Below are 57,671 nucleotides of genomic sequence, written 5' to 3'. Positions count from 1 at the left end.
CCTGCGCACCTCGGTCGGTCTCGTCGTGGAGACGGGCGAGGCACGCGAGGTGCATCACTTCTGCGTGCTGGCCGGCTATGGCGCCGAGGCGATCAACCCCTATCTCGCCTTCGAGACGCTGACCGACATGAAGAAGGACTTCCCCGAGGAAGTCGACGCGGAGGAACTCGTCCACCGCTACGTCAAGTCGATCGACAAGGGCATCCTGAAGGTCATGTCCAAGATGGGCATCTCGACCTACCAGTCCTATTGCGGCGCGCAGATCTTCGACGCGGTCGGCCTCTCGACCGCCTTCGTCGACCGCTATTTCTTCGGCACCGCCACCACGATCGAGGGTGTCGGGCTGCGCGAGATCGCGGAGGAGACGGTTCGCCGGCATGCCGAGGCGTTCGGCAATGTGGCGATCCTGAAGTCGACGCTCGACATCGGCGGCGAATACAACTTCCGCAAGCGCGGCGAGCGCCATGCCTGGACGCCGGATTCGGTCGCGAACCTGCAGCATGCGGTGCGCGTCGGCTCCTGGTCGCGCTATGAGGACTATGCCCGCGAGATGAACGAGCAGGCCAAGGCGCTGCTCACCATCCGCGGCCTGTTCGAGATCCGCCTCGCCGACGAGGTCGGGCTGGCGCCCGTGCCGCTCGACGAGGTCGAGCCGGCCTCGGAGATCGTCAAGCGCTTCGTCACCGGCGCCATGTCGTTCGGCTCGATCTCGCGCGAGGCGCATACGACGCTCGCCATCGCCATGAACCGGATCGGCGGCAAGTCGAACACCGGCGAGGGCGGCGAGGAGGCGGAGCGCTTCCTTCCGCTCCCCAACGGCGACACCATGCGCTCGGCGATCAAGCAGGTCGCCTCGGGACGCTTCGGCGTGACCACCGAGTATCTCGTCAATTCCGACGTGATGCAGATCAAGGTCGCGCAGGGCGCCAAGCCCGGCGAAGGCGGCCAGCTGCCCGGCCACAAGGTGGACGCGACCATCGCCAAGGTCCGCCACTCGACGCCGGGCGTCGGCCTCATCTCGCCGCCGCCGCATCACGACATCTATTCGATCGAGGATCTGGCGCAGCTCATCTTCGATCTGAAGAACGTCAACCCCGCGGCTGACGTGTCGGTGAAGCTCGTCTCCGAGGTCGGTGTCGGCACGGTCGCCGCCGGCGTCGCCAAGGCGCGCGCCGACCACATCACCGTGTCGGGCTTCGAGGGTGGCACCGGCGCTTCGCCGCTGACCTCGCTGAAGCATGCCGGCAGCCCGTGGGAGATCGGCCTCGCCGAGACGCAGCAGACTCTGGTGCTGAACGGGCTGAGATCGCGCGTCGCCCTGCAGGTCGACGGCGGCTTCCGCACGGGACGCGACGTCGTGATCGGCGCGCTGCTCGGCGCGGACGAGTTCGCCTTCTCGACGGCGCCGCTGATCGCGGCCGGCTGCGTGATGATGAGGAAGTGCCACCTCAACACCTGCCCCGTCGGCATCGCGACGCAGGACCCGGTGCTCAGGAAGCGCTTCAAGGGCACGCCCGAGGACGTGATCAACTTCTTCTTCTTCGTCGCCGAGGAAGTCCGCCAGCTGCTCGCCTCGATGGGCGCGCGCAGCCTGGAGGAAATCATCGGCCAGTCGGACCGGCTGGAAAAGAAGAAGGCGATCGCCCACTGGAAGGCCGAGGGCGTCGACTTCACCAAGCTGTTCTTCAAGCCCGACGCGCCGCGCGATGCGATCCGCCATACCGAGCGACAGAAGCATCCGATCGACGCCGTGCTCGACCGCCGCCTCATCGCCGAGGCGATGCCGGCGCTCGAAAGCGGCACGCCCGTCAAGATCAGCGCGCTGATCAAGAACACCGACCGTTCGGCGGGCGCGATGCTCTCCGGCGAGGTGGCGAAGCGCTATGGCGGCGACGGCCTGCCGGACGGCACCATCGCCGTGACGCTGACCGGCACCGCCGGCCAGAGCTTCGGCGCCTTCCTCGCGCGCGGCGTCTCGATCGACCTCGTCGGCGAAGGCAACGACTATGTCGGCAAGGGCCTCTCCGGAGGACGCATCGTCGTGCGCCCGGCACCGGAGAGCCGCGTCGTGCCGGAACAGTCGATCATCGTCGGCAACACGGTGCTCTACGGCGCCACCGACGGCGAGGCCTATTTCCGCGGCGTCGCCGGCGAGCGCTTCTCCGTGCGCAACTCGGGCGCCATCGCGGTGGTCGAGGGCTGCGGCGATCACGGCTGCGAATACATGACCGGCGGCGTGGTGGTCGTCATCGGCCAGACCGGGCGCAACTTCGCGGCCGGCATGTCCGGCGGCATCGCCTATGTGCTCGACGAGGACGGCAGCTTCTCCTCGCGCTGCAACCTGTCGATGGTCGAGATCCAGCCCGTCCAGGAAGAGGACGACCTGCTCGAGAAGCTGCATCACCATGGCGGCGACATCGAGCACAAGGGCCGGATCGACATCTCCGACATGAACCGGTTCGACGACGAGCGTCTGCACCGGCTGATCTCGCAGCACCTGCACTATACCGGGTCGGAGCGCGCGAAGACGATCCTCGACAACTGGGCGGACTATCGCCCGAAATTCCGGAAGGTGATGCCGGTCGAGTACCGGCGTGCGCTGATCGAAATGGAACGTGCCCGCTACGGCGTGGCGGCCGAGTGAGGGGTGGGGAATGGGTAAGGTAACGGGCTTCCTGGAGATCGACCGCCAGGACCAGAAGTACCAGCCGGCCTCCGACAGGATCCGGCATTTCCGCGAGTTCACGCTCCGCCTCAGCGATCACGAAGTGTCGCGCCAGGCGGCGCGCTGCATGGATTGCGGCATTCCCTATTGCCACGGCGATACGGGCTGCCCGGTCCATAACCAGATTCCGGACTGGAACGACCTCGTCTATTCGGGCGACTGGCAGGAGGCCTCGCGCAACCTGCACTCGACCAACAACTTCCCGGAATTCACCGGCCGCGTCTGCCCGGCGCCGTGCGAGGAGGCTTGCACGCTCAATCTCGAGAACGTGCCGGTCGCCATCAAGTCGGTCGAGCAGGCGATCGCCGACAAGAGCTTCGAGAACGGCTGGATCAAGCCGGAAATCCCGGCATCGCGCACCGGCCGCAAGGTCGCGGTCGTCGGCTCCGGCCCGGCCGGCCTCGCGGCGGCACAGCAGCTGGCGCGCGCCGGCCACGACGTTCATGTCTTCGAGCGCGAGCCGAAGGCGGGCGGCCTGCTGCGCTACGGCATCCCCGACTTCAAGATGGAAAAGCATCTCATCGACCGCCGCGTGGCGCAGATAGAGGCCGAGGGCGTCACCTTCCACTACGGCGTCGATGTCGGCCATACGCTTCCGGTCGACACGCTGATCGCCGACCATGACGCGGTGCTGCTCGCCGGCGGCGCCGAGGAGCCGCGCGATCCGAAGCTGCCGGGCTCGGAGCTCGAGGGCGTCCACTACGCGATGCCGTTCCTCGTGCAGCAGAACCGTCGCGTCGGCCGCGAGGATGTCGGCACCGAGGAGCCGATCATCGCCACCGGCCGCCGCGTCGTCGTCGTCGGCGGCGGCGATACCGCCTCCGACTGCGTCGGCACCTCGTTCCGCCAGGGCGCGCTGGCCGTGACGCAGCTCGACATCCGCCCGATGCCGCCGCTGCGCGAAGAGAAGCTGACGGTCTGGCCCTATTGGCCGACCAAGTTCCGCACCTCCTCCTCGCAGGCCGAAGGCGCCGAGCGCGAATTCGCCTGCGCGACGCTGCGGGTCGTCGGCAAGAACGGCAAGGTCACCGGCGTCGAATGCGCCCGCGTCGACGAGAAGCGCCGTCCGATCGAGGGCACGGAGTTCATCATCCGCGCCGACCTCGTCTTCCTCGCGATCGGCTTCGCCGGCCCGAAGAAGCAGGGCCTGATCGCCGAGCTCGGCCCCGAGCTCGACCGGCGCGGCAATGTGCAGGCCGATACGGACCGCTACCGCACCTCGGTCGACAAGGTCTATGCCGCCGGCGACATGCGGCGCGGCCAGTCGCTCGTCGTCTGGGCGATCCGCGAGGGCCGTCAGGCCGCCCACGCCATCGACCGCGACCTGATGGGCGCCACCAGCCTGCCCTGGTAGGCGGCTGCAAGGGTCAGCTCGACAGCAAGACCCCCTCCCCGCCCCTCCCCCGCTTCGCGGGAGAGGGGGCGCCCGGCCACTCGCGGCGACGCCGACGAGGGCCGCGGTTCGGCCCTCTCCGTCCTTGCAGGGAACTAGAGAGGGGGGCGACGGAGGTAGAACCGATTCCACCCCGGGCTGAAAGGCTCTAGACTCCCCCGATCGGTTCACGCCATCGGGGGACGGCGACCATCCGCTTCATCCGCGCCATCGCCATCCTGCGCGCCGGCTTCGCCAGCCGCGTCTTTGCGCTGTCTGCCGCGCTGGCCGTCGGTCTTTTCCTCATTCTCGCGGCGGCGGGTCATGCCGAGCAGAAGGGCGATAGCCTCGACGCCGCGACGATCGGCGCGCTGCAGGCCTTCGCGCCGCCGGGCTTCACGGGCTCGCGCGCCTGCGCGACGTGCCATCAGCCGGAGTTCGACGCCTGGAAGGGCTCCGACCACGCGCATGCGATGATGGTCGCGACGCCGGAGACCGTCGCCGGAGACTTTTCCGGCGTCACGGCCGAGCACCTCGGCGCCAAGGCGCGGTTCTATCGCGACGGCGACCGGTTCATGGTCGAGACCGATGGCAAGGACGGGGCGCCGCACGCCTTCGCGATCAGCCACACCTTCGGCGTCTATCCGCTGCAGCAATATCTCGTCACGTTCCCCGATGGCCGGCTGCAGGCCCTCCCCTTCGCATGGGATACGCGCTCCAAAGCGGAGGGCGGCCAGCGCTGGTTCCACCTCTACCAGGACCAGCCCATCCCCGCGTCCGATCCGCTGCACTGGACGCGCGGCCAGCAGAACTGGAACTACATGTGTGCCGAATGCCATGTGACGGCGATCGGCAAGGGCTACGACGCGGCGAAGGACACGTTCAGCACGACCTTCGCGGAGATCAGCGTCGGCTGCGAAAGCTGCCACGGCGCCGGCGCCGCGCATGTCGCCTGGGCCAAGGCCGGTGCGAGCAAGACGGTGCCCAATGCCGGTTTCGCGAGCGTCGCCGCCAGCCGGCCGGCCCCCGACTGGACACCGGACCCGGCGACCGGGAGCCCGGCCCATGGCGTCTCGCGCCCGGCAGGCGACAGCGTCGAGACCTGTGCCCGCTGCCATTCCCGGCGCGGCACGCTGTCGGAAGACTGGCATCCGGGCCACCCGATCGCCGACACCCATCGCGAGGCGCTGCTGGCGCCGGATCTCTTCTTCGACGACGGGCAGATGAAGGACGAGGTCTTCAACGACCAGGCCTTCAAGCAGAGCCTCATGTATGCGCGCGGCGTCGTCTGCACCGATTGCCACGACGCGCACAGCGAGCGGCTGAAGGCCGAAGGCGCGGCGGTGTGCAGCCAGTGCCACATGCCGGAGAAGTTCGCGACCGAGGCCCATAGCGGGCATCCGGCCGGACCGGGCGCGCCGGATTGCATCTCCTGCCACATGCCGGCGCGCACCTATATGGTGGTCGACCAGCGGCACGATCACTCCTTCCGCATTCCGCGGCCCGATCTCTCGGTGAGCCTCGGCACGCCCAATGCGTGCAACAGCTGCCACGCCGACAAGTCCGCCGGATGGGCTGCGGACGCCGTGGCGCGCTGGCACGGGCCGGACCGCAAGGGCTTCCAGAGCTGGGGCGAGGCCTTCCATCTCGGACGTCAGGGCAACCCGGCTGCGCGCGCGAGACTGATCGCGCTCGCGACGGCGCCGGCTGTGCCGGCCATCGCCCGCGCAACGGCGATCTCGGAGTTGCAGCGCTTCCCCTCCGCCGCGACGGCAGCGGCCGTGACAGGCGCGCTCGCCGATCCCGACCCTCTGGTGCGGGCGACGGCCGTGGATGCTCTCGACGGCCGGCCGATCGAGGAGCGCTGGCAGCTCGCCGGTCCGCTTCTCGCCGATCCGGTCCTGCTGGTGCGCCTCTCCGCCGCCGCGCTCCTTGCCGACCTGCCGCTCGAGCGTGTACCGCCGGAGGATCGCTCCCGTGCCGAGGCGGCCTTCGCCGAATATGAGAAGACGCAAAGGTTCGACGCCGACCGCCCGGAGGGCCGCGCCAATCTCGCCACCTTCCTGGCGCGCCGCGGCGATGCGGTCGGCGCGGAAGCGGAGCTCAAGGCGGGATTGACGCTGGAGCCCGCCGCGGCCGGTCTTTCCGTCAACCTCGCCGATCTCTATCGCGCCCTCGGTCGGGAGAGCGAGGCCGAGGCCGTGCTGCGGGAGGCGATCGGCCGGTCGCCCGACGCGGCGGCGCCGCATTTCGCGCTCGGGCTGACGCTGGTGCGCCAGCGGCGCTATGACGAGGCGCTGGCGCAGCTGGAGAAGGCAGCGCGGCTCGCGCCGGGCGATGCGCACTACGCCTATGTCTATGCCGTGGCGCTCCAGTCGACCGGCGCACCGGACAAGGCCAAGGCGGTGGTCGGAGAGGCGCTGGCGCGGCTTCCCTACGATCCCGAACTGCTGTCCTTCGCGCTCGACGGCGCACTCAAGGCGCGCGATGCCGCCCTTGCGCTGCCTCTGGCCGAACGGCTGTCGGCCATGCAGCCGGACAATGGCGGCGTCGCGGGCCTCGTGCGGCAATTGAAGGGCGAGTAGCGCTCAGCGCGGCGCCGCGGCCGGCAGGATGACGACGCCGTCGACGGCGCTCGTTCCGCCGGTGACGGCCGGGGCCGGCGGATGCCATGTGAAGTCGTCGGCGCGGCCCCGCGGTGCCGGGGGCAGCGCCGTGCCACCGGTGAGCGCCGCGACCGGATCCGGCAAAGGCTGCGCCGGCGTGTCGCCGGCAAGCGGTGTTCCCGGCGGGGGCGGCGCCGGGTCGGTCAGCGACATCACCGGCCCGACGAGCCGCTGCGTGCCGTCCGCGCCGATCTCGACCGTCGCGCTCGGATTGAGCGTCTGCGCGGCGCCGGGGCCGGCCGTGCCGTTGCCGAGGTCGCGCTCGACATAGAAGGCGAGCTTGCGCCGGCCGACCTTGGTGAAGTTGATGCCGTCGCCGGATCTCAGCTGCCGCACCTGGCCGTCCATGTCCGGGCCGCGCAGGACGAACTTGCCGTCCTCGCCGGCGAAGCCGTCCCAGACATCGACGAAGCGCATGCCGGCCGCCTCGGCCTTTTCCTTGAAGAGCGTGTTGAGGAAGGCCATGTCCGCCGAGCCGTCGGCCGAGCGGAGCGGCGGCTCGCCGACCCAGATCACTGGGCGCCCGGTCGCCTTCAGCGCCGCCACGAAGCGGTCCACGCGCTCGGCATAGGCGGCATCCCAGGCGTCGGAACGGAGCGCGAGATTGCCGGCCGCCGCGCGGATGGCCTGACGGTCGTTGATGCCGATCATCACGACGATCATGTCCGGCGCCACGTCGGCGACGAGGTCCGGCAGGCTCGCCGTCCAGTCGTAGTGATCATCCCGCACGAGCCCCGACGAGCCGTCGCTTCGGTCGAGCACGACATGGGTCGGGTCATCGGCGAAGGCCTGGTCGAGCCCCCAGGCGAGGCCCGAGGCGACGAAATCGCCGATCACCAGCACCTTCTTGGCGTCGTCGTTCTTCGGCGCGATCTCGGCGACCGGGAAGCTCGGCTCGGCCGGCTGCGCGGGTCGGGCCGGCGCCGCCTTGCGCCGCTGCTGCTGGGCCGGACGCTGGGGCGGCTGGCCGCGCCCGGCGCCGGGCGCGTTCGGGATGGCCCCGGGCGGCGGCGCAACCTCGCGCTCACCGCCGAAAAGGCCGCCGAAGAAGCCGCGCGACTGGGCGGGCGCGGGGGTCGCGAGGACCGCCGCGAGGATGGCGACAAGCATGTATCCGGCGAGCCGGCGCATGGCTCCCATCCGCGCTTCACCCCTTTTGCGGGACGAAGCCTATCCCCCGGCGCGAAGGGCCTGCAAGAGCCCGCTCGAGGCATAGCCGTCCGGCACCTGCCCGGCCTGGCGCTGATAGGTGCGGATCGCCTCGCGGGTGCCGGCGCCGAGCTTGCCGTCGATCGAGCCGTCATAAAGGCCGAGCCGCGTCAGCAGCGACTGCAGCTCCGCCCGTTCGTCGGCGGTGAGAGGCCGCACCTCGCGCGGCCACTCGGCGACGAAATCACCCGAACCGCGCAGCCGGTCCGAGAGATGGCCGACGCCGAGCGCGTAGGCGTCGGCATTGTTGTAGCGCTTGATGACCTTGAAGTTGGGCAGCAGCAGGAAGGCCGGTCCATTGGCCCCGGCCGGCGCATAGAGCCGCGCCGCGACGTCGGAATCGGGGAACTGCCGGCCGGCGACCCGCTTCAGGCCAGCCTTCTTCCAGGCGGAAAGGGGCGCCGTCTTGCCCTGGTCGGCGAGACGCCAGTCGAATCCGCGTGGAACAACGACCTCGTAGCCCCAGGGCTCGCCGAGGCGCCAGCCCATCCTGGAGAGATAGTTGGCGGTCGAGGCCAGAGCATCGACCTCGGAATTCCAGATGTCGCGATGGCCATCGCCGTCGAAATCGACGGCATAGGCCTGGTAGGTCGTCGGGATGAACTGGGTGTGGCCCATCGCGCCGGCCCAGGAGCCGGTCATGCCACGGGCGGAGATGTCGCCGCGCTGCAGGATCTTCAGCGCCGCGATCAGCTGCGTGCGGCCATATTTGGCGCGCGAGCCGCCCTGATAGGCGAGCGTCGCCAGCGAGCGGATGGTGCTCTTAACGATCTTCTCGTTCTGGAGCACCGCGCCATAGGACGACTCCATGCCCCAGATGGCGACGACCACGGAGCGGTCGACGCCATAGGCCGCCTCGATGCGGGCGAGCTGCGGGCCGTACTGGCGCAGCGCCGCCTTGCCGTTCTCCATCCGCTTCTCGGACACCGCGCCGTCGAGATAGTCCCAGACCGGCTTCACGAACTCAGCCTGGGTGCGCGCCTTGGCGAGCACGTCGGGATCGGGCGTGAAGTTGCCGAGCGCGTTCATGTAGACGGAGCGCGAGATGCCGGCCTTCTGCGCGGTGGGCCAGAACTGCTGCACCCAGCGCGCGCCGGCGGCATCCGCGAAGGCGGCCGGCACGGCGGAGAGCACGAGCAGCACTGCGAGGACGACCGCTCCGGCGATGCGGAACGGCACGGCAAGCGGCGACGTGGACGGGATCGTCATCTTCTCCTCCTGTCGTGGCGCCGTCGCCCCCCGTTTGACGGCTTCAATCGGTCTGGTTGCGGCGCGAGAGCGCCTCCTCCCACGCCAGCGCGGTGCTGACGCAGGTATCGAGATCATCATGCCGGGGCGCCCAGCCGAACGTCGCACGGGCGAGCGACGCATCGGCGACCACGGCCGGCACGTCGCCGGTCCGGCGCGGCCCTTCGACCACGGCGAAATCCACGCCGGAGACGCGGCGGACCGAATCGATCACCTCGCGCACCGAGAAGCCGTGGCCGTAGCCGCAATTGGCGACGAGGCTCGCTCCCCCGGCGCGCAGGTAGAGAAGCGCGTCGGCATGGGCGTCGGCAAGGTCGCTGACATGGATATAGTCGCGCACGCAGGTTCCGTCGGGCGTGTCGTAATCGGTGCCGAGGATCTCGATCTTCGCGCGCTTGCCGAGCGCGGTTTCGCAGGCGACCTTGATGAGATGGGTGGCGCCCCTGGTCGACTGGCCGGTGCGGCCCTTCGGATCTGCGCCCGCGACGTTGAAGTAGCGCAGCGCCACATAGCGGAAGTCGTGGGCGCGCGAGGCGTCGTCCAGCATCCACTCCGTCATCAGCTTCGAACGGCCATAGGGCGAGAGCGGCGCCGTCGGCGCGGTCTCGACGACTGGCTCGGTTCCTGCATCGCCATAGACGGCAGCCGTCGAGGAGAAGATGAAATGGCGAATCCCGCACTTGATCGCCATGGCGACGAGGCTGCGCGATTTGACCGTGTTGTTCTGATAGTAGGCGAGCGGATCGGCGACGGACTCCGGCACCACGATCGAGCCGGCGAAATGGATGACGGCGTCGATGTCGTTGTCGAGCATGATCTGCTCGACGAGGGCGTCGTCGCCGATGTCGCCGACGATCAGCTTCGCCTCGGGCGCCACCGCCCAGGCGAACCCTGTCGAAAGGCGGTCGAGCACGACCACGCTTTCGCCGGCGTCGATCAGCCGCCAGACCATGTGGCTGCCGATATAGCCAGCGCCGCCCGTCACGAGTACCGTCATATGATCCTCATGCAATGTTCACCATTAATAGCAGGTAAAACCTCGCACAGGATCGCGACGGCTCCGTTGCATCCGCTTGGTTCCGTTAGCGTTGTTGTTAGGATTGCGACGATAGTGTCGCCCGGATTTTTCTTCGAGAGGTGTTCATGAACGCTCCGATTCGCAAGGCTGTGTTCCCCGTTGCGGGTCTCGGCACGCGGTTCCTGCCTGCCACCAAGGCGATGCCGAAGGAGATGCTCACGGTCGTCGACCGGCCGCTGATCCAGTATGCCGTCGACGAGGCCCGCGAGGCCGGCATCGAGCACTTCATCTTCGTCACGGGCCGCAACAAGGCGGTGATCGAGGACCATTTCGACGTCCAGTACGAGCTTGAGGCGACGCTGCACGGAAGGGGCAAGACCGAGGCGCTGGAACTGCTCGCCAAGGATCTGCCGAAGCCCGGTTCGACGTCCTTCACCCGCCAGCAGGTCCCGCTCGGCCTCGGCCATGCCGTGTGGTGCGCGCGCGAACTGGTCGGCAACGAGCCCTTCGCCGTGCTGCTGCCCGACATGGTCATGAAGGGCGAACCGAGCTGCCTCAAGCAGATGGTCGACGTCTACCGGGAGACGGGCGGCAACGTCCTCGCCGTCAACGAGTGCGACCCCTCGCAGACGCACCAGTATGGCGTCGTCGGCATCGGCGCCAACCTTTCCGACAGCGCCTTCCGCATCAATGCGATGGTCGAGAAGCCGAAGCCGGAAGTCGCGCCGTCGAATCTCTACATCAACGGCCGCTACATCCTGCAGCCGCAGGTGTTCGATCTCCTCTCGCGGCAGGAGAAGGGCGCGGGCAACGAGATCCAGCTCACCGACGCCATGCTGAAGCTGATGGAGCGCCAGCACTTCTACGGCTGCCGTTTCTCGGGCGACGTCTACGACTGCGGCAACAAGGTCGGCTTCCTCGCCGCCAATGTCGCCTTCGCGCTCGACCGCGCCGACATCGCGGCCGAATTCCGCCCCGAGCTCGAGCGCCTCGTCGGCAAGGTCGGGTAAGGGCCTCCATCACCCCCCTCTCCCGCGAGGAGAGGGCGGGGCCGAGGGCAGCCGCGAAAATCAGAGCCGCGCGATTTTCCGCCTCACCCTGGCGAGATAGCGTGCGCGGCTCCCGGGCGTCGACGAGTCCATCTTGTAGTGCGCCATGTAGCTGGTGCGACAGAGCGGATGGCAGAGCGGGCGGATGCCGCGCAGCAGCGTGCGCCGGCCGGGTTCGCCCACCCATTTCGACAGCCACCAGGTCGCGCCGCAGGTCGTCACCACCGTGATCGAGCGGATATGCTGCATGTTGGGACGGATGCCCTGACTCTCCGTCGGCATGACGAAGGTGACATGCGGCACCCAGACGCGGTCAAGCCAGCCCTTCAGGATCGCCGGCAGCCCGAACCACCAGGTCGGATAGACGAAAACCAGCATCTCGCACCATCGGATATGGGCGATCTGGTCGGCGACCGGCAATTCGTTGATGCCGGGATCGTGGTAGCGCCGCCGCTCCTCGGCATCCATCACCGGATCGAAGCCGATGGCGTTGAGGTCGACGAGCCGCACCTCGTGGCCGTTCGCCGTCAGCGTCTCCGTCACGGTGTCGCGCAGCGCGGCGCCGAAGCTCTCCGGAACCGGATGGGCGTAGACCACGAGCGCCCGCATGTCAGAACCGGTCCATCGCCGCGCCGACCTTCGCGAGGAAGGCCGCCCGCGTCGCATCGGTCGAGCGGTTCATGTCGTAGTGGGCGAGATAGTCGACCGGCGCCAGCGGCTTGATCTGGGCGCGCAGCACGCGCTTCACGATCTTGCGCGGGGGATCGCCGACGCCGAGCGCCCGCCAGCGCGCGCCGCCATAGGTCACAACCGCCGTCAGCTTGGTGATGTTGTGCAGCGACGGCTTCACCTTGCCGTTCTCCATCCGAAAGGAGACGCCCGGCAGGAAGACGCGGTCGAAGAAACCCTTGAGGATCGCCGGCAGGCCGAAATTCCAGACGGGATGCACGAGCACGAGCGCCTCGGCCGCGAGAACGCGGTCGACATAGGGCTCGACATTGCGCCGGTTCACGCCGAGATCGTGATAATGCAGCCGCTCCTCGCGCGAGAGGACCGGGTTGAAGCCTTCCGCATAGAGGTCGCAATCATCGACGGCGTGCCCGGCGCGGCCGAGCCGCTCGACGACGGTCGCGTGCAGCGCCGCCTGGAAGCTGGTCTCGACCGGATGGGCGAAGAGCACGAGCACCCGCATCGCGTCGATCCGCTTACGAGGCGGCCTTGAGGCCGGGGAAGAGGTAGGTCTTCTGGGTCGAGAAATCGAAACCCGGATCCTCGAAGGCGATCATCTTGCCGGGATTGAGCAGTCCCTTCGGATCGGCCTCGTGCTTGAAGGCGAGCTGCACGGCGTCGGTCTGCTTCATGCCGCCCTCCTCCAGCGTGTAGCGGTGCGGGTTGAAGACCGGGCAGCCGTTCTCCTCATGCAGGCGGATGATCTCCTCCAGCCGCGCCTCGGTGGTGTAGCGCACCATGGGCAGGCCCATCGGCGTGATCTTGCCGTCGAAGCGCACGAATTCGAGATGGCCTGGCACCTCGTCGCCGAGCAGCGTCGTCATGCGCTCGATCTTCGCGACATGGCCGGGAACCGGATACATGGTCTGGAGATAGGTGATCGCCGGATCGATCCTGAGGCCGCGCAGCGTCGTGTGGTTCCAGGCGAGTTCGAAGTTCGGCGGGATGCCCTTGAGATCGCCGGCCGTATCGGAGCGGAAGACGACCTCGCCCTTCTCCCGCGCCGTGAGCGCCAGGAACGCGTCCATCGACTGCGGCGCGACCATCAGGATGGCGACGGACTGCCCCTTCTTCAGGAACTTCTGGTGGCGGAGGAAATAGGTCTCGGGCGCCGGCGCGGCGACCGTGGCGATTTCCTTCAGCAGCAGCCCGTCGGAATTGCCGAGCAGGTCGGCATAGCGCACCGCCGCCATGTAGTCATCGAAGCCGACGAGAATGTCGACCCAGTCATAGGCCGCGGTCAGCGGCATCTCGACCTCGGTGATGATGCCGTTGGTGCCGTAGGCATGCATCACCTTGTGCAGCTCCCAGCCCGTGAGCTCGAGCACCCGCGGCTCCGCCTCCATGGTGACGACGCGCAGGCGCAGCACATTGCCGAGATCGCGCAAGCCCCCCCAGCGGATCGAGCCGACGCCGCCCGAACCGCCGGCGATGAAGCCGCCGATGGTCGCGGTGTTGGCCGTCGAGGGGTGGAGGCGCAGTTCCTGGCCGGAATGGGCGCGGGTCTGGCGGTCGAGCTCGGCCATGATCACGCCCGGCTCGGCGACGACGCGGCCGGGCAGGATCGCCTTCACCTTGTTCATGGCAGCGAGGTTGAGAACGAGCCCGCGCGACAGCGGCATCGCCTGGCCGTAATTGCCGGTGCCAGCGCCGCGCGGCGTCACCGGCACCTCGTGCCGATAAGCCGCGGCGAGGATGCGGATGACCTCCGCCTCGTCCTTCGGCGTCGCGACGAGATCGCCGGTCACGTCGTCGAGCTGCGCCTTCAGCACCGGCGAATACCAGAAGAAGTCGCGGCTCTTCTGCTTCACGAGGGCCGGATTGTCCTCGAGCTCGATGCCGTCGAGGTCGCGCTTCAGCGCATCGAGATCGAAAGAGAAGGTGCGAGCCATCGCCTAGACTCCAAAGAGATGATCGAGTTCCCGATAATCGGGCAGCGTGCGGTCGATCGCCTTGCCCTGGCGCAAAACGGTGCGGTCGGATTGCGGGCGCGAAAGCAGTTCGGTCCAGCTTCGCGCGCGAAAGAGGACGAGATCGGCCGGCCCGCCGATCGCCAGCCGCCCCACATCGGGCCGGCGCAGCTGCATCGCCGGCAGCGTCGTCACCACTTCCGGCGCGAGGTCGACCGGGTGATCGAGCTGGAGGATGCGCACCGCCTCGCGGAACACCTCGACGACGTCGAGATCGCCATAGGCGTAGAACGGATCGCGCGTGTTGTCGGAGGCGACGGCGGCCGGGATGCCGCGGGCCCGCATCTCGTGCAGCAGCGTGACGCCGCGCCAGCGCGGCGTGCGCCCGCGATGGCGGTCCTGCAGATACATGTTGCACATCGGCAGCGAGACGACGCCGACGCCGGCCTTCTGGACGAGATCGAGGGTGCGCTCCGCCTCGTCGTCCGGTTGCCGCGCCAGCGAGCAGCAATGGCCGACCGTGACCTGGCCCTGGAAATCGTGACGGATCGCAGCCTCGGCGATCGCCTTCAGCGAGCGGGCCTCCGGATCGGCCGTCTCGTCGACATGGAGGTCGATATCGAGCCCGTTGCGCGAGGCCTCGAAGAACAGGCGGTCGAGCGCCTTGTCGAGGCCGTCGATCATGAAGGTGACGCCGCCGATGACGCCCTTCGCCTCTAGGAGCGTCGTGACCAGTTGCTTCACATAGGCGTCGTCGAAATAGAGGTCGATCGGCATCAGCGCCACGGCCTGCAGGTCGATCCGCCCGGCCCAGGCGTCGCGGGCCTCGATGAAGGCGGGCCAGGAGGCTGGAAACTGCGGCGGCACGGAATCGATATGCGTGCGGATCAGCTTGGTGCCATGCGCATAGGCGCAGCGAAGGGCGAATTCCATCCGCGCGCGGACGTCGGCCGTCGTCCAGTGCGCGTCGCGATCGGCCTCGACGGCGGCGAGCGCCCCCGGAAAGGTGCCGTCGGGATTGGCGTGGCGCGGGATGATGTGGCCCTTGTCGAGATGCGTGTGCATGTCGACGAAGCAGGGCCAGACCTGGCCCTTGTCGAGATCGAGCGCCGGCGCATCGTCCGCCTCGAGGCGGCCCGGCGCGTCGATGGCGGCGATCGTCCCGTCCGCGACGAGGATATCGACACGCGCGAGGCCCTCGCCCGCGTCGATGCCGATCTCGCCGGGCAGAAGCACCGCCGGAACGGTCGCGTTGGCGAGGCGATAGCGGGCCGCGGCGGGCGGCGTTGCGAAGCCGGTCGTCATATCAGTTCTCCCGCCGGATGGCGCTTTCGTGCCAGCGCCGCAGCAGGAGATGCGACAGCAGGCTGGTGGCCCCGAAGATCGCGACACCGGTGACGCAGAGCAGGATCAGCGCCGCGAACAGGCGGGGGATGTTGAGGCGATATTGCGATTCGAGCAGGCGGAAGGCGAGGCCGGAGCCGGCGCCGGCCGAACCGGCGGCGAACTCGGCCACCACCGCCGCAATGAGCGCGAGGCCGCCGGCGATCCTGAGGCCGGCGAGGAAATAGGGCAGCGCGGCGGGAAGCTTGAGCAGGAACAGCGTCTGCCAGCGCGAGGCACCATAGAGCTCGAACAGGTTGAGCAGGTTGTGGTCGGTGCTCTTCAGCCCCTGCGTCGTGTTGGACAGCACAGGAAAGAAGGCGACGATCCAGGCGCAGATCAGCAGCGCCTGCTGTGTCGTCGACGTGTAGATGAGGATCAGCGGCGCGATGGCGACGATCGGCGTCACCTGCAGGATCACCATATAGGGCGAGAGCGCGACCTCGACCCAGCGCGACGAGGCGAAGAGGATCGCGATCAGCACGCCGCCGACAAGGGCGATCGCCAGCGCCTGGAAGGTGATCGAAAGCGTGACCAGCAGCGCCGGACCGAGCACGCCCCAGTCGTTCACGAGCGACTGCACCACGAGATCGGGTCCCGGAAGAATGTATTTCGGGACCTTGTAGGCCGTCACATACCAGGCCCAGAGCCCGACCAGCGCCGCCAGCATGACGAGCGGAATGACGATGCGCAGCAGCCGCTCGTAGGAAAAGCCGCCGCTCTGGCCGCCACCCGCGCCGGCGAGCCGCGGCGGAGACGCGCTCTCGGGAATATCGGTCATAGGTGATCGCTGGCGCCGAGCGCCGAATGGAGGGATTGCGAGGCGCGCCGTGTCATCTCGCTGTATTCGGGCGAGGTGCGGAAGGCGATGCCGCGCGGCGCCGGCGCATCGACGAGGAGTTCGTCGATCACGCGCCCCGGCCGCGGCGCCATGATGACGATGCGCGTCGAGAGATAGACGGATTCGAACACCGAATGCGTCACGAACACCACCGTCCAGCCGAACTGCGCCCATAGGCGCAGGAGATCGTCGTTGAGCTTCTGCCGCGTGATCTCGTCGAGCGCGGCGAAGGGCTCGTCCATCAGCAGAACGCGCGGCCGCGTGACGAGCGCGCGGGCGATCGAGACGCGCATCTTCATGCCGCCCGAGAGCTCGCGGGGATAGGAGTCGGCGAAGGCCGCGAGGCCGACCATCTCGATCGCCTCCATGACCCGTGCGCGGGCGGCGCTCTTCGAGATGCCGGCGAGGCGCAGCGGCAGCCAGACATTCTTGAACACCGTCGCCCAGGGCATCAGCGTCGGCTCCTGGAAGACGAAGCCGATCTCGCGCTCGACCTTGCCGTGGGCATCATGACCCATGGTCGGCCATTCGACGCGGCCGGTCGTCGCGTCGCCGAGCCCGGCGATGATCCTCAGCGCCGTCGACTTGCCGCAACCCGACGGGCCGAGCAGGCTGACGAATTCGCCCTCGCCGATCGAGAGCGTCATGTCCTTGAGCGCCACCGTGCCGTTGGAGAAGGTCTTCGAGACATGATCGAGGCGGACGATCGGACGGCCCGCGACGATGGCAGGCGCTGGACTGGACACGCTGGACAGGATCGTAGTTCCCGGAAACGGGCCGGCGGGCACGCGCGCGCCCGCCGCGCCACTCGCCCTACTTCTTGAGGTCCTTGCCGAGGCCCTTGCACACGAACTGGGTGTCATAGGCGACGGAGACATCGAGCCCGGCCTTGACCACGCCGGCCTTCACCATCTTGTCGTAGAAGGACTTCACGTGATCGCCGGTCATGCAGCCGATGCCCTTTTCCAGCGCCTCGCCGGAATCGACGATGCCGTATTCCTTCATCGTCTTGATCGAGAAGGCGATCTGGTCATCCGTCATCTCGGGATTGTCCTTCTTGATCGCCGCGTTGGCCGCCGCGTTGTCTCCGTAGAGATAGTTGTACCAGCCGATGATGGACGCCTCGACGAAGCGCTTCACCACGTCCGGATTGGCCTTGAGATAGTCCTGCGTCGTCTCGATGAGCGTCGAATAGGTGTCGAAGCCGGCGTCGGCGAGCAGGAACAGCTTCGGCTTGAAGCCGCCCTGCCGCTCGATCTCGAAGGGCTCGGAGGTGATGTAGCCCTGCTGCGCCGACTTCTTGTCGGCGAGGAAGGGCGCCGGATTGAAGGTGTAGGGCTTGTACTGCTCGTCGCGGAAGCCCGGATAGGCCGACTTCATCCACTGGAAGAAGGAGGCGAAGCCGTCCTTGCCCATGAAGATGGTCGGGAGCTTGGCGAGATCGTCGAACTTCTCGATGCCCTCGTCCGGATGGGCGATGAGGACCTGCGGTTCCTTCTGGAAGATCGCAGCGACCTCGACCAGCGGCACGCCCTGCTCGACCGAGGAGAACGGCTCCAGGAGATTGCCGGCCATGTAGAAATTGGCCTTGCCGGCGAGGAGCAGCGCGCGGTTGGCCGCCTGCGGGCCGCCCTGCAGGATCCGGACCTTCAGCCCGTATTTCTCGTAGGTGCCGTCGACGACAGCCTGGTAGAAGCCGCCATGCTCGGCCTGGGCCAGCCAGTTGGTGCCGAAGCTGACCTCGTCCAGTGCCTCGGCGCTGCCGGCCGCGAACAGAGCCACGACGCCGGCCGCGAGGCCGGCCATGCCGTTCCGGAACGATCTCATCTGCTCTCCGCCTTCCCTCTCCACGCGGCGACGTTGCGCCGCCGATTCTTCCACGCCATCCCCCGACGGGGCGGTTCCGAATGTGCCGGCCGACGGCCGACCCGATGGTCGTACGTCGCAAGAGACATGCCATGCGATGCCTCGCTCGCGCGCAGCGCAGCGAGGGCGGACGCGCCGATCAATCTAGGACAGGAGCGCTGCACAGCATAGAGGCATCGCCGCGATATCGACCGTCCGGCGAGCAACGCATGCCCAATTGCTGGGCTGAAAAGCGGCTTGTGCAGCGCCGGGGGCCATCGCAAGCTTCGCCTCACCGACCATCGAGGGCCCTTTCCGTGAACACGCCGCTGCTGCCGACCGCCATCCGTCCTCCCTTCGGCCGCTACAGCCATGGCGTCGCCGTTCCGGCCGGCAGCCGCTTCGTCTACACCTCGGGCCAGCTCGGCATCCGCCCGGACGACAGCGTTCCCGAGACCATCGAGGAACAGGCGGAGTTCTGCTTCACCGCCATCGCGGCCATTCTCGCCGAGGGCGGCATGAGCATGCGCGATGTCGTCCGCCTGACCGCCTTCGTCACCCGACGCGAGGATATGCGGCGCTACATGGCGGTGCGCGACCGTCACGTCGCCGAGCCTCTGCCGGCCTCGACGCTCTACATCGTCTCCGGCTTCACGCGCCCCGAATTCCTCGTCGAGGTCGAGGCGGTCGCCGCCCGCGCCGACTGACCGGAGGCGACCAGCGCCTCGAAGGCGAAGGCGGCGGCCGTGCGGTGTCGCTCCTTGTGGCGGAGCATGCGGAAGGCGCGCGGCGGCAGCGCATGGGCGACCAGCGCCAGCGCCCCGGCACCGATCATCGCCGCGGCTGCGGATCGCGAGATCGCCGTCGCATAGCCGCCGCTCGCCACGGCGGCGAGCACCGCCTCGTTGGACGGCAGCGTGAGCACCACGTCGAGTGCCTCGATCGGAATGCCGGCCTCGCGCAGGCCCGCGGCGAAGGAGGCGCGCGTTCCAGAGCCCGGCTCGCGCAGGATCCAGCGCGCGGCGGCAAGGTCTCCGGCCTCGACCGCTTCCGCAGCGGCCAGCGGATGATCCGGTGCCACGACGATCACCAGCCGGTCCTCGGCGACCACCGGCGCGGCCAGCAGCGGCGAGGAGACCGGGCCCTCGACGAAGCCGAGATCGGCCTCGCCCCCGATCACAGCGGCGGCGACCGTCTCGGTATTGCCGATGACGAGCTCGAGCGCGACGCCGGGATGCGCCTCGCGGAAGCGGATCATGAAGGGCGGCAGGAAATGGCTGGCGATGGTCTGGCTCGCCTGCAGCGCCAGCCGCCCGCGCCTGAGACCGCCGAGGTCGGAAAGAAGCGCCTCGGCGCCCGACGCCCGCGCGAGCACCGACCGCGCCTCCGGCAGGAACAGCCGGCCCGCCTCGGACAACTCGATGCCCCGCCCGACTCGGTGGAACAGCTCGACGCCGTAAGACCCTTCGAGGGCCCGGATCGAGGCGCTGACGGCGGAGGGGGTCAATCGCAGCGCCTCGGCCGCGCGGGTCAGGTGCTCCCGCTCGGCGACCTCCAGGAAGATGCGAAGCTGCTCGAAGGTCACGATCGTTCGATCTCCCTGCACAATTGGTGCGATATTTCGCAATGGATCGAATGAGGAGCAAGCACGATCTTCATGGCGACATCAAAAGAGCAATTCGACCGGCATGCCCCGCTTCCTCCGCACGATCATTCCCGGCACCGCCCTCTGCCTCGCCGTCACGCTCGGCGCCTTCGCCCTCGGCGGTGCCGAGACCGCGCTTTTCGGCCGCGACTGGCTGGAGGCGCTCGTCCTCGCCATCCTGATCGGCGCCCTGATCCGCTCGCTGTGGACACCGCCGGAGCGCTTCACGGCCGGCATCCGCTTCACGGCGCAATATCCGCTCGAGCTGGCCATCCTGCTGCTCGGCGCCACGCTCGACACCAAGGTGGTGTTCGCCGCCGGACTGCCGCTCGTCGCCGGCATCGCCGGCGTGGTCGTCCTCGCGATCGCGGCGAGCTATCTCGTCGGGCGCGGCGTCGGGCTCAGCCACCGCATGGCGCTGCTCGTCGCGGCCGGCAATTCCATCTGCGGCAACTCCGCCATCGCGGCGGTCGCGCCGGTGATCGGCGCCGACAGCGACGATGTCGCCGCCTCCATCGCCTTCACGGCAGTGCTCGGCGTCGCCACGGTGCTGCTGCTCCCCCTTCTCGCGGTGGTGCTGGGGCTCACCAGCCTGCAGTTCGGCGTCGTCGCCGGCCTCACGGTCTATGCCGTGCCGCAGGTGATCGCCGCGACCGCGCCCGTCGCCTTCGCCAGCGTGCAGATGGGCACGCTCGTCAAGCTGCTGCGCGTGCTGATGCTGGGGCCGGTGATGGCCGCCATGGCGCTCCTCGGCCGTGGCCGCGCCGACGGGCGCATGAGCCTCACGCGCTTCGTGCCGTGGTTCCTGATCGGCTTCGGCCTCGCCGCAGCCGCACGCAGCGCCGGCCTGGTGCCCGAGGCGGCGATGGCGCCGATCCACATCGCCACGACGCTGCTCACCGTCGTCTCCATGGCCGCGCTCGGGCTCGGCGTCGACATCCGCATGCTGCGCCGGGCCGGGGGACGCGTGGCGCTGGCGGCGATGCTCTCCCTCCTCGTGCTCGGCGCCATGAGCCTCGGCCTTGTCCACATGCTCGCGATCGCCTGAGCCGCGATCTGGCCGCGATGTTGCATCGCCGGGGGGCGCATGATCGTATCGCCGGCAATCAGGGAGACAGGTGGCAGATGGCCGACAGGATTTGGGTGAAGGATCCGATCGCGGTTCTGGCCGAGGGCGCCGAGCGCGGCGTCGTGGTCGAGGACGGCCGCATCGCGGAGCTGGTCGGCAAGGGCGCCGAGCCCTCACACCCGGTCCATGGCGTGTTCGACGCGTCGCGCCATGTCGTGACGCCGGGCCTCGTCAACACGCATCACCACATGTTCCAGACGCTGACGCGCGCCCATCCGGCGGCGATCAACAAGGAGCTGTTTCCCTGGCTGCAGGCGCTCTTCCCGATCTGGGCGAAGAACGTCAATCCGGAGAACTTCCGCCTCGCGACCCGGCTCGCGCTGACCGAACTGCTGATCTCCGGCTGCACCACGGCCTCCGACCACCAGTATCTCTATCCGCCGGGCCTCGAGGAGGCGATGGACATCCAGGCCGAGGAGGCCGGCCGGCTCGGCGTGCGCATGACGCTGACGCGCGGCTCGCTGAACCTGACCGAGGAAGAGGGCGGCAACGCCAATGCCGGCGCGGTGCAGGATACCGACGCGATCCTCGCCGATTGCGAGCGGGTGATCGCCCGCTATCACGACGCCTCCGACGGAGCGATGCTGCAGGTGGCGCTCGCGCCCTGCGCGCCCTTCAACGTCACCAAGCGGCTGATGGTCGAGACGGCGGCGCTCGCCGAGCGCTGCAACTGCCACATGCACACCCATCTCGCCGAGACGCGCGACGAGATCGACTATTGCCAGCACCATTTCGGCTACCGGCCGGTCGACTACCTCGAGGAGGTCGGCTGGCTGACGAGCCGCGCCTGGCTGGCGCATGGCATCCATTTCAACGACGACGAGGTGGCTCGGCTCGGCAAGGCCGGCGTCGGCGTCTCGCATTGCCCGACCTCCAACATGGTGCTGGCTTCCGGCCAGTGCCGCACCAAGGAACTCGAGGCCGCGGGAAGCCCGGTGGGCCTCGGCGTCGACGGCTCGGCGTCGAACGACAATTCCAACCTGATCGAGGCGGTCCGCCACGCGCTGATGATCGGCCGCCTCACCTACAATGCCGAGAGCGTCACCCATCTCGACGCCTTCCGCTGGGCGACCGGGGGCTCGGCCAACTGCCTCGGCCGCAAGGACATCGGCGCCATCGCCGTCGGCAAGCAGGCCGACATGGCCTTCTACACGCTGGACGAACTGCGCTTCTCGGGCGCCGGCGACCCGCTCGCCGCGCTTGTCCTGTGCGGCGCCTACAAGGCCGACCGGGTGATGGTGAAGGGCGACTGGAAGATCGTCGACGGCGTCCCGCCCGGCGTCGACCTCGCCGAACTCCGCTACGAACACGGCCGCGTGGCGAAGAAGTTCCTCGAAGCGGTGTAGCGCATCGACGGCGGGCGGGCGGGAGGCCCCGCCCCCCGATCCTCTCCCTCAGGGAAGCGGCCTCCTGCTCGCTAGGACCGATGCCGGACCCGTTCGAACGTCGTTCGCGTCACCGGCCCGACATCGCCCCGTCCGTTGCCGCACTTATGGCCTTGCCCCGCCCGGCCCCGCATTGTCTCGTAGAGGCGGAAGACGGGACAGGGCATGACCGAACCTCTCTGGATCAAGGACCCCATCGCCACCCTCGGCGAGGGCGCGGAGCGGGGCGTCGTCGTCGCGGACGGGCGCATCGTCGAGCTGGTCGGCACGGGCGCCGAGCCGGTCCATCCGGTAGCGAGGGTGTTCGACGCATCGCGCCATGTCGTGACGCCCGGACTCGTCAACACCCATCATCACTTCTACTCGAACCTGACGCGCACCCATCCGGACGGCATCAACAAGCCGCTGATGCCATGGCTCGAAGCGCTCTATCCGCGCTGGGCCGGACTGCTCGACCCTGACAACTACCGCCTCGCCTGCCGGATGGCGCTGACCGAACTGCTGCTTTCCGGCTGCACCACGGCATCCGACCATCACGCGATGTTCGCCACCGGCCTCGAAGCGGCGATGGACATCCAGGCCGAGGAGGCGGCGGCGCTCGGCATGCGCATCACGCTGGTGCGCGGCTCGCGCGACCTCGGCGTCCGCGACGGCCTCATCGCGCCCGCGAACGTCGTGGAGCCGATCGACCGGATCCTCGCGGAAAGCGAGGCGACGGCCGGTCGCTGGCACGATCCGGCCGAGGGATCGATGGTCCGCGTCGCCTTCGCGCCCGACTCGCCCTTCACCGTCAGCGCCGAGCTGATGCGCGAGACGGCGGCGCTGGCTGAGCGCAGCGACTGCCGCCTCCACACGCATTTATCCGAACGCCCAGAGGAGATCGGCCTCGCCATCGCCCGCTCGGGCAAGCGGCCGGTCGATCTCATGGCCGATCTCGGCTGGATTTCGAATCGCGTCTGGCTGGCGCATGCCATCCATCTCGACGACGCTGAGATCGCGACGCTCGGCAAGCACGGCGTCGGCGTCTGTCACTGTCCGACGTCCAACATGATGCTGGGCGCCGGCATCTGCCGGACGCGCGAGCTGGAATGCGCCGGCGTTCCCGTCGGGCTCGGCGCCGATGCCTCCGCCGCCAACGACAATTCCAACCTGATGGAATGCGTGCGCCAGGCCCTGCTGCTCGGCCGCCTCATCTACGAGCCTGGCGCCGTCACCCATCGCGACGTCCTGCGCTGGGCGACCGAAGGCTCGGCGCGCTGTCTCGGCCGCGACGACATCGGCGCCATCGCGGTCGGCAAGCAGGCCGACCTCGCCTTCTGGACTCTGGACGAACTGCGCTTCTCGGGGGCCGGAGATCCGCTCGCCGCGCTGGTCTTCTGCGGCGCGAGCTCTGCCGACCGGGTGATGGTCAAGGGAGCGTGGCAGGTCGAGGACGGCAGACCGCGCGGCGTCGATATCGACCGGCTGAAGCACGAGCATTCCGCCGCGTCCAAGGCATTTCTGGAGAGGATCTGATGACCGATCGCGAGGCCGAAACCGGGCGGCTGTGGATCAGGGATCCCATCGCGACCCTCGGCGAGGGCGCCGAGCGGGGCGTCGTCGTCGAGGACGGGCGCATCGTCGAGCTGGTCGGCAAGGGCGCCGAGCCGGCCCATCCGGTGATGAAGGTGTTCGACGCCTCGCGCCATGTCGTGACGCCCGGCCTCGTCAACACCCATCACCACATGTTCCAGACCATGACGCGCGCCCATCCGGCGGCGATCAACAAGTCGCTGTGGCCGTGGATCGCCTCGATCTACCCGGTCTGGACGCGGCATGTGAACGCGGAGAATTTCCGCCTCGCTGCGCGGCTCGCCATGACCGAGCTGATGATGTCGGGCTGCACCTGCGCGTCAGACCACCATTACCTCTTCCCCCGCGGGCTCGAGCACGCGATGGACATCGAGGCGGAAGAGGCGGCGGCGCTCGGCCTCCGCATGACGCTGACGCGCGGCGCGCTGGACCTCACCGGCGCGGAAGACAGCCAGGCGCTGGCCCCCGACGGCGCGGTGCAGGACGACGACATCATCCTCGCCGATTGCGAACGCATCGCCGCCCGCTACCACGACCGCTCCGACGGCGCGATGACGCGCGTGGCGCTCGCCCCCAACGCGCCCTTCGACGTCACCAAGCGGCTGATGCGCGAGACGGCGGCACTCGCCGAGAAGCACGATCTCGGCCTCCACACCCATCTCGTCGAGACCGCGCGCGAGGCGGCTTTCGCCCGCGAAGTGCACGGCATGACCGCCGCCGATTATCTCGAGGAGAACGGCTGGCTGTCGAGCCGGGTCTGGCTGGCGCATGGCATCCATTTCGACGACGGCGAGGTCGCAAAGCTCGGCCGCCACGGCGTCGGCATCTGCCACTGCCCGACCTCCAACATGGTGCTCGCCTCCGGCATCTGCCGCACCCGCGAATTCGAGGCGGCGGGCAGCCCAGTCGGCCTCGGCGTCGACGGCTCGGCGTCCAATGACAATTCCAACCTCATGGAGGCGGTCCGCCACGCGCTGATGATCGGACGCCTGCGCTACGGCGCCGAGGGGATCACAGACCGCGATGCGCTGCGCTTCGCGACCGAGGGCTCGGCGCGCTGCCTCGGCCGCGACGATATCGGCGCCATCGCCGTCGGCAAGCAGGCCGACCTCGCCTTCTGGACGCTGGATGAGTTGCGCTTCTCCGGTTCTGGCGACCCGATCGCCGCCCTCGTCCTCTGCGGCGCCCATGCCGCCGACCGCGTGATGGTCAAGGGCGACTGGCGCATCGTGGACGGCGTCCCGCCGGGCATGGACCTCGAGAAGCTCAGACACGAACATCATCAGGCGTCGCGGGCGTTTCTGGAGAACTTTTAGTTGGTCGATCGGATTCTGCGTATTACATCCGTCGGCAGTTCCTCGTGGATCGAGTTTCGCTCGCTCCGGCTACACGCCGGTGTCGTCTACTTTGATCTTGCGGCACAGTTCGAAAACTTCACGGGCGCTGTCGGCGCGTCGACTTATTATGTGGGTTCGCCAGCCATTCCGTTCCTCCGAGCTTCAAAGATTTCGGGCTCGTTCAAATCGGAATCGTGGACTTCCCTTGAGGGCGAAATCAAGATCTCCATCTCGGGCGACTCCCTGGGTCATCGCGCCGTGAATGTGGAAATGCGCACCGATTTCACGAGGCTGGAGGGAGGGATTGGCGTCGAAGCAGGTCGCCTTGGAGCGATTGCCCACGACCTCGCCGCTCTATTCGCAAACGCCCTAAGCTCGACTCAAGAAGGATGATGACGATGACCACCCTCCCCCGCCCCTACTGGCACGAGATGCAGGCGCCCGATTTTCTCGGCGGCGAGAAGGACTGGATCGCGGTCCTGCCCGTCTGTGCGATCGAGCAGCATGGGCCGCATCTCCCCGTCTTTACCGATGCCTGCATCGGCGAGGGCATGGTGAAGCGGACGGTCGAGCTGTTGCCCGAAGGCCTGCCGGTCACCTTCCTGCCGCTGCAGCCGGTCGGCAAATCCAACGAGCACATCGCCTCGCCGGGCACGATCACCTATTCCTGGGAGACGGCCATCCGCATCTGGATGGAGATCGGCGACAGCGTGGCGCGCGCCGGCGTGCGCAAGATGGTGCTGGTGACCTCGCATGGCGGCAATGTCCCGGTCTGCGACATCATCGCCCGCGAGCTGCGCATCAGGCACGGCATGCTCTGCGTCTCGACCGGCTGGGCCGGCGCCGGGGAGCCGGCCGGCCTCGTCCCGCCGGAAGAGGACCTTTACGGCATCCATGGCGGCGACGTCGAAACCTCGATCATGCTGCATTTCCGGCCGGACCTCGTGAAGATGGACAAAGCCGAGGACTTCCGCTCGCAGCAGCTCGACCTCCTGAAGGAGTTCAAGCGGCTGCGCTTCCACATGGCCCCGGCGCGAATCGGCTGGCAGGCGCAGGACCTCCATCCCTCCGGCGCGGTCGGCAATGCGGCTCGTGCTACCGCCGAGCGCGGCCGCCTGATCGTCGATCACCAGGCCCGCGCCTTCATCGAGCTTCTGGAAGAGATGGCCCGCTTCGACCGGTCGCGCCTCTATCAGGCCGGTCGCTGACGGTCCCTCGCCCCAAAGCGGTTTGGACAACCCCCCTGTCGCCCAAGTTTTGACTTGCTTTAAAGCGCGGCCTCGGCTCGATTGAAGTTTGATCGTCCGGTCTAGATCCTCATCGAAGAAGGGTCGGCCAGCAGGGACGAGGCCGCGATGCGCCAAAAGGCGCCGGTGACAGGGGAGTTCAGAATGAAGATTTCGACCCGCCTTCTGGCGGCCAGCATGCTCGTCGTCGGCCTCGCGGCCGGCGCGGAGGCGAAGACGCTCGTCTATTGCTCCGAAGGCAGCCCCGAGAACTTCAATCCGCAGATCAACACGACCGGCACGTCGTTCGACGCGGCGCGCCCGGTCTTCAACCAGCTCGTCGAGTTCGAGCCGGGAACGACCAATGTGGTCCCCGGCCTCGCCGAGTCCTGGGAGGTGTCGCCCGACGGCACCGAGGTGACCTTCCACCTGCGCAAGGGCGTGAAGTTCCATTCGATCAAGGGATTCACGCCGACGCGGGACTTCAACGCCGACGACGTGCTGTTCTCGTTCAACCGCATGTGGAAGGAAGACAGCCCCTACCACAAGGTTTCCGGCGGCGCCTATGACTACTTCAACGACATGGGCATGCCCGACCTGCTGAAGTCGATCGACAAGGTCGACGACTACACGGTCAAGTTCACGCTGACCCGGCCGGAAGCGCCTTTCCTCGCCAATCTCGCGATGGACTTCGCGACCATCCTTTCGGCCGAATATGCCGACCAGATGCTGAAGGCGGGAACGCCCGAGCAGATCGACCAGGTTCCGGTCGGCACCGGCCCGTTCTCCTTCGTCGCCTACCAGAAGGACAACGCGATCCGCTACAAGGCCTTCCCCGACTACTGGGGCGGCGCGCCGAAGATCGACCTCGTCTTCTCCATCACCAAAGACGCGACCGCGCGCTGGGCGAAGGTCCAGAAGGGCGAATGCCAGGTGATGCCCTATCCCAATCCGGCCGATCTCGACGCGATCGGCAAGGACGAGAATGTCGACCTGATGCAGCAGCCGGGCCTCAATATCGGCTACCTCGCCTTCAACGTCACCAAGAAGCCCTTCGACGACAAGCGCGTCCGCCTCGCGATCATCCATGCGATCGACAAGGAAGCGATCCTGAAGGACGTCTATCTCGGTGCCGGCCAGCCGGCGAAGAACTTCATCCCGCCGACCATCTGGAGCTACAACGACGCCATCGTCGACTATCCCTACGATGTCGAGAAGGCGAAGGATCTCCTGAAGGAAGCCGGCCTGCAGGACGGCTTCTCGACCGACATCTGGTGGATGCCGGTGCAGCGCCCCTACAATCCGAACGCCAAGCGCGTCGCCGAGATCATCCAGGCCGATCTTGAGAAGCTCAACATCAAGGCGAACCTCGTCTCATACGAGTGGGGCGAGTATCGCAAGCGCATGCAGCAGGGCGAGCACCAGATGGGCCAGCTCGGCTGGACGGGCGACAATGGCGACCCGGACAACTTCTTCTTCCTGCTGGGCTGCGACGCGGCCCGCGACGGCGGCCAGAACATCGCGAAGTGGTGCAACAAGGACTTCGACGACAAGCTGAAGAAGGCCAAGACCATCTTCGACAAGGCCGAGCGCACCAAGCTCTACGAGGAGATGCAGGTCATCGCCCATGACGAGGTGCCGGTGTTCAACATCGCGCATTCCGTCGTGTTCGAGCCGGTGCGCAAGGAAGTCGTGGGCTACAAGGTGAGCCCGCTCGGCCGGCACGAATTCGCCAAAGTCGACCTGAAATAGGGACGGCCGCGGCGGCGGCTCCCTGAGGGCCGCCGCCGCGCCTCGTAGCCCCGATGCTCGGCTTCATCGTCCGGCGTGTGCTGCTGGTCATCCCGACCTTCATCGCGATCGCCTTCCTGACCTTCGTCGCGATCCGCCTCGTGCCCGGCGACCCGATCGAGGTCCGCACCGGCGAGCGCGGCATCACGCCGGAGCGCCTGGCGGAATTCCGCCATCAGCTCGGCCTCGACCAGCCGGTCTGGAAGCAGTTCCTCGACTATCTGGTGCAGATCGCCCATGGCGATCTCGGCACCTCGATCTCGACCCATGCGCCGGTGCTGCAGGAATTCCTGACGCTTTTCCCGGCGACGCTCGAGCTCGCTCTCTGCGCCATGCTGTTCGCCGTCGTGCTGGGGATTCCGGCCGGCGTCCTCGCGGCGACGCGGCGGGGCGGCTTTCTCGATTATTCGGTCATGGGCGTGGCGCTCACCGGCTTCTCGATGCCGATCTTCTGGTGGGGCCTGCTGCTCATCCTGTTCTTCTCGGTGACGCTCGACTTGACGCCGGTCTCCGGCCGCATCGACCTGCTCTACTACTTCGAGCCGGTGACGGGCTTCATGCTAATCGACAGCCTGCTGTCCGACCAGGACGGCGCCTTCCTCTCGGCCGTGTCGCATCTCATCCTGCCGACGATCGTGCTCGGAACCATCCCGCTCGCGACCATCGCCCGCATGACCCGCTCGACCATGCTGGAAGTGCTCGGCGAGGACTATGTGCGGACGGCGCGGGCGAAAGGCCTATCGCCCTTCCGCGTCGTCAACGTGCATGCGCTGCGCAACGCGCTGATCCCGGTCGTGACGGTGATCGGCCTGCAGACCGGCATGCTGATGGGCGGCGCGGTGCTGACGGAGTACATCTTCTCCTGGCCCGGCATCGGCACCTGGCTGATCGAATCGATCCAGCGGCGCGACTATCCGGTGCTGCAGGGCGGCGTGCTGATGATCTCCGGGCTCGTGATCCTCATCAACATCCTGGTCGACGTCCTCTACGGCGTGCTCAACCCGAGGATCCGCCATGCCCGCTGACGCGACTACCACGCCGGCGCGCAAGTCCGCGCCGCCGCCCGGCGCCTTCGCCACCTTCGTGCGCGACTTTTCCGAGAACCGCGCCGCGGTCGTCGGCTTCGTCATCCTGGCGCTCCTCGTGCTGACGGCGATCTTCGCCGATCTCGTCGCGCCCTATGATCCGACCGAGCAGTTCCGCGATTTCGTGCGCGTGCCCCCGTTCTGGCAGGAGGGGGGCAACAGCGCCTTCCTGCTCGGCACGGACGAGGTTGGCCGCGACATGCTCTCGCGGCTCATCTTCGGCGCGCGGCTGTCGCTCTTCATCGGCCTCGCCGTCGTCGTCGCCTCGATGATCGTCGGCATCGCGCTCGGCCTCGTCGCCGCCTTCGCCACCGGCTGGCCGTCGATCGTCATCATGCGCGCGATGGACGTCATCCTCTCGGTGCCGAGCCTGCTGCTCGCCATTGTCATCGTCGCGATCATCGGGCCGAGCCTCACCAACACGATCGTCGCGATCACGGTCGTCTATCTCCCCAACTATGTGCGGCTCGTGCGCGCCTCGGCGCTCTCGGAAAAGTCGCGCGACTATGTCGTCTCGGCGCGGGTCGCCGGCGCGGGTACGCTCCGGATCATGTTCCGCACCGTGCTGCCGAACTGCATGGCGCCGATCATCGTGCAGGCCGCGCTCACCATCTCCAACGCGATCCTCGAGGCGGCGGCGCTCGGCTTTCTCGGCCTCGGCGCGCAGCCGCCCTCGCCGGAGTGGGGCGCGATGCTCGCCTCCGCGCGCGAGTTCCTTCAGGCCTCGCCCTGGATCGTGACGGAGCCCGGCCTCGCGATCCTCGTGACGGTCCTGGCCATCAATCTCGTCGGCGACGGGCTGCGCGACGCGCTCGACCCGAAGATGCGGAGGAGCTGATGCCTCTTCTCGAGATCTCCGACCTCTCGGTCGACTTCGCGACGGGCGGCGGCGTCTTCCGCGCCGTCGACAATGTCTCGCTCAGTGTCGATGCCGGCGAAATCCTGGCGATCGTCGGCGAGAGCGGCTCCGGCAAGTCGGTGGCCATGCTGGCCGTGATGGGCCTCCTGCCCTGGACGGCGACGGTCACCGCGCGGCGCCTCGCCTTCGACGGCCGCGACCTCCTGACCCTTTCGCCGCGCGAGCGGCGGCGGCTGGTCGGCAAGGATGTGGCCATGATCTTCCAGGAGCCGATGTCGAGCCTCAACCCGTGCTTCACGGTCGGCTTCCAGATCGGCGAGACGCTCAAGGTGCATCTCGGCCTCGGCAAGGCCGAGCGCCGCGCGCGGACGCTGGAGCTGCTCGACGCCGTGGGCATTCCCGATCCCGAACGGCGGCTGAAGGCCTTCCCGCACCAGCTTTCGGGCGGCATCAGCCAGCGCGTGATGATCGCGATGGCGCTCGCCTGCCGGCCGAAGCTGATCATCGCCGACGAGCCGACCACGGCCCTCGATGTCACGATCCAGGCGCAGATCCTCGACCTGCTCGTCGCCCTGCAGCGCGAAACGGGAACCGGTCTCGTGCTCATCACCCACGACATGGGCGTCGTCGCGGAAACGGCGGAGCGCGTCTCGGTCCATTATGCAGGCCAGAAGGTCGAGGAGCAGCCGGTCGGCCCGCTCTTCGCCGACCCGCACCATCCCTACACGGCCGCGCTTCTCGCCGCGCTGCCCGAGCGGGCGCATGGACGCTTCCTGCCCTCGATCCCGGGCACGGTGCCGGGTCTCTCCGACCGGCCGCCGGCCTGCCTGTTCGAGCCGCGCTGCCGCTTCGCCACCAATCGCTGCCGCGAAAAGGCGCCGCCGCGCCAGGGCGCCATCGCCGGCTTCGCGCTCTGCCATTATCCGCTGGCCGGGGGCCGGCCGATCGGCCATCCCTTCCCCGAGGGTCGCGAGGTGGCGGCATGAGCGGCCCGACAAGCATGCCGATGACGGGAACGACGGTCCTCGCGGCGAGCCATCTCGCGCGGCATTACGAGGTCGCGCGCGGCGCCTTCCGCAAGCCGGCGGTGATCCGCGCCCTCGCCGATGCGTCCTTCACGCTCGAGACGGGCCGGACGCTCGCCGTCGTCGGCGAATCCGGCTGCGGCAAGTCGACCCTTGCCCGCCTCGTCACCATGATCGAGCCGCCCACGGCCGGAACGCTGTCGATCGACGGCGTCGAGGTGGTCGGCGCCGACCGCGCCGCGCTGGCCAAGCTGCGCTCACGCGTGCAGATCGTGTTCCAGAACCCCTACGGCTCGCTCAACCCGCGCCAGAAGATCGGCGCCGCCCTCGCCGAGCCGCTCGTCATCAACCGCCCCGGCATGAGCCGGGCCGAGCGCAGCGCCGCGGTGCTCGACATGCTCTCCCGCGTCGGGCTGCGGCCCGAACATGCCGACCGCTACCCGCACATGTTCTCGGGTGGCCAGCGCCAGCGCATCGCCATCGCCCGCGCGCTGATGCTGAGGCCCGAGATCCTCGTGCTCGATGAGCCGGTCTCGGCGCTCGATCTCTCCGTGCAGGCGCAGGTGCTGAACCTTCTGGTCGAGCTGCAGCAGAGCCTCGGCCTCGCCTATCTCTTCATCAGCCACGGCCTCTCCGTCGTGCGGCACATGGCCGACGACATCGTCGTCATGTATCTCGGCCGCATCGTCGAGCAGGCGCCGCGCGAGGTGCTGTTCGCCGGGCCGAAGCATCCCTATACGCGGGCGCTGCTCTCGGCGACGCCGGTCGCCGATCCGGCGCGGGCGCGCGAGCGCATCCGCCTCAAGGGCGAGATGCCCTCGCCCTTCAATCCGCCCGCGGGCTGCCCCTTCAACACGCGCTGCCCGCTCGCCTTCGACCGCTGCCGCGTCGAGCGGCCGAAGCTCGAATGGCATGGCGAGACCAAGGTCGCCTGCTTCGCGGTCGAGCGCGACGGGTGACCGATCAGCCGGCCGGCTCGAACACGCCCTCCTTGCGCAGCGCACGCACCTCGTTGCGGATGAGCGCGGTCAGGGCGCGGATCGCCGTCGTCGTCGGCCGCTGGCTGGAGGTGGCGAGCAGCAATTCGCGCTCGATCGACGGGTTCTTGATCCGCCAGTAGCGAATCCGCCCCTCGGCGACCAGGTGATGAACGCTCGAATAGGAGAGGATGGTATAGCCCATGCCGCCTTCGACGAGCCGGAGAGTCGAGGGCATGGCCTCGACCTCGAGATCGATGCGCGGCTCGATGCCAGCCTGGCCGAGCACCTGGTCGAGCAGGAGGCGAAGGCCATGCGGCCGCGCCGGCAGGATCATCGGCAGCGTCGCCACCACCGACGCATCGACCGGCCCGGTGCCGAGCGTGCCGGCGTCGTCGCCGGCGCCGAGCAGGAAGAGTTCGTCCCGCAGGATCGGCTCGGCGAGGAGATTGTTCATGCGCGGCGCATTGTAGAGGACCGCAACGTCGATCTTGCCCATCATCAGCCACTCGAGGAGATGGCCGCTGAAGCCCTCGACGACGCGCATCGTGACCTGCGGGAACTCCTCGCGGAAATGCTTGACCAGCGGCGCCGTCAGGACGATGCCGACCGAGGGCGGCATGCCGAGCACGATGGTGCCGCGCGGGTTGGAGCGCATCGCGGCGAGCTCGGTCGTCGCACGCGACGCCTGTTCCAGAATGGCCGAGGCATAATTTTCGAGCAGCTTGCCGGCTTCGGTGAGGACGATGCCGCGCCCGTTCCGATAGAGCAGCGCGACCCCGAGTTCTTCCTCGAGCGCCTTGATCTGGCGGCTGATCACAGGCTGGCTGACCGAAAGGGCGACAGCGGCGCGCGAGAAGCTGCCGAACTCGGCGACGGCGGTGAAAAGCTGCAGTTGCTTGAGATCGAACATTGCGAGGTCTCGTCCGGCGGCGGCGCGCCGATCGGTATGGGGCGAACAGCATTGGGTCACCCCGGCCGCGATGACAAGGGCGCACCGCGCAGCGTCAGGGGCGAGCAAATCTGATATGCCCGCCGTGACAATTACCCCGCCGTCGCGAATTGGCCTAACGTCGCCGAACAATCCGCCGCCGCGCGAGCGCTTCCTGAGCCGCGCGCCACAACCAGCGGCGGCATCGGGAGGCGAGATGTCGTTGGCCACGGAGACACTGGGTTTCATCGGGCTCGGCCGCATGGGGGGACCCATGACGCGGCGGCTCATCGACGCCGGCCACCATGTCGTCGTCTATGACACCCGCGCCGAGGCGCTGGCCGACCTGCCCGCCGACAAGGTCACGATCGCCGCCTCGCCCGCCGAAGTCGGCGCCGCGGCGCGCGTCGTCATCTGTAGCCTGCCCTCGCCCGCCATCCTCTCCAGCGTCATCCTCGGCGAGGACGGCGTGGCCGCCGGCAGCGCCGTCAAGATCGTCATCGACGTCTCGACCACCGGACCGACGGTCGCCTCATCCATCGCGGCGAACCTCAAGGAAAAGGGCATCGCCTTCGTCGATTCGCCGATCTCGGGCGGCCTCGCCGGCGCGCGCGGCGGCACGCTCGCCGTAATGGTCTCCTGCCCGGAGGCGACCTTCACCGAGGTCGACCCGATCCTCGCCAATTTCGGCCGCCGCTTCTATTGCGGCGACGCGCCCGGCTCGGCGCAAGTGGCCAAGCTCGGCAACAACATGATCGCCGCCGCCGTCATCCTGCTCTCCGCCGAAGCGCTCGCCATGGGCGTCAAGGCCGGCCTCGATCCGCGCGTAATGTGCGACATCATCAACGCCTCCAGCGGCCGCAACAGCGCGACGCAGGAGAAATTCCCCCGCTCGGTGCTGCCCGGCACCTTCGACTTCGGCTTCACGACCGGCCTTTCCTACAAGGACGTGCGCATGTGCGTCGACGAGGCAGAGAATCTCGGCGTCCCGATGGTCGGGGGCGCGCTCGTGCGCCAGATGCTGGCCGCCACCAAGGCCCGCTTCGGCGCCGATTCCGACTTCACCTCCATGGCGCGCATCGTCGAGGAATGGGCCGGCGTCGAGATCCGCGACCGGGCCTGAGGGTGACCAGCATGGCGCCCCAGGCCTTCGAAAACCCGCAGGCCGTCGAACTCGCCGAAGCCATCGCCGCGCTCGACGCTCGGGCCTTCGATCCGGCGATGAGGGCGAAGGCCAAGGCCTGCCTGCTCGATTTCCTTGGCTGCGCCTTCGAGGCGACGGCGCTCGATCCGAGCCGGCAAGCCGTCGCCGCCGTCTTCGAGGCGGCAGGCGGTCATATGATCGGCGAGACGGCGACCGCGACGCCCGCCGACGCCGCCTTCGTCAATGCCGTGAAGGGCCACGGGCTGGTGCGCGAGGACATGCACGCGGCCTCGGTCAGCCATCACGGCGTCGTCGTCTGGCCGCTCCTCCTTGCGCTTGCCGAGACGCGGCGGATCGCCGGACAAAGGCTGATCGAGGCGGCGATCCTCGCCTACGAGGTCGGTGGCCGCCTCGGGCGCCTGCTGATCGACCGGGGAATTTCGAGCCTCTTCCGTCCGACCGGCCTCGTTGCGCCGATCGGCGCGGCGGCGGGCGGCGCAAGGCTGCTCGGCCTCGACGCGCCATCGACCGTGTCGGCGCTCGCCATCGCTGCCAACACGTCTTCCGGGCTCAACCAGTGGCCGGCGAGCGGCGCCTCGGACATGTTCTTCCATCCCGGCTTCGCCGCGCGCAACGCCGTCACGGCCGTGCGCCTCGCCGAAGCCGGCGCCTATGGCAGCCGCGACATACTCGACGGCAAGGCAGGCCTCTTCGCGGCCTTTGCGCGGAAGGCGATGCCGGGCGCGGTCGCGCTCTTCCCGCGCGGCGAGGCCGAGATCCTCGCCGTCTATCACAAGGGCGCGCCGGCCTGTAACTTCGCTCAGACAGCCTGCCAAGCGGCGCTGCGCATGATCGAGATGATCGGGCCCAATGCCGCGCCCGTCAGCGCCATCACCATCCGCGTGCCCCGCGCGGCGGCCGACTATCCGGGCTGCGACCACACAGGCCCCTTCGAGCGCGCGCTGCAGGCGAAGATGAGCATCCCGTTCGGGGTCGCCGCCGTGCTGGCGCATGGCCGGCTCGCGGAGGAGAACTATGCCGATCTCGCCGATACCGAGGTCCTGCGCCTCGTCGGCGTGACGACGCTCGTCGCCAGCGACGAGCTCTCGGCCCGATTCCCCGCCGAACAGGGCGCGATCGTCGAGCTCACGCTCGCCGACGACCGCCGGCTTTCAATGGGCCTTCCCGATGTCATCCCCGCGACCGAGGCCGAGGTCCGCCAGCGTTTCCGCGTCGCGGCTGCCGCCGTCGTCGGCCAGGACGCGGCCGACGCGATCGAGGCTTTCGTCGATACGCTCGACACCGCCCGCGATGCCGGGCGGCTGATGCAGCTTTGCGCCGTCCCCGCCGCGACGCGGCCGAAGACGGCAACCGCCACCTGACAGGACGAGGAGAATCCCATGTCGAACGAGGTCTTCGAGCGCGGTCTCGCCATCCGCAAGGAAGTGCTGGGCGCGGAATTCGTCGAGAAGGCCTTCGCCTCCGCCGACGATTTCAACCGGCCGATGCAGGAGCTGGTCACCGAATATTGCTGGGGCGCCGTCTGGGGTCGCGAGGAGCTGCCGAAGAAGACGCGCTCCATGCTGAACCTCGCCATGATCAGCACGCTGAACCGCCCGCACGAACTGAAGATGCATGTGAAGGGCGCGATCCGGAACGGCGTCAGCCGCGAGGAGATCCGCGAGGTCTTCCTGCAGGTCGCGATCTATGCTGGCGTCCCGGCGGCAGTCGACTCGTTCCGCATCGCCCGCGAGGCCTTCGCGGAGCTGGACGCCGGCAAGCCCTGACCGGGCAAGTAAATACCGCGGGAGGAGAACGCGATGAAGAGCTACAAGATGCTGATCGGTGGCGCCTTCGTCGCGGCAGCGAGCGGCGCGACTTTCGAGACCGAGAACCCGTTCACGGGCGCCGCCTGGGCGACGATCCCGCGCGCCGGCAAGGAGGATGTCGACCGCGCGGTGAAGGCCGCCGCCGATGCCTTCCGGGCGCCGTCATGGTCCGGCATCAGCGCCTCGCAGCGCGGCGCACTCATCCGCCGGTTCGCCGATCTCCTCGCCGCCAATGCCGACCGGCTCGCCGAGATCGAGACGCGCGACAACGGCAAGCTGATCGCCGAGATGCGCGGCCAGCTGCGCTACATGCCCCAATGGTACCACTACTTCGCCGGCCTCGCCGACAAGGTCGAGGGCCGCGTCATCCCGATCGACAAGCCGGGCGTGTTCAACTTCACCCGTGAGGAGCCGCTCGGCGTCGTCGCGGCGATCACGCCCTGGAACTCGCCGCTGATGCTGGCGACATGGAAGCTGGCACCGGCGTTGGCGGCCGGCAACACGATCGTCTGGAAGCCGTCCGAATATTCCTCCGCATCGGCGCTCGAATTCGGCGCGCTGTTCGAGGAGGCCGGCTTCCCGCCCGGCGTCGTCAACATCCTCACCGGCTTCGGCTCCGAGATCGGCGAGCATCTCGTCTCGCACCCGCTCGTCGACAAGATCGCCTTCACCGGCGGCGACCGCACCGGACAGGGCGTCTACGAACTCGCCGCCCGCCAGATCAAGCCGGTGACGCTGGAGCTCGGCGGCAAGTCGGCCAATATCGTCTTCGCCGACGCGGTGCTCGACGATGCCGTGAAGGGCGTCGTCTCGGGCATCTTCGCAGCCAGCGGACAGACCTGCATCGCCGGCTCGCGCGCGCTGGTGCACCGGTCGATCTACCCCGCCTTCATCAAGGCGCTGGTCGCCTTTGCGAAAACGGCGAAGATCGGCGACCCCGCCGACCCGTCGACTCAGGTCGGCCCGATCACCACGCGGCCGCAGCTCGACAAGGTGCTCTCCTATATCGAGATCGCCAAGGGCGAGGGCGCGACACTCGCGCTCGGCGGCAGGCGCGCCACCGATCCCGCCTGCGGCGAGGGCTGGTTCGTCGAGCCGACCATCTTCACCGATGTCGCGCCTGGGATGCGCATCGCCCAGGAAGAGGTGTTCGGGCCGGTGCTGGCCATCATCCCGTTCGACAGCGACGAGGAGGCGATCGAGATCGCCAATGGCACGATCTACGGCCTTGCCGCCGGCGTCTGGACGCAGAGCATCGCCCGCGCACTGACCATGTCGGAGAAGCTGAAGGCGGGCACGGTGTGGATCAACACCTATCGCGCCGTCAGCTACATGTCGCCCTTCGGCGGCTTCAAGCGCTCCGGCATCGGGCGCGAGAGCGGGCTTTCGGCCATCCGCGAATATCTGCAGGAGAAGAGCGTCTGGATCGACATTTCCGGCACCGTGCCGAACCCCTTCGTGCAGCGGTGAGCCGATGTCCGACGACGTTTACGAGATCTATGCACTGAAATACGGCCATTCGGCCCGCCGCTCGCCGGAGAATTTCATCGGCGGCGACGCGCATGACGTCGACATGCCGCTCGACTATTCCAACTGGCTGATCCGCAACGCCGCGCGCAGCTTCGTCGTCGACACCGGCTATGACGCGGCTTCGGCGTCGAAGCGCAATCGCGAGCTGGTGCGTCCCGTGCGTGAAAATCTCGCCGCGCTCGGGGTCAACTGCGAGACAGTCACCGACGTGATCGTCACGCATATGCATTACGACCATGCCGGCAATGACGGCCTGTTCCCGGCGGCGCGCTTCCATGTGCAGGATGCCGAGATGGCCTATGCCACAGGCCGCTGCATGTGCCACGCCTATTCGAACCATCCCTATGACGTCGACAATGTCACGTCCATGGTGCGGCGCGTCTACGCCGGCAAGGTCTGCTTCCATGACGGCGTCTCGGAGCTCGCTCCCGGAATAACGCTGCATCGGATCGGCGGCCATTCGCGCGGGCTGCAGGTCGTGCGGGTCAAGACAGCGCGCGGGCATGTCGTCCTCGCCTCCGACACGGCGCATTTCTACGCCCATCTCGACCGCCGCCGCATCTTCCCGACCGTCGACAGCGTCGCCGACGTGCTGGAAGGCTATGACACGGTGCTGCGCCTCGCGACCTCGCGCAACCATGTCATTCCCGGTCACGACCCCTTGGTGATGACACTCTATCCGCCGGCCTTGCCCGATCTCGCCGGCTTCGTCGCGCGGCTCGACCTGCCGCCGAAGACGGGAGCGGCCTGATGGCGGACGCCTCGCTCGAAGGCCGCGTCGCCTTCGTCACCGGAGCGGCGAGCGGCATCGGCCGCGCCATCGCCACCGGACTCGTCGCGCGCGGCGCAAGGGTGGTGCTCGCCGACCGCGACGCCGCCACGCTGGAGCCGCTCGCCGCCTCGCTCGCCGGCTCCGTCCCGCTCGTGCTCGACATCAATGACGGCCCGGCCGTTGCCGCTTGCCTCGACCGCATGCCGGAGCCGCTCCGCGCGATCGACATCCTCGTCAACAATGCCGGCCACGACATCGGCGGCCGCACCCGCTTCGATCTCGGCTCGGCCGACGACTGGGCGGCGATCATCGAGACCAATCTCATCGGGCTGATGCGCGTTACCCGCGCCATCCTGCCCGGCATGATCGCGCGCGGCCGCGGCGACATCGTCAATATGAGTTCGATCAGTGCGCTCCGCCTGGTGCCGGACCAGGCGCCCTATTCGGCGAGCAAGGCCGGCGTCCACATGCTCTCCGACATCCTGCGCGGCGAACTCGCCGAGACGCCGCTGCGCGTCATCGAGATCATGCCGGGACTGACCCGCACCAACATCGTCGCCACCCGCCATCGCGGCGACCAGGAGGCGGCGGAGCGCTATTTCGAGCGCTTCGGCATGGCGCTCGACCCCGAGGACATCGCCCGCTGCGCCTTCTTCGCGCTCGAGCAGCCTGCCCATGTGCAGGTGGCGCAGATGTTCGTCCTGCCGACCAATCGCTGGTAGGGCTCACGAGAGACCGAGCACCGTCAGGCGCCCCCCCAACCCTCCCCCGCTGCGCGGGAGAGGAAGTGTGTCCTGCCACCAGAACAGTCACACCATCAGTGAAGCAAGAAGGCGGCCCTCTCTCCCGCGAAGCGCGGGGAGAGATGGAGAGGGGGCCTTTCGATCACCCGCCCCCTCAGTGCACCGCCGCATACATGATGCGGCTTTCGGTGGCCTCGGCCACGTCCATTTCCTCGACGATGCGGCCCTGCCGGGCGACGAGGATGCGATCGGAAAGCGCCATGATCTCCGGCAGATAGGATGAGATCACCACCACGGCCATACCGCCGTCGGCCAGCTCGTTGATGAAATTGTGGATCTCGACGATCGTGCCGACATCGACGCCGCGTGTCGGCTCGTCGAGGATCACGAGCTTCGGGCGCTGGATCAGCGCCTTGGCCAGCACGACCTTCTGCTGGTTGCCGCCCGAGAGTTCGATGACGCGTGCGTCGGCGTCGATCGACTTGACGCCGAGCCGGCCGGTCCATTCCTTCGCCAGCCGCCGCGCCTCGGCCATGGTGACCGGGGTGAATGGATTGATGCCCTTGGCGAGATGGCCGAGCTGGATATTGCTGGCGATCGTCATCGTCTCGAAGAAGCCTTCGATCTTGCGATCCTCGGTGACATAGACGATGCCGTCGCGCACCGCCGGCCGCGGCGTGCGATAGCGCACCGGCCGGCCCTCGAAGCGGACCGTGCCGCCATGGAAATAGTCGCGCTTCAGCACGCCGGCGACGATCTTCATCGTCTCGGTGCGGCCGGCGCCGACAAGGCCGAACATGCCGGTGACCTGCCCGGAAAAGACCGAGAAGGACGTGTTGCGCACGGCATTGCCCATCGAGAGATTCTCGACAGAGAGGATCTTCTTGCCCATCGGCCGCGCCTTGCGCCGCCCGCCGGCATAGAGCTCGCCCGTCAGGCTGCGCCCGACCATCGCCTGCACGATGCGCTCGCGGTCGAAATTCTCCGTCTTGTCGCTCACGACGAGCTTGCTGTCGCGCATCACCGTGATGCGGTCGGAAAGCTGCAGCGCCTCTTCCAGCGCATGGCTGATGAAGATGATCGCCATGCCCTCTTCCTTGAGGCGGCGGGCGAGGTTGAAGAAGTGGAACTTCTCCTCGGGCGTCAGCGTCGCGGTCGGCTCGTCGAAAATGATCAGCCGCGCATGGTGATGCACCGCGCGGGCGATCTCGACCATCTGCTTCTTGCCGGCACCGAGCGCCGACACCTGCACGGTCGGATCGACATAGAAATTCAGCGACAGGAGATAGCGCTGCGCCTGAATATTGAGGCCGCGCAAGCGGTTGAACATCTTCTCGTCGCCGAGATAGATGTTCTGCGCGACCGACATCGACGGGACGAGATTGGTCTCCTGGAACACCATCGCTATGCCGCGCTCGAGCGCATCGGAGGGCGAGGTCAGCGTCACCGGCTTGCCGTCGAGCAGCATCTCGCCGGAAGAGGGCTGGTAGACGCCGGCGAGAACCTTCATCAGGGTCGACTTGCCGGCGCCGTTCTCGCCGAGAATGGCGTGGATTTCGCCGGCGCGGATGTCGAGATCGATGTCCGAGATGGCGAGGACGCCGCGGAAATCCTTGGAGACCTTGCTGAGGCGCACCAGCGGCGTGGCAGTGGCCGCGGCCGCTCCCTGCGGCGCCCTTGCGGTAACGGTCGTGGTCATGCCGCGCTCCCCTCATCGATTCTGTCGAGTGCGACGATCTTGCCCGAGCCCTTGGCTCCGGCCATCAGCCGGCCGTCCATCTCGGCGAGCGAGGTGATGCCGTGCACGGCGCCGTCGGCGCGGCTGTGCCAGCTCTCCAGCATCGCCATGTCGGCGCCGCAGCGCACGACGAGGCCGGTCGACCAGGTCGGCGACCATGGCTTCAGCATGTTGAGCTTCTTGCGCGCGCCGCCCTGGATCGGCTCCAGGAAGCTGCGGCCGGTCGCGAGCGAAGGCGCGATCCAGTAGTCGGGATCGATCGTCTCGACCATGCGGCGGCGATAGTCCTTCTCCTTCAGAACGAACTCGACCAGCGGGTTGCGCGGCGCGAACATCGCCAGCCAGTAACCGCCGGCGGAGGATGGCGCGATGCGGCCCGGATAGGCGGGCAACGCGCCGAGTGCGACCTCGGGCTTGCCGCCATCGGTCGCGAACGAGATCACGCGGTGCCGCCAGGCCTCCGAGACGAACACGCGGCCGCCCGAGGCATGGATGCCCGAGGGAAAGGCGAGGTCGCGGGCGATGACGCTGGTCCGTCCCTGGACCAGATCGAGCCGCAGCACCGAGCCGGCGGCGGTCTTCGTCATCAGGTCGCGCTTCCATTCGCGCGCCGGATGGCGGGCCGAGCCGATCGCGACATAGAGGGTCGCGGGGCCGGCGAAGCTCATCGCCGTCACATGGCCGGCATCGATACCGTCGAGCGCGACCATGCGCGGCGCGGCGCCCTCCGCCTCGATCTGCACGCCGGCGCCGGCGATCGCGATCGCCAGGCTGCTTCCCGACGAGGCCATCGCCGTCACCGCGCCCGGCATGGTCCGCGTCGCGGCGATCCTCAGCGTGTCGCCGTCGGCGAGGAGATGGTGGATCCCGGCGCCGACCGATGCGAGAAGTCCGGCCGGCGTCGCGGTGAGATTGTCGACATCCTCGATCGCCAGAAGAAGCGGCGCCGCGTCGAGCCGGGCATTCGGCCGAAGCGGGCCGTCCATCGGCGGAACCGTGCTGCCGGTCGTGTCGAAGCCGCGGAAATTGGCCCAGGCCTCCTTGAGGGCGCCGATCATGGCTTCGCTCCCCAATAGGCGTCCAGCGCGCACCAGTTCGGATCGGCATCGGGCAGGCGGTAGCGGCCGATGCGGTTGTTGGAGACACCGCCGAGATAGAGCCAGCCGCGATGCTCGCGCATGGAGGTGATCATGGGATGGTTGAGGCCGCCGAGATCCCAGAGACTGTCGAGGATCTCGCCCTTCTCGTTGAATTTGACGACGCAGCCGGTGTTGATGTTCGGGTAGAGCCACTGGTCGGGCGCCACGCGCCGCGCCATGCGCTTGCGGAAGCCGGGCATCTTCAGCGCGAGGTCGAGCGCCGGACCGCGCATGCCGAGCAGCGCCATCCAGTAATTGCCGTCCGAGGCGCGGTTGATGTTGTCGGGATAGCCCGGCAGGTTGTCGATGACCTTCTCGATCGTCCCCTTCTTCGGGCCGTCGAAATAGTAGCGGCTGATCGAGCAGGTCCAGCTCTCCGCGAACATGAAGGACTGGCCGTCCGGACACATCGCGACCCCATTGGCGAAGACGAGCTTCGGGATCTCGGTATGGGTGCGGCCGGTCCTCGGATCGTAGCAGATCATGCGCCCGCTCGCCCGGCTCTCCAGCGCGTCGGTCGCCCAGTCCTCCTGCTCGTAGCGGATCGTCGCCTCGCTGAAATAGACACGGCCGTCCGGCGCGATGTCGACATCGTCGGCGAGCCGCAACCGGCTGTCGTCGACGATCGATGTCCAGCTGCGGTTGGTCTCGTCGGTGAGCTTGGTGACCGTCTTGTCCGGCGCCACCTGGAAGAGGCCCATGCCACCGATGCAGACCAGGAGGTTGTCGTCGCGGTCGAAGGCCATGCCGAGCGGATGGCCGCCGATATGGGCGAAGATCTCGGAGCGCTTGTGGTCGGGTCCTAAGAAGCGGACGATGTCACCGTGCCGCGTGCCGCAATAGAGATTGTCGTGGCGGTCGAGGATCACGTCCTCGGGCCCTTCGATCTCGCCAAGGCCGATGATCTCGACCGAGCGCAGGCGGTCGTTCAGCGCATAGGGCGAACCGGGCGCATCGACGGCTGGCGCCGGCGGCAGGTCGAGATAGGTCGGCGAGACATAGATCTTAGCGAGGATGCGGTGGCGATGCTTCTGCCAGCGCATGTCGATGAACACCGCGAGGATCAGCACCGCCCCGAGAATGGTCGAGGTGATCGGCCCGCTGATGCCGAGATTGATGAGGCCGTTGGTGAGAAGCAGCACGAGAAGGCTGCCGATGATCGCCTTGGCGACGGAGCCGCGGCCGCCGCCGATCGCCGTGCCGCCGAGCACGGCTGCCGTCAGCGCCTGCACCTCGAGGCCGACGCCGGTATCCGAGCCGGTGCTGCCGAGGCGCGCCGCGAACAGGAAGCCGGCCAAGGCGCACATCATGCTCGACGCGACATAGGTGGAGAACACCATCAGGCGTACGTCGATGCCGGCATTGAAGGCCGAGCGACGGGCGCCGCCGACCGCCGTCAGCCGCCAGCCGGGCCGCATGCGCGACAGGACGATGTGCCAGGCCAGCGCGATCACGAGCGTGATGACCAGCGACACCGGCACGCCGAAGACCGAGCCCTCGCCGATGAACAGCCAGAGATCGGAATCCGAAAAGCCGGACATGATCGCCGTCGACATCTTGACGAAGACGATCTCGTAGATGGAGCGGAAGATGATGAGGCTGACCAGCGTCGTCAGGAAGGCGCGAAGGCGCAGATAGCCGATCAGCACGCCGTTGAGCGCGCCGCAGACCATGCCGAGGCCGAGAATGCCGACAAGCACGGCCGGGACCGGCAATTCGTAGACATTGACGCCGATCAGCGAGAAGAGGACCGCGAGCGAGAAGACGGCCGCGACAGAGAGGTCGATGCCGCCCGAGATCATAACGATGGTGAGGGCGAGCACGACGAGGCCGAATTCCGCGAACTGCCGCGAGAAGTCGGAAAGGCTCGAAAGCGACAGGAAATCCGGGATGATGCTGCCGAGGACGATGATGGTCAGCACCAGCGCCGTGAAGGGGATCGCATTGTCGATCCACCGCTTCGACATGATCTCGCCGACCACGTGATCGGGGAAGAGGCGCGAGCGGAGAAACGCGATGCGGTCGCTCAAGGTATCGTTGCTGGCCATGAGGAGGCTTTTCAAGTCCCTGCTGGATCACGTCCGGCGAACCCGGCGCGCCGGAGGTCGCGTCACTGGCACGAAGCGCGCGGGGTGTGGGCCCCCGCGCGCCCCGGTTCGGTCTGCCCTACTTCAGCTGGTCGAGCGACCAGCAGGTCCGCGGACCGATATTATCCTTGGTGAGCAGCGTCAGCGGCGTGTAGTAGGCCGTCTTGCTTTCGCCCGCCTTGGCCGGGGAGAGCAGCGTCTGCGCGATTTGCTGGTTGATCGCCTCGCCCTGCAGCGGCACGTCGTAGCTGACGATCATGTCGAGCAGACCCTTCTGGATGTTGTCGCAGCCGATCTGGTTGCCGCCGCCCGAGGTGACGACGAAGATGTCGTCGGCCTTGCCGGCTGCCTGGATCGCCGCGCCGGCGCCGACATCCTGGTTGTCCCAGTTGCCGACAACGCCGCAGAGATCGGGATGCTGCTGCAGCACCGTCTCCATGATGGCACGAGCCTTGGCCGGGTCGTACTGCGCCGCCTGCTCGGAGACGATCTTGATCGCCGGATCCTTGGCGAAGGTCGTCTTGTAGGCATAGAGTTCGTAGAGATCGGAGGCGGCGGTCGGCTGGCCGCGGATGATCGCGATCTTGCCGGACTTGCCCGAGCCGGTGCCGCAGCGCTTCACGAGCTCGTCCGCCTCGATGTAGCCGACGCGCGACCAGTCGGCGCCGATATAGGCGTCGGTCGGCACGACGGATTCGAGATTGAGCTGGATGACCTTGATGCCCGCGTCCATCGCCCGCTTCAGGAGACGCGCATAGGACTGGACGTCCGGGTTGTGGGCGATGATGACGTCCGGCTTCTCGGCGATCAGGGCGGTCAGCGCGCGCGTGCCGGCATCGGTGCTCCAGTTCGGATCTCGGATGTCCAGCGTATAGCCGAGATCGGCGGCCTGCTTGCGCATGATCGCCGCCCAGCCCTCGGTGAGGTCGAAGCCCATCGCGAGCGGAACGAAGACGACACGCTTGCCCTTCAGCCCCTCGTAGAAGGGATTGCGCGAGGGATTGTCGAGCCCGTCATCGGCATGGGCCGCGCCGGCGAAGCCGAGCGCCATCATTCCGGCCGCGAGGCCGGCCATCAGCATCTTGCGGATCATCTTGGTTCCTCCCGTTGATCCCTTGGTCCCGTGCGGCGGCCGGCCGCCGGGCGCGTGCAGCATTGTGGTCAGATATCCCCCTGGGCCTGCTGCGAAGTCTGTTCGTCCCTGGGGTTGATGAAGCTGTCGACCATGATCGCGAGGAGCAGGATCAGGCTCTTGATCAGGTTCTGGGTCGTGTAGGTGATGTCGAGGATGGTCATGCCGTTGAGCAGAACCCCGACGAGAAGCGTTCCGACGAGGATGTTGCGCACGCCGCCGCGGCCGCCCGAGAGGCTGATGCCGCCGAGCACGACGACGAGCAGCACGTCATAGATCATGGTCGAGTTGTAGAGCCGCGTGCTCATGCCCGAGACGGCGGCGGCCATCACGAGGCCGGCGAGGAAGGCGATCAGCGCGCTGACCACATATTGCGCGACGATGAGGGGGCGCAGCGGGATGCCGGTGATGCGCGCGGCGAGCGCATTGTCGCCGGCGGCATAGACGAAACGGCCGAAGCGGGTGCGCAGGAGAAGGAGCGCCATCAGCGCCGCGAGCACGGCGAAGGCGACGATCGGCATCGGCAGCCCGACCACCGAGCCCTGGCCGAGGAAATCGAACCAGGCGATGCCGGCCGGCGTGTTCTGGACATCGATCTGGAACAGGAAGGCGCGGCCGGCGCCGTAGGCGACGAGGCCCATGGCGAGCGTGGTGAAGATGGCCGGGATGTCGGCATATGCGATCAGGATGCCGTTCATCAGCCCGATGGCGAGCGCCAGCGCGAGGCCGAAGAGCAGCGCGGTTCCGAGCGGCATGCCGCCCTGCGTCATCGACAGAACCCAGGAGAGCGACACGACCATGGTCGCGACCATCGCGAGGTCGATCCCACGCCCGATCACCACGATGCCCATGCCCAGGCCGAGAATGCCGAGGATCGAGACGCTGCGGACGAGGGCGATGAGATTGCCCGTCGTCAGGAAGTTGTTGAGCGTGACCGCAAAGGCCGCGAACAGCAGCACGGCGAGGGCGAAGACGACACCCTCCTGCGACAGACGCGCCTTGCGCATGGCCTCCTCCGAACGCTGCGCCGATCCCGCCCGGGCGTTTCCCGTTTGCGGTTCCTCGATCGGCTCCTCCCAGGCTGCAGCATTCCCGTTTTGGCCGGCACGTGACAGACCCGCGGCGCGAATATCAGTTATGTGCCCGTCCGCGCCGGGTCCGGATGTGTGGGAGGCAGGCGGCCTGCGTCAGCGGCTGGGGACCAGCATGCGGCGCAGCGTACCGTCCTTCAGGAGGAACTGGTGATAGAGCGCACCGGCGACATGGACAGCGATCAGCAGGATGAAGACCGGCTTGCCGATCTCGTGCACCTCGCCGATCTCGGGAGAGACATAGTAGGCGAGAAGCCCCGTCACCGGCATCGCGACGAGCAGCGCATAGAACAGCCAGTGAACGGCATGGGCCAGCCGATCGAAGATCGGCGTTCCCGAAGGCTGCGGCGCCGGCGCACCGGCGGTCAGGCGGAGCGCGAGGCGGAGGCCGACCAGCACGAGGATGGCGATGCCGATCCAGTAGTGCGCCGAAGCAAGACTGGCGTCAGAGGCGGAAACCGCCTCGCCCTCCCCCGCTGCATCGAGCGCGACCGACATGCTTTCGCCGAACACGAGCTGGAACAGCACCAGGGCCGCGATGAGCCAGTGCAGCGCGATCTGCGGCGCCGAGTAACCGGCGATCGAACCAGATTTCATCCGAGCCCCCTTGTGTCTGCGCAGGCGCACGAGCCCGCCACGACGCAGTCTATACACTGGAACGATTCCAAAAAAGGGCGGTCGTTCTGCCTTCCGCCCCAATCGCCTTGCCTGATGCAAACGGCGCCGAGTTCCCCTATATCAGCGCTCTCTGACACCAGCCTGAAGGCGGCCAGGCCGCCCGGAGATATCCCATGACGGAAGCCTCCCAGAACGCCGAAACGCAGGTCCCGGTCACGGTGCTGACCGGCTATCTCGGCGCCGGCAAGACGACGCTCCTCAACCGCATCCTCTCCGAGAACCACGGCAAGCGCTATGCCGTCGTCGTCAACGAGTTCGGCGAGATCGGCATCGACAACGACCTCATCGTCGAGAGCGACGAAGAGATCTACGAGATGAACAACGGCTGCGTCTGCTGCACGGTTCGCGGCGATCTCATCCGCGTCGTCGAGGGCCTGATGAAGCGCCCTGGCCAGTTCGACGGCATCCTCGTCGAGACCACCGGCCTCGCCAATCCCGCGCCCGTCGCGCAGACCTTCTTCATGGACGAGGACGTGCGCGCCAAGTCGCGGCTCGACGCCGTCGTGACCGTCGCCGATGCGCTCAACCTCCTGAAGCGTCTCGACGACGCGCCCGAGGCCGAGGAGCAGATCGCCTTCGCCGATGTCGTGCTCCTGAACAAGATCGACCTCGTCAGCGCCGAGCAGCTCGCCGCCGTCGAGCGCCGCATCCGCGAGATCAACCCGCACGCCACGATCCACCGCACCGAGCGCTCGGCCGTCGATCTCGACAAGGTGCTCGACCGCGGCGCGTTCGACCTCGACCGCATCCTCTCGCTCGACCCCGAATTCCTCGAGGCGGACGAGCACGACCATGATCATGATCACCACCATCATGACCACGACCACGACCACGATCATCATCACCACGATCATGATCACGACCATCACCATCACCACCATCCGCGCCACGACAACGCGGTGTTCAGCGTCTCGCTGCGCGGCGGCACGCTCGATCCGCAGAAGTTCTTCCCCTGGATCCAGGAGATCACTCAGGTCGAGGGAGCGAACATCCTGCGCCTCAAGGGCATCCTCGCCATGGATCGCGACCCGGACCGCTATGTCGTCCAGGGCGTGCACATGATCATAGAGGGCACGCATCAGCGCCCCTGGCGCGACGACGAGAAGCGCGAGAGCCGCCTCGTCTTCATCGGCCGCAAGCTCAACGAGGAAGCGATCCGCAAGAGCTTCGAAGCCTGCCTCGTGAAGGCCGCCTGACAGGCAGCCACGGACCGACCCGCCGCCGGCCAGATCCGGCGGCGGTCATGCCCGGCGGCGGCCGCCCCGGCGCGCCACGCCTTCTTCCGGAATCCCCGACCTTGCCCAGCATCCAGTCCTTTCCCCTCGGCGCCTTCGTCGTCGCCGCGACCTTCCTCGGTGACCGCCCCGCCTTCGCCCTCGGCGACGGCAAGGTCGGCCTCGTCGACGGCGCGGCGGCCGAAACCTTCGGCGTCCATACGGGCGGGCTGCTCGCGGCGGCGCGCGACGAGGCCGGCATGCGCCTCGTCACCTCAGGCGACGACGGCCGCGTGATGGCGATCGACGCGTCGGGCAGCATCGCGGCGCTGGCCGAGCGGCCGAAGAAGTGGATCGACCAGCTCGCGGTCGGCCCGAACGGCACCGTCGCCTTCGCCGGCGGCCGCGAGGCGGTCGTCCTGCTTCCGGACGGCAAGGAACGCGTGCTGCCGCATGAACGCACGGTCGCCGGCCTCGCCTTCGCGCCCAAGGGGCTGCGCCTCGCCGTCGCCCGCTACAACGGCGTCTCGCTGTGGTGGCCGGGCACCGATGCGAAGCCGACCGAGTTCGAATGGAAGGGTTCGCATATCGCCGTCACCTGGTCGCCGGACGGACGTTTCGTCGTGACCTCGATGCAGGAGAACGCCCTGCATGGCTGGCGGACCTCGGACGGCGGCGGACACATGCGCATGTCCGGCTATCCGGGCAAGGTGAGGTCGCTGTCCTGGTCGACCAAGGGCCGCTTCCTCGCGACCTCGGGCGCCGAGATGGCCGTGCTCTGGCCATTCCATTTCAAGGAAGGGCCGATGGGCAAGCAGCCGCTGCAGCTCGGCCTCTCCGCTCAGAGCGTGGTGACGCAGGTCGCCTGCCACCCGACGGAGGAGGTCGTCGCGATCGGCTACAAGGACGGCTCGATCATCGCCGCCCGCTTCGCCGACGGCGACGAGGCGCGGCTGCGGAAGGTCGAGGGCGGGCCGATCTCAGCGCTCGCCTGGGACGCGGCCGGCATCCGCCTCGCCTTCGGCACCGAGGACGGCACCGCCGGCATCGTCGACCTGGCCGGCTGACGCTTCATCCGCCTTTGTCTTGATCGCGACAGGACGGCTTGCGACCATCCCGCCCGAGCTGTGACGGATGGCATGACGATGCCCGATCGACGATCCTTGCGACGCATGCTCGGCGGCCTCGCGGCCGCATGGCTGGGCATGACCCTGCCGGCCGCCGCCGCGGAGGAGACGACCGAGCAGTCGATCTGCCGCCTGATCGAGCAGGCGGCGGGAGCCGAGCTGCTGCCGGTCGATTTCTTCACGCGCCTCATCTGGCGGGAAAGCTCGTTCCGCGCCGGCGTCACCTCCTCGGCCGGCGCCCAGGGCATCGCCCAGTTCATGCCCGGCACCGCGACCGCGCGCGGCCTCGACGATCCCTTCGATCCAGAACAGGCGATCCCCGCCTCGGCCGCCTATCTCGCCGATCTGCGCGACCGGTTCGGCAATCTCGGCCTCGCCGCCGCCGCCTACAATGCCGGTCCGACGCGCCTCGCCGGCTGGCTGCGCGGGGGCGGCTGGCTGCCGGGAGAAACGGAGGACTACGTCCTCTTCGTCACCGGGCGCAGCGCCGCCGACTGGCGCGACAACGGCATCCGCCCGCCGAGCGACGACAAGGAACGGCTCGCCGAGGATTGCGGACGCACCGTCGCCTCGATCCGCACCTATGCGCCGCGACTCATCGAAGGCGCCTATGCCCCCTATGGCGTGCAGCTTTCCGGCAATTTCTCCAAGGCCCGCGCCATCGCCTCCTATCAGCGGCAGCTGGCACGCTTCCCCTCGGTGCTCGAAGGACGGCCGACGCTCATCCTCGGCTCGCGCGGCGCCGGGCGCGGTCGGCGGGCCTTCTACCGCGTCCGCCTGCCCGCCGCGTCGATGCGCGAGGCGCGGACGCTCTGTGCGGAACTCAAGCGAGCCGGCGGCGCCTGCGTCGTGCTGCGCAACTGAGGGAGCGGCGGGGCGGGCCGCGCATTGGTGAAGGCAATCGGAGAGCGGGCATGATCAGGCGGACCCTTCTTCTCGCAACGGCACTCGGCGCGGGCGTCGCGACCTCGCAGGCGCCGGAATTCGCGCAGCAATATCGCCAGCGCCTCGGCGGCGCCGTCGACGAGCTTCGCCGTGTGGTGATGGACTTCGACCGCGACGCGGCAACGGCCGGCCTCGACCGCCGGCGGGCGATCGCGACCATGCAGGGCGACGGCCAGCGCATCGTGCAGCTGCGCGGCGACAGCATCGCCGGGACGGTCGCCCGTTACGAGCGGCTCAGCGCCCAGCAGCAGGCCCTCGAGGCGAGCGGTCCGCTCGGCCGCATCGAGGCGGTGTTCTCGGCGCCGGATCCCGAGCTGGTCGGCGCGACATGGAGCGTCTACGAGCCGGCCGTCCCGACGACGCTCGCCGGCGCCGTCGCGGCGGGGATCGGCTTCCTCGCCGTCTATCTTCTCGCCGGCCTCGGCAGCGCCGCGACCGCTCCGCTCCGCCGGCGGAGGCGCCTGCGCGAGCGCGCGGCACTGGCCCGCGACCGGGCGTGACAGAGCGCGCGATCCGTCAAGAGGCCCCCTCCCCAGCCCCGCTCGCGGGGGGAGAGGGAGAGCCTACTGGCGCGATAGAGCACCGGTGTCGATGAAGCGACGAGGCCGGCCCTCTCTCCCGCGCCAGCGTTGGAGAGAGGGAGAGGCGACCTTCCCCTACGAATGCACCAGCACGTTGCGGAACTGCCAGGGGTCGCTCGGGTCGATATCCTCGGGGAAGAAGCCGGGGCGGTCGGTGAGCGGCGTCCAGTCGGTGTAGACGCCCTCGACGGTGCCGAGATAGGGCCGCTGGATGCGCAGGCAGAAGTGATAGTCCATCTCGTCGGCCTCGACGATGCCGGCGGCGGGATGCTCGAGCGCCCAGACCATGCCGGCGATGACGGCGGAGGTCACCTGCATGCCCGTCGCGTTCTGGTAGGGCGCGTTCTGCCGCGCTTCGTCGATGGTGAGACGCGAGCCGTACCAGTAGGCGTTGAGCGCATGGCCGTAGAGCAGCACGCCGAGTTCGTCGCGGCCGGCGATGATCTCTTCCTCGGAGAGGATGTGGCGGCGGCTCTGCGCCTTGCCGGCGCGGCCGAACATCTCGTGCAGCGACAGGACGGCGTCGTTGGACGGATGATAGGCGTAGTGGCAGGTCGGCCGGTAGACGACCTTGCCCTCCTCGCGGACAGTGAAATGATCGGCGATCGAGATGGCCTCGTTATGCGTCACGAGATAGCCGAGCTGCGGACCCGGTGTCGGGCACCAGGAGCGGACGCGCGTATCGGCGCCGGGGCCGAGCAGGAAGATCGCCGCGCCGCTGCCGGTATCATGGGCGCGGGCATGGTCGGGGATCCACTTTTCGTGCGTGCCCCAGCCGAGCTCCGCCGGCTGCAGCCCTTCCGAAACGAAGCCGTCCACGGACCAGGTGTTGACGAAGGTGTCGAGCGGCTTCGGGTTGCGCGAGCGCTGCGTGTCGCGCTCGGCGATGTGGATTCCCTTGACGCCGGTCGCCCGCATCAGCTCGGCCCATTCGCGGCGGCTCTTCGGCTCGTCGAACTCCATGCCCAGGTCGCGCGCGACGTCGAGCAGGGCATGCTTCACGAACCAGGAGACCATGCCGGGATTGGCGCCGCAGCAGGAGACGGCGGTCGGCCCGCCCGGATGGGCACGCTTCTCGGCGAGCAGTTCCTCCCGCAGCGCATAGTTGGAGCGCGAGGCGGGATCGGCCTTGTGATCGTAATAGAAGCCCGGCCACGGCTCGATGACGGTGTCGATATAGAGCGCGCCCAGTTCGCGCGTCAGCTTCATGATGTCGAGCGAGGAGGTATCGACCGAGAGGTTGACGCAGAAGGCCTGGCCCTCGCCCCCTGTCAGGAGCGGCACGAGGACGTCGCGATAATTCTCGCGCGTCAGCGCGATCCGCACATGGCGCGCCCCGAAGGTTGCGAGCAATCCGGCATTCTCGTCGCCCGGCTCGACGACGATCACCTGCGACCGGTCCAGCGCGAAGTGCCGTCGGATCAGGGGCAGGATGCCGCGTCCGATGGACCCGAAACCGATGATCACCACGGGACCATCGATGCGACCATAGACCGGCCAGCTCGCCATTTGGCAGTACTCCTTTTCAGAACTAGACCCACCGTCGAAGGCGGGCAGGTTATCGTCCTTCTATGACGAAAGAAAATGCATGCCTCGCCGCCCGCCTTTCGGCGGGCGGTTCAGCAGGAGATGCAAGGGCTTCAGGCGGCGAGCCGCACCGGCTCGGGCGTGCCGAAATCGGGAGCGCCGAAGGCGGGCGCACCAAAATCCGGCCCCACGATCGACGGCGTGGCGAAGGCGCCCGTCGGCTCCAGCATGCCGGCGGCACCGGCCAGCGCGCCCTCGGCCAGTTCCAGCGCGAGGAAGCGGTTGCGGTCGACCGGGCCCGGCATCAGCAGCCGGCGCGTCGGCGCGAGGCTGAAGCCGAAGCGGGTGTAGTAGGCCGCGTCGCCGACGAGGATCACCGCCTTGTGGCCGAGCACGCCGGCGCGCGACAGCGCCGTGCGCATCAGCCGCGAGCCGACGCCCTCGCCCTGGCATTCCGGGGCGACGGCCAGCGGGCCGAGCAGCAGTGCGTCGCGGCCGCCGGCCGAGACGTTCCAGAGGCGGACCGAACCGACCAGCGCATCGCCGTCGCGGGCGACGAGCGCGAGCCCGTCGGCCGGGAGGCGACCCTCGCGGATGCGCTCGGAGCTCTTGAGGAAGCGGTCCGGGCCCATCGTGCGGTCGAGCAGGAATTCACGGGCGCCGGCTTCCGCCGGCGCCTCCGCACCGATCAGGATCATGATGCGACGCCTTTCAGATCACGTAGGCGGCGAGCGGCTCGAAGCCGTTGAACGCGACGGCCGAATAAGTCGTCGTGTAGGCGCCGGTGCCCTCGATCAGGACCTCGTCGCCGATCGAAAGCGAGACCGGCAGGTTGTACGGGGTCTTCTCGTAGAGCACGTCGGCCGAATCGCAGGTCGGGCCGGCGAGGATGCAGGGCTCGACCGCATCGCCGTCATGGGCGGTGCGGATCGGGTAGCGGATCGACTCGTCCATCGTCTCGGCGAGGCCGCCGAACTTGCCGATGTCGAGATAGACCCAGCGCGGATCGTCCTCGCGGTCGCTCTTCCTGGAGATGAGCACGACCTCGGACTTGATGATGCCCGCATTGCCGACCATGCCGCGGCCCGGCTCGATGATCGTCTCCGGGATGCGGTTGCCGAAATGCCGCTTCAGCGCCTGGTCGATCGACGAGCCGTAGTTCTCGACGCCCGGAACGGGCTTCAGGTAGCGGGTCGGGAAACCGCCGCCGAGATTGACCATCGACAGCTGGATGCCGCGCTCGGCAAGCGTTCCGAAGATGCCGGCGGCCGAGGCGAGCGCGCCGTCCCAGGCCTCGGTGTTGCCCTGCTGCGAGCCGACATGGAACGAGATGCCATAGGCATGGAGGCCCAGCCGGTGCGCATGCTCGAGCACGCCGACCGCCATCTCGGGCTCGCAGCCGAACTTGCGCGACAGCGGCCATTCCGCGCCGGCGCCGTCGCAGAGGATGCGGCAGAAGACGCGCATGCCGGGAGCGGCGCGCGCCACCTTCTCGACCTCGACTTCGCAATCGACCGAATAGAGCGAGATGCCGCGCTCGAAGGCAGCGGCGATGTCGCGCTCCTTCTTGATCGTGTTGCCGAAGGAGATCCGGTCGGGGGTCGCGCCGGCGGCGAGCGCCATGTCGATCTCGGCGACCGAGGCGCAGTCGAAATTCGAACCGAGCGAGGCGAGCAGGCGCAGGATCTCCGGCGCAGGATTGGCCTTCACGGCATAGAAGATCCGCGTGTCGGGCATCGCATGCGCGAAGGCGAGGTAATTCTCCCGCACCACATCGAGGTCGACCACGAGGCAGGGGCCCTCGGGACGTCGGGTCGCGAGGAAGTCGATGATGCGAGCGGTCATCTTAGGAACTCCCGGTGGGCCGGCGAAAAGGCCCGATCAGCGTTGCGATACGGCGAAGCGGAGCCGAGCCCTCGCGCCGGCCGCTATGGACGCGGGCCGGAACGGTGACGAAGCGCCGTCTTGCCGGCGGAGCCGGCAGGTTTTCGCGGGTGACGGTCGTCAGGGATCGTCAGGAGGATCCTTGAGCGCCGCCGTCGCTTGGAGCGGGATGACCCGATCCGCACGCCCGGCAAGGAAGTAGTGCCTCTTCAGTGACCACGGCCGATGGAGAGCCGTTAGAGACCAAAAAAGCCCGCTACGTCGTTGCTTCAAGTCGCGTCCTCCGCGGAGACGGAGTTCACCGGTTTCGCTTTCCGGCTGCCGACCTTTCCGGGATCACTCCCGGACTCCTTCGTGGCCCTTTCGGGATCCACATGGGCGTCGCCCCGGCCTCTTGTCCGGAGCCCCACCGGTCGGCACGCAACCACAGGCACGTGCGATAATTGGGCAAGCGCTAGGTATGACGATCGCCCGTCGCATTCAAGCGCTTTTTGACCTCGCGCAAAGAAAATCTCGCCAGCCTGGCGCAGCCCCGGAAAAGCCACGGAATTCCGCGCTTTTCGCACCTTCGACGCCACCTTTCACCCACTGTTTCCACAAAGCGCACACTGCCCTTCGCGCGGGCAGCGTCTGCCCGATCGTCGGGCAGCGGCTCGATTCGGCTTTTGGCGCCGCGCCGTTTCCCGTAAGCAGGCTTTCGGCAGAGTTCGGAGGCGCGTCGTGGTCGAGACAGTGGTCGGCGAAAAGGGAATGGTGGTGGCCCCGCATGCGGCGGCGGCCGAGACGGGGGCCGAGATCCTCCGCGCCGGCGGCAACGCCATCGAGGCGATGATCGGCATGGCGGCCACCATCGCCGTCGTCTACCCGCACATGAACGCCATCGGCGGCGACGGCTTCTGGCTGATCCGCGAGCCGGGCAAGGAGCCGCGCTATATCGAGGCCTGCGGCGCGGCCGGCGCCGGAGCGAGCATCCGCGCCTATCGCGACAAGGGACACGAGCGCATGCCGGTGCGCGGCGCCGACGCGGCGATCACGGTCGCCGGCGCCGTTTCCGGCTGGCATCTGGCGCACGAACTCTCGAAGAGCCTCGGCGGCGCGCAGCATCCTAAGACCCTGCTCGCCGACGCCGTCGCCCATGCCAAGAACGGCATCGCCGTGACCCGCTCGCAGGCCCGCCTGACGGCGCTGCATCATGACGCCCTCGCCGCTGCGCCGGGCTTCGCCGACGTGTTCCTGCCGGAGGGAAAGCCGCCCGCGATCGGCGACACGATCCACCAGCCACGCCTCGCCGACACGCTCGACCAGTTGGCCCATGCCGGCTTCATGGATTTCTACCGCGGCGATGTCGGCAAGGCGCTCGCCGACGATCTCGAGCGGATCGGCAGCCCGGTCACGCGCGAGGACCTCGTCCGCCACGAGGCCCGCTTCCGCGCGCCGCTCTCCGTGACGCTCTCCGATGCCACCGTCTACAACGCGCCGCCGCCGACGCAGGGCCTCGCCTCGCTGCTCATCCTCGGCATCTTCGAGCGGCTCGGCGTCAAGCGCGGCGAGAGCTTCGAGCATCTGCACGGCCTCGTGGAGGCGACCAAGCGCGCCTTCCTGCTGCGCGACAAGCATGTGACCGACCCGGTCTTCGCCGGCGACGTCTCGATCCACCTCTCGGAGCGCGTGCTGGCCCGGGAAGCGGCGGCGATCGACATGCGTCACGCCGCGCCCTGGCCTCAGGTCGCCGAGAAGGGCGACACGGTCTGGATGGGCGCCGTCGACGGCGACGGCCTCGCCGTCTCCTATATCCAGTCGATCTTCTTCGAGTTCGGCTCGGGCTGCGTGCTGCCGGCGACCGGCGTCACCTGGCAGAACCGCGGCGCGAGCTTCCATCTCGATCCCGCCGCGCGCAATCCGCTGGAGCCCGGCCGCAAGCCCTTCCACACGCTGAACCCGGCCCTCGCCCGCTTCAAGGACGGCCGCGTGATGCCCTATGGCACGATGGGCGGCGAAGGCCAGCCGCAGACGCAGGCGGCCGTCTTCACCCGCCACGCGCTGTTCGGCATGGATCCCGCCGAGGCGATCGCGGCGCCGCGCTGGCTGCTCGGCCGGACCTGGGGCTCGGACCATCTCCACCTCCGCCTCGAGAACCGCTTCGATCCCGATCTGGTGCTGGCGCTGGAACGCGCGGGGCATGAACTCGAGGTCATCGACGAGGCGTATTCCGACACGATGGGCCATGCCGGCGCGATCGTGCGCCGCCGCGACGGCCGCTCGATCGGCGCGACCGACCCGCGCTCCGACGGCGCCGCCATCGCCGCCTGAGGCGTCCGGCCGCCCGCATTTGGCAGGCGGCCGGAAATCGGCGTATGAAACGATCCATCGTCGGCGTCGCCGGCGCTTCTCCTGATTGCAAAGCGCGGTTCCATGCTCCTCGCCTTCGACCCGGTCGACGCCTTCGTGGACTACCCGTCCGTTCCCGTCCCCGCCTCGCCGGAAGGTCCGCTGCGCGGCCTCACGCTCGCGGTCAAGGATCTCTACGACGTCGCGGGCTATCCGACGGGCGCCGGCCATCCGCTGGTGCGGGCCCAGAGCGCGGTCAAGACCACGACGGCTCCGGCCGTGCGGAAGCTGCTCGATGCCGGCGCGGCCTTCGTCGGCAAGACGCACACCGACGAGTTCGCCTATTCGATGAACGGCGAGAATTTCCACTACGGTACGCCGATCAATGTCCGCGCGCCGGGCCGCATCCCCGGCGGCTCGTCGTCGGGCTCCGCTGCCGCGGTCTCGGCCGGCCTCGTCGACATCGCGCTCGGCTCGGATACCGGCGGCTCGGTGCGTGCGCCGGCCTCCTATAACGGCCTGTTCGGCCTGCGCCCGACCTTCGGGCGCATCGACATTTCCGGCACCTTCCCGCTCGCCCACTCCTTCGACACGGTCGGCTGGTTCGCCCGCGACATCGACACCTTCGGCCGCGTCGCGCCCGTCCTGCTCGGCGAGGACGCAGGCGAGACGCCGCTCACGCGCTTCATCGTCGGCGACGACATCCATGCGCTGCTGCTCGGCGATCTCGAGGAGGCCGCGATCCGCTCCGCGACGCCGCGCATCGCCGCGCAGCTCGAGCCGGCCGGCGCCGTGATCGTCGCGCCGGAGGGCCTTGCCGCCTGGCGCATGATCTTCCGCACCATGCAGGCCTACGAGGCCTGGCAGGCGCATGGCGACTGGATCCACGCCAATGAGCCCGTCTTTGGCCCCGGCGTGCGCGAGCGCTTCGAATGGGCGAGCCATGTGACGGCCGAGGAATACGCATCCGCCGGCCAGCGCCGGGCTCAGGTGCGCGAGCGCCTGCTCGGCCTCCTCGGAGACGACACCGTGCTCGCCATCCCGACGACGCCCGGCATCGCGCCGCTGCGCGGGCTCGGCGGCGAAGAACTCGATTCCTACCGCAACCGCGCCTTGTCCATGCTCTGCTCGGCCGGCCTTGCCGGACTGCCGCAGATCAACCTGCCGCTCGCCGAGCATGAGGGCTGTCCGCTCGGCGTCTCGCTGGTGGCGCCGCCCGGCCGCG

Annotated in this window: 50 protein-coding genes (2 of these 50 only partly in view); 28 read left to right on the top strand and 22 right to left on the bottom strand. The window is 68.2% G+C overall.

Annotated elements, in window-relative coordinates; translation table 11 throughout:
- Together gltB and QO015_RS15835 are read left to right on the top strand one after the other, a co-directional pair.
- Positions 1-2,644 carry the 3' portion of a glutamate synthase large subunit gene (gltB, locus tag QO015_RS15840; RefSeq protein ID WP_456152157.1) on the top strand. 2,084 nt of this gene lie to the left of the window's left edge, so only the last 2,644 of its 4,728 coding nucleotides appear in the window; its start codon lies beyond the left edge, outside the window; its stop codon occupies positions 2,642-2,644.
- 10 nt (positions 2,645-2,654) lie between these two features.
- Positions 2,655-4,079, top strand: a complete 1,425-nt coding sequence (locus tag QO015_RS15835; protein WP_266283123.1) for a glutamate synthase subunit beta — start codon at positions 2,655-2,657, stop codon at positions 4,077-4,079.
- A gap of 206 nt (positions 4,080-4,285) precedes the next feature.
- Here the strand turns inward: QO015_RS15835 and QO015_RS15830 are convergent, their stop codons facing one another.
- Positions 4,286-4,525 (bottom strand): hypothetical protein, encoded by a 240-nt coding sequence (locus tag QO015_RS15830; protein WP_266283124.1) that lies wholly within the window; start codon positions 4,523-4,525, stop codon positions 4,286-4,288.
- Positions 4,526-4,570: 45 nt separating this feature from the next.
- Between QO015_RS15830 and QO015_RS15825 the strand changes: the two genes are divergently transcribed.
- Positions 4,571-6,682 carry a tetratricopeptide repeat protein gene (locus QO015_RS15825; protein WP_266283126.1) on the top strand — a complete coding sequence of 704 codons (2,112 nt, stop codon included), beginning with the start codon at positions 4,571-4,573 and terminating at the stop codon, positions 6,680-6,682.
- Between the two features lie 3 nt (positions 6,683-6,685).
- Here the strand turns inward: QO015_RS15825 and QO015_RS15820 are convergent, their stop codons facing one another.
- The 3 genes from QO015_RS15820 to galE are packed head-to-tail and all read right to left on the bottom strand — an operon-like array spanning position 6,686 to position 10,217.
- Complete coding sequence (locus tag QO015_RS15820) at positions 6,686-7,894, bottom strand: SGNH/GDSL hydrolase family protein (RefSeq protein WP_266283128.1); 1,209 nt, start codon at positions 7,892-7,894, stop codon at positions 6,686-6,688.
- Positions 7,895-7,933: 39 nt separating this feature from the next.
- Positions 7,934-9,181, bottom strand: coding sequence for a lytic murein transglycosylase (locus tag QO015_RS15815; RefSeq protein ID WP_266283130.1), 1,248 nt, complete (start codon positions 9,179-9,181; stop codon positions 7,934-7,936).
- A 43-nt stretch (positions 9,182-9,224) separates the two neighbouring features.
- On the bottom strand, positions 9,225-10,217 hold the full coding sequence (gene galE, locus QO015_RS15810; protein WP_266283132.1) for a UDP-glucose 4-epimerase GalE: 993 nt from the start codon (positions 10,215-10,217) through the stop codon (positions 9,225-9,227).
- A 146-nt stretch (positions 10,218-10,363) separates the two neighbouring features.
- Here galE and galU point away from each other — a divergent pair, with 146 nt between their 5' ends.
- Positions 10,364-11,248, top strand: coding sequence for a UTP--glucose-1-phosphate uridylyltransferase GalU (galU, locus tag QO015_RS15805; RefSeq protein WP_266283134.1), 885 nt, complete (start codon positions 10,364-10,366; stop codon positions 11,246-11,248).
- A gap of 60 nt (positions 11,249-11,308) precedes the next feature.
- Here galU and QO015_RS15800 read toward each other — a convergent pair whose 3' ends face one another.
- The 7 genes from QO015_RS15800 to QO015_RS15770 form a co-directional block, all read right to left on the bottom strand.
- Complete coding sequence (locus QO015_RS15800; RefSeq protein WP_266283136.1) at positions 11,309-11,896, bottom strand: NAD(P)H-dependent oxidoreductase; 588 nt, start codon at positions 11,894-11,896, stop codon at positions 11,309-11,311.
- 1 nt (position 11,897) lies between these two features.
- Entirely contained in the window at positions 11,898-12,479 is a 582-nt protein-coding gene (locus QO015_RS15795; protein WP_266283139.1) for an NAD(P)H-dependent oxidoreductase, read from the bottom strand.
- A gap of 13 nt (positions 12,480-12,492) precedes the next feature.
- Positions 12,493-13,908, bottom strand: a complete 1,416-nt coding sequence (locus QO015_RS15790; RefSeq protein ID WP_266283141.1) for an FAD-binding oxidoreductase — start codon at positions 13,906-13,908, stop codon at positions 12,493-12,495.
- 3 nt (positions 13,909-13,911) lie between these two features.
- Positions 13,912-15,231, bottom strand: coding sequence for a cytosine deaminase (locus QO015_RS15785; protein ID WP_266283143.1), 1,320 nt, complete (start codon positions 15,229-15,231; stop codon positions 13,912-13,914).
- A gap of 1 nt (position 15,232) precedes the next feature.
- The gene (locus tag QO015_RS15780) at positions 15,233-16,090 is read right to left on the bottom strand and encodes an ABC transporter permease (RefSeq protein WP_266283145.1); all 858 of its coding nucleotides are present in this window, start codon (positions 16,088-16,090) and stop codon (positions 15,233-15,235) included.
- The gene (locus tag QO015_RS15775; RefSeq protein ID WP_266283147.1) at positions 16,087-16,896 is read right to left on the bottom strand and encodes an ABC transporter ATP-binding protein; all 810 of its coding nucleotides are present in this window, start codon (positions 16,894-16,896) and stop codon (positions 16,087-16,089) included. The genes QO015_RS15780 and QO015_RS15775 overlap by 4 nt, the downstream gene beginning before the upstream one ends.
- A 67-nt stretch (positions 16,897-16,963) precedes the next feature.
- A complete protein-coding gene (locus QO015_RS15770) occupies positions 16,964-17,977 on the bottom strand; it encodes an ABC transporter substrate-binding protein (protein ID WP_266283149.1) in 1,014 nt (337 codons plus the stop codon).
- A 335-nt stretch (positions 17,978-18,312) separates the two neighbouring features.
- Here QO015_RS15770 and QO015_RS15765 point away from each other — a divergent pair, with 335 nt between their 5' ends.
- Complete coding sequence (locus QO015_RS15765; protein WP_266283150.1) at positions 18,313-18,702, top strand: RidA family protein; 390 nt, start codon at positions 18,313-18,315, stop codon at positions 18,700-18,702.
- Here the strand turns inward: QO015_RS15765 and QO015_RS15760 are convergent.
- A complete protein-coding gene (locus tag QO015_RS15760) occupies positions 18,630-19,580 on the bottom strand; it encodes a LysR substrate-binding domain-containing protein (RefSeq protein WP_266283152.1) in 951 nt (316 codons plus the stop codon). The two genes, QO015_RS15765 and QO015_RS15760, sit on opposite strands and share 73 nt — an antisense overlap.
- A gap of 103 nt (positions 19,581-19,683) precedes the next feature.
- Here QO015_RS15760 and QO015_RS15755 point away from each other — a divergent pair, with 103 nt between their 5' ends.
- The 11 genes from QO015_RS15755 (at position 19,684) to QO015_RS15705 (ending at position 32,008) form a co-directional block, all read left to right on the top strand.
- Positions 19,684-20,688 (top strand): YeiH family protein, encoded by a 1,005-nt coding sequence (locus QO015_RS15755; RefSeq protein ID WP_266283154.1) that lies wholly within the window; start codon positions 19,684-19,686, stop codon positions 20,686-20,688.
- A gap of 77 nt (positions 20,689-20,765) precedes the next feature.
- The gene (locus QO015_RS15750; RefSeq protein ID WP_266283155.1) at positions 20,766-22,115 is read left to right on the top strand and encodes an 8-oxoguanine deaminase; all 1,350 of its coding nucleotides are present in this window, start codon (positions 20,766-20,768) and stop codon (positions 22,113-22,115) included.
- 204 nt (positions 22,116-22,319) lie between these two features.
- The gene (locus QO015_RS15745) at positions 22,320-23,669 is read left to right on the top strand and encodes an 8-oxoguanine deaminase (RefSeq protein WP_266283156.1); all 1,350 of its coding nucleotides are present in this window, start codon (positions 22,320-22,322) and stop codon (positions 23,667-23,669) included.
- Positions 23,669-25,042: an 8-oxoguanine deaminase gene (locus tag QO015_RS15740; protein WP_266283157.1), complete on the top strand. Its 1,374-nt coding sequence runs from the start codon at positions 23,669-23,671 to the stop codon at positions 25,040-25,042. Before QO015_RS15745 ends, QO015_RS15740 begins: the two co-directional genes overlap by 1 nt.
- Positions 25,043-25,456: a hypothetical protein gene (locus QO015_RS15735; protein ID WP_266283158.1), complete on the top strand. Its 414-nt coding sequence runs from the start codon at positions 25,043-25,045 to the stop codon at positions 25,454-25,456.
- Between the two features lie 5 nt (positions 25,457-25,461).
- The gene (locus QO015_RS15730) at positions 25,462-26,271 is read left to right on the top strand and encodes a creatininase family protein (RefSeq protein ID WP_266283159.1); all 810 of its coding nucleotides are present in this window, start codon (positions 25,462-25,464) and stop codon (positions 26,269-26,271) included.
- A 183-nt stretch (positions 26,272-26,454) separates the two neighbouring features.
- Complete coding sequence (locus QO015_RS15725; protein ID WP_266283161.1) at positions 26,455-28,041, top strand: ABC transporter substrate-binding protein; 1,587 nt, start codon at positions 26,455-26,457, stop codon at positions 28,039-28,041.
- Between the two features lie 53 nt (positions 28,042-28,094).
- On the top strand, positions 28,095-29,105 hold the full coding sequence (locus tag QO015_RS15720; protein WP_266283163.1) for an ABC transporter permease subunit: 1,011 nt from the start codon (positions 28,095-28,097) through the stop codon (positions 29,103-29,105).
- Positions 29,095-30,003, top strand: coding sequence for an ABC transporter permease subunit (locus QO015_RS15715; protein WP_266283164.1), 909 nt, complete (start codon positions 29,095-29,097; stop codon positions 30,001-30,003). Before QO015_RS15720 ends, QO015_RS15715 begins: the two co-directional genes overlap by 11 nt.
- Positions 30,003-31,010, top strand: coding sequence for an ABC transporter ATP-binding protein (locus QO015_RS15710; RefSeq protein WP_266283166.1), 1,008 nt, complete (start codon positions 30,003-30,005; stop codon positions 31,008-31,010). The genes QO015_RS15715 and QO015_RS15710 overlap by 1 nt, the downstream gene beginning before the upstream one ends.
- A gap of 20 nt (positions 31,011-31,030) precedes the next feature.
- Positions 31,031-32,008: a dipeptide ABC transporter ATP-binding protein gene (locus QO015_RS15705; RefSeq protein ID WP_266283298.1), complete on the top strand. Its 978-nt coding sequence runs from the start codon at positions 31,031-31,033 to the stop codon at positions 32,006-32,008.
- 4 nt (positions 32,009-32,012) lie between these two features.
- Here QO015_RS15705 and QO015_RS15700 read toward each other — a convergent pair whose 3' ends face one another.
- On the bottom strand, positions 32,013-32,939 hold the full coding sequence (locus tag QO015_RS15700) for a LysR substrate-binding domain-containing protein (protein ID WP_266283168.1): 927 nt from the start codon (positions 32,937-32,939) through the stop codon (positions 32,013-32,015).
- A 235-nt stretch (positions 32,940-33,174) separates the two neighbouring features.
- Here QO015_RS15700 and QO015_RS15695 point away from each other — a divergent pair, with 235 nt between their 5' ends.
- The 6 genes from QO015_RS15695 to QO015_RS15670 are packed head-to-tail and all read left to right on the top strand — an operon-like array spanning position 33,175 to position 38,954.
- Entirely contained in the window at positions 33,175-34,080 is a 906-nt protein-coding gene (locus QO015_RS15695; protein WP_266283169.1) for an NAD(P)-dependent oxidoreductase, read from the top strand.
- Between the two features lie 11 nt (positions 34,081-34,091).
- Positions 34,092-35,483 (top strand): MmgE/PrpD family protein, encoded by a 1,392-nt coding sequence (locus QO015_RS15690; protein ID WP_266283170.1) that lies wholly within the window; start codon positions 34,092-34,094, stop codon positions 35,481-35,483.
- Between the two features lie 18 nt (positions 35,484-35,501).
- Positions 35,502-35,888, top strand: a complete 387-nt coding sequence (locus QO015_RS15685; RefSeq protein ID WP_266283171.1) for a carboxymuconolactone decarboxylase family protein — start codon at positions 35,502-35,504, stop codon at positions 35,886-35,888.
- Positions 35,889-35,921: 33 nt separating this feature from the next.
- A complete protein-coding gene (locus QO015_RS15680) occupies positions 35,922-37,400 on the top strand; it encodes an aldehyde dehydrogenase (RefSeq protein ID WP_266283172.1) in 1,479 nt (492 codons plus the stop codon).
- 4 nt (positions 37,401-37,404) lie between these two features.
- Entirely contained in the window at positions 37,405-38,211 is an 807-nt protein-coding gene (locus QO015_RS15675) for an N-acyl homoserine lactonase family protein (protein WP_266283173.1), read from the top strand.
- Entirely contained in the window at positions 38,211-38,954 is a 744-nt protein-coding gene (locus QO015_RS15670; protein ID WP_266283174.1) for an SDR family oxidoreductase, read from the top strand. Before QO015_RS15675 ends, QO015_RS15670 begins: the two co-directional genes overlap by 1 nt.
- A 175-nt stretch (positions 38,955-39,129) precedes the next feature.
- Here the strand turns inward: QO015_RS15670 and QO015_RS15665 are convergent, their stop codons facing one another.
- From QO015_RS15665 to QO015_RS15640, 6 genes are all read right to left on the bottom strand, one after another.
- Positions 39,130-40,674, bottom strand: coding sequence for a sugar ABC transporter ATP-binding protein (locus tag QO015_RS15665; protein WP_266283175.1), 1,545 nt, complete (start codon positions 40,672-40,674; stop codon positions 39,130-39,132).
- Positions 40,671-41,771 carry an SMP-30/gluconolactonase/LRE family protein gene (locus tag QO015_RS15660; protein WP_266283176.1) on the bottom strand — a complete coding sequence of 367 codons (1,101 nt, stop codon included), beginning with the start codon at positions 41,769-41,771 and terminating at the stop codon, positions 40,671-40,673. Before QO015_RS15660 ends, QO015_RS15665 begins: the two co-directional genes overlap by 4 nt.
- Positions 41,768-43,900: an ABC transporter permease gene (locus QO015_RS15655; RefSeq protein ID WP_266283178.1), complete on the bottom strand. Its 2,133-nt coding sequence runs from the start codon at positions 43,898-43,900 to the stop codon at positions 41,768-41,770. The genes QO015_RS15660 and QO015_RS15655 overlap by 4 nt, the downstream gene beginning before the upstream one ends.
- A 118-nt stretch (positions 43,901-44,018) precedes the next feature.
- Positions 44,019-45,032 (bottom strand): sugar ABC transporter substrate-binding protein, encoded by a 1,014-nt coding sequence (locus QO015_RS15650; RefSeq protein ID WP_266283180.1) that lies wholly within the window; start codon positions 45,030-45,032, stop codon positions 44,019-44,021.
- Positions 45,033-45,100: 68 nt separating this feature from the next.
- A complete protein-coding gene (locus QO015_RS15645; protein ID WP_266283181.1) occupies positions 45,101-46,078 on the bottom strand; it encodes an ABC transporter permease in 978 nt (325 codons plus the stop codon).
- A 180-nt stretch (positions 46,079-46,258) separates the two neighbouring features.
- Positions 46,259-46,759: a cytochrome b gene (locus tag QO015_RS15640; RefSeq protein WP_266283182.1), complete on the bottom strand. Its 501-nt coding sequence runs from the start codon at positions 46,757-46,759 to the stop codon at positions 46,259-46,261.
- A gap of 194 nt (positions 46,760-46,953) precedes the next feature.
- Here QO015_RS15640 and QO015_RS15635 point away from each other — a divergent pair, with 194 nt between their 5' ends.
- The 4 genes from QO015_RS15635 to QO015_RS15620 all read left to right on the top strand — a co-directional run bounded on the left by QO015_RS15635 (position 46,954) and on the right by QO015_RS15620 (position 50,626).
- A complete protein-coding gene (locus QO015_RS15635; protein WP_266283183.1) occupies positions 46,954-48,036 on the top strand; it encodes a CobW family GTP-binding protein in 1,083 nt (360 codons plus the stop codon).
- Positions 48,037-48,137: 101 nt separating this feature from the next.
- Positions 48,138-49,121, top strand: a complete 984-nt coding sequence (locus QO015_RS15630; RefSeq protein WP_266283184.1) for a WD40 repeat domain-containing protein — start codon at positions 48,138-48,140, stop codon at positions 49,119-49,121.
- A 78-nt stretch (positions 49,122-49,199) separates the two neighbouring features.
- Entirely contained in the window at positions 49,200-50,045 is an 846-nt protein-coding gene (locus tag QO015_RS15625) for a lytic transglycosylase domain-containing protein (protein WP_266283186.1), read from the top strand.
- Positions 50,046-50,095: 50 nt separating this feature from the next.
- Positions 50,096-50,626: a DUF2937 family protein gene (locus QO015_RS15620; protein ID WP_266283188.1), complete on the top strand. Its 531-nt coding sequence runs from the start codon at positions 50,096-50,098 to the stop codon at positions 50,624-50,626.
- Positions 50,627-50,782: 156 nt separating this feature from the next.
- Here the strand turns inward: QO015_RS15620 and QO015_RS15615 are convergent, their stop codons facing one another.
- The 3 genes from QO015_RS15615 to QO015_RS15605 all read right to left on the bottom strand — a co-directional run bounded on the left by QO015_RS15615 (position 50,783) and on the right by QO015_RS15605 (position 54,079).
- The gene (locus tag QO015_RS15615) at positions 50,783-52,216 is read right to left on the bottom strand and encodes a homospermidine synthase (protein WP_266283190.1); all 1,434 of its coding nucleotides are present in this window, start codon (positions 52,214-52,216) and stop codon (positions 50,783-50,785) included.
- Positions 52,217-52,347: 131 nt separating this feature from the next.
- Positions 52,348-52,932: a GNAT family N-acetyltransferase gene (locus QO015_RS15610; protein ID WP_266283191.1), complete on the bottom strand. Its 585-nt coding sequence runs from the start codon at positions 52,930-52,932 to the stop codon at positions 52,348-52,350.
- A 13-nt stretch (positions 52,933-52,945) separates the two neighbouring features.
- Entirely contained in the window at positions 52,946-54,079 is a 1,134-nt protein-coding gene (locus tag QO015_RS15605; protein WP_266283192.1) for a type III PLP-dependent enzyme, read from the bottom strand.
- Positions 54,080-54,838: 759 nt separating this feature from the next.
- Here QO015_RS15605 and QO015_RS15600 point away from each other — a divergent pair.
- Entirely contained in the window at positions 54,839-56,428 is a 1,590-nt protein-coding gene (locus tag QO015_RS15600; RefSeq protein WP_370877425.1) for a gamma-glutamyltransferase family protein, read from the top strand.
- Between the two features lie 102 nt (positions 56,429-56,530).
- Positions 56,531-57,671, top strand: partial view of an amidase gene (locus QO015_RS15595; protein WP_266283194.1) — the 5' portion only. Its footprint extends 44 nt past the window's final position; only the first 1,141 of its 1,185 coding nucleotides appear in the window; its start codon is at positions 56,531-56,533; the stop codon falls past the right edge of the window.

The organism is Kaistia geumhonensis (assembly GCF_030815145.1).
Taxonomy (GTDB): domain Bacteria; phylum Pseudomonadota; class Alphaproteobacteria; order Rhizobiales; family Kaistiaceae; genus Kaistia; species Kaistia geumhonensis.
This window is presented reverse-complemented; position numbering and strand designations above follow the sequence as displayed.

Bases quoted from the DNA above. Each gene is read 5' to 3' on its own strand.
- QO015_RS15835 (WP_266283123.1), top strand. From the start codon at position 2,655: ATGGGTAAGGTAACGGGCTTCCTGGAGATCGACCGCCAGGACCAGAAG.
- QO015_RS15830 (WP_266283124.1), bottom strand. From the start codon at position 4,525: ATGGCACGTCGCGCAGGCGCGCGAGCCCGTGAAGCCCGGCGGCGCGAA.
- QO015_RS15825 (WP_266283126.1), top strand. From the start codon at position 4,571: ATGATGGTCGCGACGCCGGAGACCGTCGCCGGAGACTTTTCCGGCGTC.
- QO015_RS15820 (WP_266283128.1), bottom strand. From the start codon at position 7,894: ATGCGCCGGCTCGCCGGATACATGCTTGTCGCCATCCTCGCGGCGGTC.
- QO015_RS15815 (WP_266283130.1), bottom strand. From the start codon at position 9,181: ATGACGATCCCGTCCACGTCGCCGCTTGCCGTGCCGTTCCGCATCGCC.
- galE (WP_266283132.1), bottom strand. From the start codon at position 10,217: ATGACGGTACTCGTGACGGGCGGCGCTGGCTATATCGGCAGCCACATG.
- galU (WP_266283134.1), top strand. From the start codon at position 10,364: ATGAACGCTCCGATTCGCAAGGCTGTGTTCCCCGTTGCGGGTCTCGGC.
- QO015_RS15800 (WP_266283136.1), bottom strand. From the start codon at position 11,896: ATGCGGGCGCTCGTGGTCTACGCCCATCCGGTTCCGGAGAGCTTCGGC.
- QO015_RS15795 (WP_266283139.1), bottom strand. From the start codon at position 12,479: ATGCGGGTGCTCGTGCTCTTCGCCCATCCGGTCGAGACCAGCTTCCAG.
- QO015_RS15790 (WP_266283141.1), bottom strand. From the start codon at position 13,908: ATGGCTCGCACCTTCTCTTTCGATCTCGATGCGCTGAAGCGCGACCTC.
- QO015_RS15785 (WP_266283143.1), bottom strand. From the start codon at position 15,231: ATGACGACCGGCTTCGCAACGCCGCCCGCCGCGGCCCGCTATCGCCTC.
- QO015_RS15780 (WP_266283145.1), bottom strand. From the start codon at position 16,090: ATGACCGATATTCCCGAGAGCGCGTCTCCGCCGCGGCTCGCCGGCGCG.
- QO015_RS15770 (WP_266283149.1), bottom strand. From the start codon at position 17,977: ATGAGATCGTTCCGGAACGGCATGGCCGGCCTCGCGGCCGGCGTCGTG.
- QO015_RS15755 (WP_266283154.1), top strand. From the start codon at position 19,684: ATGCCCCGCTTCCTCCGCACGATCATTCCCGGCACCGCCCTCTGCCTC.
- QO015_RS15750 (WP_266283155.1), top strand. From the start codon at position 20,766: ATGGCCGACAGGATTTGGGTGAAGGATCCGATCGCGGTTCTGGCCGAG.
- QO015_RS15745 (WP_266283156.1), top strand. From the start codon at position 22,320: ATGACCGAACCTCTCTGGATCAAGGACCCCATCGCCACCCTCGGCGAG.
- QO015_RS15740 (WP_266283157.1), top strand. From the start codon at position 23,669: ATGACCGATCGCGAGGCCGAAACCGGGCGGCTGTGGATCAGGGATCCC.
- QO015_RS15730 (WP_266283159.1), top strand. From the start codon at position 25,462: ATGACCACCCTCCCCCGCCCCTACTGGCACGAGATGCAGGCGCCCGAT.
- QO015_RS15725 (WP_266283161.1), top strand. From the start codon at position 26,455: ATGAAGATTTCGACCCGCCTTCTGGCGGCCAGCATGCTCGTCGTCGGC.
- QO015_RS15720 (WP_266283163.1), top strand. From the start codon at position 28,095: ATGCTCGGCTTCATCGTCCGGCGTGTGCTGCTGGTCATCCCGACCTTC.
- QO015_RS15715 (WP_266283164.1), top strand. From the start codon at position 29,095: ATGCCCGCTGACGCGACTACCACGCCGGCGCGCAAGTCCGCGCCGCCG.
- QO015_RS15710 (WP_266283166.1), top strand. From the start codon at position 30,003: ATGCCTCTTCTCGAGATCTCCGACCTCTCGGTCGACTTCGCGACGGGC.
- QO015_RS15705 (WP_266283298.1), top strand. From the start codon at position 31,031: ATGACGGGAACGACGGTCCTCGCGGCGAGCCATCTCGCGCGGCATTAC.
- QO015_RS15700 (WP_266283168.1), bottom strand. From the start codon at position 32,939: ATGTTCGATCTCAAGCAACTGCAGCTTTTCACCGCCGTCGCCGAGTTC.
- QO015_RS15695 (WP_266283169.1), top strand. From the start codon at position 33,175: ATGTCGTTGGCCACGGAGACACTGGGTTTCATCGGGCTCGGCCGCATG.
- QO015_RS15690 (WP_266283170.1), top strand. From the start codon at position 34,092: ATGGCGCCCCAGGCCTTCGAAAACCCGCAGGCCGTCGAACTCGCCGAA.
- QO015_RS15685 (WP_266283171.1), top strand. From the start codon at position 35,502: ATGTCGAACGAGGTCTTCGAGCGCGGTCTCGCCATCCGCAAGGAAGTG.
- QO015_RS15680 (WP_266283172.1), top strand. From the start codon at position 35,922: ATGAAGAGCTACAAGATGCTGATCGGTGGCGCCTTCGTCGCGGCAGCG.
- QO015_RS15675 (WP_266283173.1), top strand. From the start codon at position 37,405: ATGTCCGACGACGTTTACGAGATCTATGCACTGAAATACGGCCATTCG.
- QO015_RS15670 (WP_266283174.1), top strand. From the start codon at position 38,211: ATGGCGGACGCCTCGCTCGAAGGCCGCGTCGCCTTCGTCACCGGAGCG.
- QO015_RS15665 (WP_266283175.1), bottom strand. From the start codon at position 40,674: ATGACCACGACCGTTACCGCAAGGGCGCCGCAGGGAGCGGCCGCGGCC.
- QO015_RS15660 (WP_266283176.1), bottom strand. From the start codon at position 41,771: ATGATCGGCGCCCTCAAGGAGGCCTGGGCCAATTTCCGCGGCTTCGAC.
- QO015_RS15655 (WP_266283178.1), bottom strand. From the start codon at position 43,900: ATGGCCAGCAACGATACCTTGAGCGACCGCATCGCGTTTCTCCGCTCG.
- QO015_RS15650 (WP_266283180.1), bottom strand. From the start codon at position 45,032: ATGATCCGCAAGATGCTGATGGCCGGCCTCGCGGCCGGAATGATGGCG.
- QO015_RS15645 (WP_266283181.1), bottom strand. From the start codon at position 46,078: ATGCGCAAGGCGCGTCTGTCGCAGGAGGGTGTCGTCTTCGCCCTCGCC.
- QO015_RS15640 (WP_266283182.1), bottom strand. From the start codon at position 46,759: ATGAAATCTGGTTCGATCGCCGGTTACTCGGCGCCGCAGATCGCGCTG.
- QO015_RS15635 (WP_266283183.1), top strand. From the start codon at position 46,954: ATGACGGAAGCCTCCCAGAACGCCGAAACGCAGGTCCCGGTCACGGTG.
- QO015_RS15625 (WP_266283186.1), top strand. From the start codon at position 49,200: ATGCCCGATCGACGATCCTTGCGACGCATGCTCGGCGGCCTCGCGGCC.
- QO015_RS15620 (WP_266283188.1), top strand. From the start codon at position 50,096: ATGATCAGGCGGACCCTTCTTCTCGCAACGGCACTCGGCGCGGGCGTC.
- QO015_RS15615 (WP_266283190.1), bottom strand. From the start codon at position 52,216: ATGGCGAGCTGGCCGGTCTATGGTCGCATCGATGGTCCCGTGGTGATC.
- QO015_RS15610 (WP_266283191.1), bottom strand. From the start codon at position 52,932: ATGATCCTGATCGGTGCGGAGGCGCCGGCGGAAGCCGGCGCCCGTGAA.
- QO015_RS15605 (WP_266283192.1), bottom strand. From the start codon at position 54,079: ATGACCGCTCGCATCATCGACTTCCTCGCGACCCGACGTCCCGAGGGC.